The 57671-nt window shown below is 55.7% G+C and carries 31 protein-coding genes (1 of these 31 running past the window's edge); 16 read left to right on the top strand and 15 right to left on the bottom strand.

The features are described from left to right. Positions 1-5162, top strand: the end of a protein-coding gene (locus BUE18_RS20455) for a cadherin domain-containing protein (RefSeq protein WP_073478038.1). Its footprint begins 9208 nt before the window's first position; the window shows 5162 of its 14370 coding nt (coding positions 9209-14370); its start codon lies off the left edge, out of view; it ends in the stop codon at positions 5160-5162. Between the two features lie 108 nt (positions 5163-5270). Here the strand turns inward: BUE18_RS20455 and BUE18_RS20450 are convergent, their stop codons facing one another. The 8 genes from BUE18_RS20450 to BUE18_RS20415 all read right to left on the bottom strand — a co-directional run bounded on the left by BUE18_RS20450 (position 5271) and on the right by BUE18_RS20415 (position 16706). Further along, a complete protein-coding gene (locus BUE18_RS20450; RefSeq protein ID WP_170868421.1) occupies positions 5271-7886 on the bottom strand; it encodes a hybrid sensor histidine kinase/response regulator in 2616 nt (871 codons plus the stop codon). A gap of 109 nt (positions 7887-7995) precedes the next feature. Further along, a complete protein-coding gene (locus BUE18_RS20445) occupies positions 7996-8955 on the bottom strand; it encodes a diguanylate cyclase (RefSeq protein WP_073478036.1) in 960 nt (319 codons plus the stop codon). Beyond that, entirely contained in the window at positions 8948-12352 is a 3405-nt protein-coding gene (locus BUE18_RS20440) for a hybrid sensor histidine kinase/response regulator (protein WP_073478035.1), read from the bottom strand. Before BUE18_RS20440 ends, BUE18_RS20445 begins: the two co-directional genes overlap by 8 nt. A 92-nt stretch (positions 12353-12444) precedes the next feature. Further along, the gene (locus tag BUE18_RS20435) at positions 12445-13245 is read right to left on the bottom strand and encodes a substrate-binding periplasmic protein (RefSeq protein ID WP_073478034.1); all 801 of its coding nucleotides are present in this window, start codon (positions 13243-13245) and stop codon (positions 12445-12447) included. Positions 13246-13653: 408 nt separating this feature from the next. Further along, positions 13654-13848 carry a response regulator gene (locus tag BUE18_RS20430; RefSeq protein WP_073478033.1) on the bottom strand — a complete coding sequence of 65 codons (195 nt, stop codon included), beginning with the start codon at positions 13846-13848 and terminating at the stop codon, positions 13654-13656. Positions 13849-13893: 45 nt separating this feature from the next. Further along, positions 13894-14559, bottom strand: a complete 666-nt coding sequence (locus BUE18_RS20425; protein WP_073478032.1) for a thermonuclease family protein — start codon at positions 14557-14559, stop codon at positions 13894-13896. A gap of 345 nt (positions 14560-14904) precedes the next feature. After that, positions 14905-15531, bottom strand: coding sequence for a peptide chain release factor H (gene prfH / locus BUE18_RS20420; RefSeq protein ID WP_073478031.1), 627 nt, complete (start codon positions 15529-15531; stop codon positions 14905-14907). Between the two features lie 29 nt (positions 15532-15560). Beyond that, complete coding sequence (locus BUE18_RS20415; RefSeq protein WP_073478030.1) at positions 15561-16706, bottom strand: RNA ligase RtcB family protein; 1146 nt, start codon at positions 16704-16706, stop codon at positions 15561-15563. A 296-nt stretch (positions 16707-17002) separates the two neighbouring features. On the opposite strand from BUE18_RS20415, the gene BUE18_RS20410 reads away from it, so the two are divergent. Both BUE18_RS20410 and BUE18_RS20405 read left to right on the top strand, forming a co-directional pair. Further along, positions 17003-17197, top strand: a complete 195-nt coding sequence (locus tag BUE18_RS20410; RefSeq protein ID WP_073478029.1) for a hypothetical protein — start codon at positions 17003-17005, stop codon at positions 17195-17197. A 98-nt stretch (positions 17198-17295) separates the two neighbouring features. Continuing rightward, positions 17296-20619: a carboxyl transferase domain-containing protein gene (locus BUE18_RS20405; protein ID WP_073478028.1), complete on the top strand. Its 3324-nt coding sequence runs from the start codon at positions 17296-17298 to the stop codon at positions 20617-20619. Between the two features lie 10 nt (positions 20620-20629). Here the strand turns inward: BUE18_RS20405 and BUE18_RS20400 are convergent, their stop codons facing one another. Next, entirely contained in the window at positions 20630-20908 is a 279-nt protein-coding gene (locus BUE18_RS20400) for a DUF3786 domain-containing protein (RefSeq protein WP_280173717.1), read from the bottom strand. Between the two features lie 913 nt (positions 20909-21821). After that, positions 21822-23210, bottom strand: a complete 1389-nt coding sequence (locus BUE18_RS20395; protein WP_073478026.1) for a DUF362 domain-containing protein — start codon at positions 23208-23210, stop codon at positions 21822-21824. A gap of 475 nt (positions 23211-23685) precedes the next feature. Between BUE18_RS20395 and BUE18_RS20390 the strand changes: the two genes are divergently transcribed. The 6 genes from BUE18_RS20390 to BUE18_RS20365 all read left to right on the top strand — a co-directional run bounded on the left by BUE18_RS20390 (position 23686) and on the right by BUE18_RS20365 (position 38277). Next, a complete protein-coding gene (locus BUE18_RS20390; RefSeq protein WP_073478025.1) occupies positions 23686-25002 on the top strand; it encodes an aryl-sulfate sulfotransferase in 1317 nt (438 codons plus the stop codon). 307 nt (positions 25003-25309) lie between these two features. After that, positions 25310-26623 (top strand): aryl-sulfate sulfotransferase, encoded by a 1314-nt coding sequence (locus BUE18_RS20385; protein WP_073478024.1) that lies wholly within the window; start codon positions 25310-25312, stop codon positions 26621-26623. A 17-nt stretch (positions 26624-26640) separates the two neighbouring features. Further along, positions 26641-26850 (top strand): hypothetical protein, encoded by a 210-nt coding sequence (locus tag BUE18_RS20380; RefSeq protein WP_073478023.1) that lies wholly within the window; start codon positions 26641-26643, stop codon positions 26848-26850. Continuing rightward, the gene (locus tag BUE18_RS20375) at positions 26847-28277 is read left to right on the top strand and encodes a sulfotransferase (RefSeq protein WP_073478022.1); all 1431 of its coding nucleotides are present in this window, start codon (positions 26847-26849) and stop codon (positions 28275-28277) included. Before BUE18_RS20380 ends, BUE18_RS20375 begins: the two co-directional genes overlap by 4 nt. A gap of 274 nt (positions 28278-28551) precedes the next feature. Further along, a complete protein-coding gene (locus tag BUE18_RS20370) occupies positions 28552-31281 on the top strand; it encodes a hybrid sensor histidine kinase/response regulator (RefSeq protein WP_073478021.1) in 2730 nt (909 codons plus the stop codon). A gap of 267 nt (positions 31282-31548) precedes the next feature. Then, the gene (locus BUE18_RS20365) at positions 31549-38277 is read left to right on the top strand and encodes an Ig-like domain-containing protein (protein ID WP_073478020.1); all 6729 of its coding nucleotides are present in this window, start codon (positions 31549-31551) and stop codon (positions 38275-38277) included. Between the two features lie 102 nt (positions 38278-38379). On the opposite strand, the gene BUE18_RS20360 is transcribed toward BUE18_RS20365, so the two are convergent. Next, entirely contained in the window at positions 38380-39162 is a 783-nt protein-coding gene (locus BUE18_RS20360) for an SDR family NAD(P)-dependent oxidoreductase (RefSeq protein WP_244549356.1), read from the bottom strand. 457 nt (positions 39163-39619) lie between these two features. Here BUE18_RS20360 and BUE18_RS20350 point away from each other — a divergent pair, with 457 nt between their 5' ends. Continuing rightward, positions 39620-41122, top strand: a complete 1503-nt coding sequence (locus BUE18_RS20350) for an ATP-binding cassette domain-containing protein (RefSeq protein WP_073478018.1) — start codon at positions 39620-39622, stop codon at positions 41120-41122. A 441-nt stretch (positions 41123-41563) separates the two neighbouring features. On the opposite strand, the gene BUE18_RS20345 is transcribed toward BUE18_RS20350, so the two are convergent. From BUE18_RS20345 to BUE18_RS20330, 4 genes are all read right to left on the bottom strand, one after another. After that, a complete protein-coding gene (locus BUE18_RS20345; protein ID WP_073478046.1) occupies positions 41564-42622 on the bottom strand; it encodes a prolipoprotein diacylglyceryl transferase family protein in 1059 nt (352 codons plus the stop codon). 39 nt (positions 42623-42661) lie between these two features. Then, complete coding sequence (locus BUE18_RS20340; protein ID WP_073478017.1) at positions 42662-43696, bottom strand: phosphatidylserine decarboxylase; 1035 nt, start codon at positions 43694-43696, stop codon at positions 42662-42664. Beyond that, a complete protein-coding gene (locus BUE18_RS20335; RefSeq protein ID WP_073478016.1) occupies positions 43638-46121 on the bottom strand; it encodes a hypothetical protein in 2484 nt (827 codons plus the stop codon). Before BUE18_RS20335 ends, BUE18_RS20340 begins: the two co-directional genes overlap by 59 nt. A gap of 287 nt (positions 46122-46408) precedes the next feature. Continuing rightward, a complete protein-coding gene (locus BUE18_RS20330) occupies positions 46409-47125 on the bottom strand; it encodes a GAF domain-containing protein (RefSeq protein ID WP_073478045.1) in 717 nt (238 codons plus the stop codon). Positions 47126-47404: 279 nt separating this feature from the next. Between BUE18_RS20330 and BUE18_RS20325 the strand changes: the two genes are divergently transcribed. The 6 genes from BUE18_RS20325 to BUE18_RS20300 form a co-directional block, all read left to right on the top strand. Then, on the top strand, positions 47405-49057 hold the full coding sequence (locus BUE18_RS20325; RefSeq protein WP_073478015.1) for a glutamate synthase-related protein: 1653 nt from the start codon (positions 47405-47407) through the stop codon (positions 49055-49057). A 369-nt stretch (positions 49058-49426) separates the two neighbouring features. Next, positions 49427-51079 (top strand): glutamate synthase-related protein, encoded by a 1653-nt coding sequence (locus BUE18_RS20320; protein WP_073478014.1) that lies wholly within the window; start codon positions 49427-49429, stop codon positions 51077-51079. 317 nt (positions 51080-51396) lie between these two features. Continuing rightward, positions 51397-52533 (top strand): class II glutamine amidotransferase domain-containing protein, encoded by a 1137-nt coding sequence (locus BUE18_RS20315; RefSeq protein ID WP_073478013.1) that lies wholly within the window; start codon positions 51397-51399, stop codon positions 52531-52533. Continuing rightward, positions 52491-54125 carry a glutamate synthase-related protein gene (locus tag BUE18_RS20310; RefSeq protein WP_073478012.1) on the top strand — a complete coding sequence of 545 codons (1635 nt, stop codon included), beginning with the start codon at positions 52491-52493 and terminating at the stop codon, positions 54123-54125. The genes BUE18_RS20315 and BUE18_RS20310 overlap by 43 nt, the downstream gene beginning before the upstream one ends. A 50-nt stretch (positions 54126-54175) precedes the next feature. Next, a complete protein-coding gene (locus tag BUE18_RS20305; RefSeq protein ID WP_073478011.1) occupies positions 54176-56500 on the top strand; it encodes an FAD-dependent oxidoreductase in 2325 nt (774 codons plus the stop codon). A gap of 957 nt (positions 56501-57457) precedes the next feature. Then, positions 57458-57671 (top strand): IS110 family transposase (locus BUE18_RS20300; protein ID WP_139264824.1); only part of this gene is annotated, 214 nt, incomplete at its 3' end.

Genomic DNA, 57671 nt, shown 5'->3' with positions numbered 1-57671 from the left:
CAGTCATCATCAGCGGATTTGATATGCCCATCACGGATATTAGTCCCATGCCAGATAGAAACGGCATGCAAATCACTTGCGCTCCGGGCTTCAACGTTTTAGGAGAGCCCTTAACCCTTGACGACCTGGAAATGCAATTTCCCAAGCCTGAGGATGAAGGCACGATCCTTGGCGAGGACGGTGGTTTAGCCATACCCAAACTTAAATTCAAGGGAGTTGGCGTGGCCGGAATCATCCTCCAAATTGAATATGATCCGCAAGCCTTTTTTAAGTTCGGCGGGGGCGTGGTGCTGCCTTTCTGGACTCCGGCGGCGGGCACTGTCGAAGAGTCCGGGCAGGGCATCTCCGGTTGGGTGGCATTCAGGGACGGCAAATTTGATGGAGTATTCATTAAAGTCATAGGGATGAACATTCCTCTGGGGGATTCCGGCGTGTACATGCAGGACATTGGAATCGGCCTGGAAGGAACGGCCGGAAAATATCAGCCGCCGAATGATGTGCATTGCGAGGAAGTGAGCGAATACCTGGTTTCCGACGGAGAAATCTGTTGGCAAAGATCCCTGGTCTTTGTGGGAGAAATACGATTTACAGGCGGCCCCGCTCAGAAAGTAGGACCGGTTAGCGTCGCCATGCTGGCGGGGTTGGTGGAGTTTACCACGGACATAGGCGGAGCCATCAAACTGGAGGGCACAATCCAGCTTATGGGCATTGCCGACATCGCCGGCGCCAAGGTTCTGATTGTTTTCTCCGGGGCGCAACAGGGTGTGATGTTCAGCGCCTACATGCCCATTTACCAATACTTTACAGGCGCGGGCGGCATATACATCACCTTTGACGGTTGGGTTTCGGGTTACGCCCGGATCTCCTTAAAAATTCCCGACAACATCCCCATTGCCGGAGGTTTTGAATTCGCGGGCGTAGGGTGCAATTTTGACAACGAAGGAATCGGCGGCAACGCCAGCGTCCTTGGAATATTCTCCATCGGATTCCGGGTGGACGCCGAAGGCTTTCACGCCCCGGTCAAGGGCGTCACCGAAACCCTGGAATGGGAAAATCCCTACAACCAGCCCCGGTACTGGACCCAGGAAGACAGAAAGGGCGACTCGGGGGATTATCCCGCACAAGCCAGGTTCCAATTTGGAACCAACCTCATCCAGCTATCCAAGCATTACAGCCTGGATAACGCCGGGGAAGGATTTAGAAAGTCCGATAAAGACTTTACAGGGGACGCGGTGGAGCTTGAACTCCCCGCCGGAGATCCCGTAATAGTCAGGCTGAATTACGAACTGGAGGGCGGCGATCCCCATTTTACGCTGACCTCGCCTTCGGGAACGGTTTTCACCCCCGAAGCCAACCCCTTTGACGTTGATAACCCGGTTGAAGTCATGTACCGGCAAAATGCGGCGGCCATGGAGGCATGCTGCTTCCTGTCCAACCCGGAAGGCGGAACATACACCGCCAGCATCACCTCGCCCGCGAGCCTTGGCCAGTATATCGTGGAAGCGCTAACCATCAACAAGGCGCCTTCCATTGACATCACCGACGCATACAGCGACGGCCAGACCATCTATGTGGAATGGGATCAGATCGACGAAGACGATCCGGTAACCACCACCCTGTATCTGGCCAACGAACGGGACATAAACAAGCACATCGGCTCTCAATACGCCCAGGTTCCGGTGGAAACGGCCGGAGCGCACTCCCTGAACCATACCTACGACCTGATCGAAAACCCGGTGGCCTCCCGTTACTACTGGATCATGGCGAAAATCGATGACGGCAAAAACGCCGCAAGGTTCGCCTACAGCGACGCGCCGATTTACGTCCCGGATCTGGACGCGCCGCCCAGCATTGAAAATATAAGGGTGGAGGTCCGGAACGAATCCACGGCCTTGGTGACCTGGGACCTGTTGGAGGACGACGCCATCATCGGCTACCGGATTGTGTGGACGGACGATCTGGAAGACCCCAATTATAAATACGACCAGACGGAAACGGAACAAAACCTGGACAACTCCCTCATTGGGGCTTCTTTGGTGACGGACCTGACGCCGGGCAAGCGCTATCGTTTTTCCGCGGCCGCCATCAAGGAGATTGAAACCTCCGAAACGACCAGAGCGGGTAAGTACGAAATCGTCAGCGAAGCCGCCCAGATTTTGATGGGCGCCAAGGCGCTTGACGAAGACCTGACTTACGGCATGGAGGATGAAGACACGGAATTCAGGAAGGAAGACCTGGGACAACAGGTTGTTCTCGCTGAGCCCAACTCCGTTGAGGCGGAACAGGCCTTGGGCAGGGCCGAAGGCATCGTACGCATCAAGGAAGGCGGGCGCCTTGGCCTGGATAACGATCAGGTGAAAGCCCTGGCCGAGCACGCGGTGCATCTTGCAGCTAACGCCGAGGTGCAAAGACGCGGCTTCTCCAATAGAAAGACCAAAGAAGAAACCGACGATACGGTCAAAACCCGGGCCGTGGAAAGCCCCTTTGAAAACTCCGTGACCGTTTTAATGATCAACCATGACGCCGTCAACAACGTCCCGGTCATCACCTCCACGCCCAAACGCGACGTGGTGCAGGCCGGTTCAACCTTCACCTATCAGGTGCAGGCCTACGATCCGGACGGAGATGCTTTGAGCTACCTCGTGAGCGACGACGGCGGAGCGGCGGGCATCGAGATATCGGACGCCGGGCTCGTCTCCTGGACTCCCACGGAAGAGCAAACCGGAACCTGGACCGTAACCATCGCAATTCAGGACGACCAACTGGCGGAATCCTCCCAGACTTTCTATATTTATGTGGCGGGCATGCCGCCCGAGGCTTCCGCTTCCATCATTTCCGATCCCCAGGTTTTTGTGAGCGCCGGAGCTTTGTTCTCCTACCAGTTGGTGGTGGAATCGGACAATAAACAGACGGCGCTTGAATTCAGCCTGCTGAAGGCGCCCACTGGCATGACCATCGACGCAAACACCGGGCTCGTCACCTGGCAGACCTCTGCGCCGGGCGACATCGGGACCTACGAAATCAGCGTAATGGCCAAACAGGGAGACCTGGAGGACGTGCAAACCTTCACCCTGCAGGTGCAAAACATTCCTCCGGTCATCACAGGACAGGCCAAGGCCTTGACCACGCCTGAGGAAACCCCGCTGGAAATCACCTTCTCCGATATTCTGGTTCAGGACGACCAGACCTATCCGGACGACTTCCAGATGCAGATCGGCTCGGGGGATAATTACTCCTATGCCGATACAACAATCACCCCGAATACGGACTTTAACGGCGTGTTGTCCGTCCCGGTCCAGGTATACGACGGGCTGGACGAAAGCGGCTGGTTCAACCTGGTGGTGACCGTCACTGCGGTCAACGACATTCCGCTTATCATCGGACAGGAGGATATCTCCATAGCAGCCGGCCAGGCCCGAGAGATTACCCTGAACGATCTGACCGTGGAAGATCCCGACAACGCCTATCCGGCGGACTTCACCCTGCAGGTGCTGCCGGGCGATCATTACACGGTGAACGGAACGGCTGTGACCAAGGACGCGGATTACAGCGGGCCTTTGACCATCGGCGTCAGGGTGAACGACACCCAGGCTGACAGCCCGGTGTATGAGTTGTATGCGCCGGACTCTGAGGATCTGGACGCAGACTATATGAACGACGCCTGGGAAGGCCAGTATGGCTTGGATTCCAGCATTGACGACTCCGCAGGCGACCTGGATTCGGACGGCGTGGACAACCTGACCGAATATAATTGTCAGACCGCCCCCAATGACCCGGCCTCCAGGCCTTACGCTCCCATGGCCTGGGCATACTGCCAGGCAACGGCCGATCCGGGCGCCAAGGTTGTCCTGGACGGCATGGGCTCCTCGGATTTCAACGGCGACGCCCTGACCTGCCAGTGGACCCAGTTGTCGGGCGAAAGCGTGGAAATCAATGACGCCCAGTCTCCCAGGGCGTGGTTCACGGCGCCGCCGCAGGCCGGCGGGGCTCTGGAATTCGCCCTGACGGTTCGGGATTACTGCCAGGAATCCACCCGCACATGCATTGTAAATGTGACCGCCGCGGACGATCCTCCCACGGCAAACGCCGGAGCGGACCAGACGGTTAGCGCGGATGCAACCGTGACTCTGGACGGCTCCGCCTCTGCTGACGCCCGGAAAGCTATCGCCACCTACGAATGGGAACAGGTTGGAGGCCCGGAGGTTGTACTGGCCGGAGAAGACACGGCGACGCCGGCCTTTACCGCGCCCACAGTGCTGGAAGCGGGGGCCGCTCTGGAGTTCCGCCTGACTGTCGCCAACGAACAAGGCTTTAAAGCTCAGGACTTCTGCATCGTAAACGTAACAGGCGCAAACGACCCGCCCACGGCGAACGCTGGAGCCGGCCTGAACGTTGCGGAAGGCGCTAACGTTATCCTGAACGGATCTGCGTCAAGCGATCCGGAAGGCGATGTGCTGTACTTCTGGCGCCAGGTCAGCGGCCCTTCGGTCTGCCTGTCCGATCCCACGGCCCAGACTCCGGCCTTTGTAGCGCCTTCGGTCGCCGCTCCAGGCGGCGCGGTGGAAATGGAGCTTATCGTGATGGATGATCAGGGACTCATGGCTTCCGGAGGCCTGACAATCCAAATTGCGGACAACGGCCTGAAAGGCTTTGATGAAAACGTCACCCCGTTTGAATCCTTTGACGGCGAGGCCCTGGGAATCTGCGCCCTGGAAGGCGGAGTGACTTATCTGGATGCCATCGACCCGGAAACCATAGCCGATGAGACGAACAGGCCGGATCAACTCATGTGCGGCCTCATAGACGTGGAAATGCGCGCTTATCAGGCAGGAGACAGGGTTTCCTTTACGGTGACTCTGCCCGAGCCCGCGTCGGCCGCCTGCAGGTGGTACAAGTACAGTGCGGCGTTGGGCTGGTACGATTTTTCCAGGGACCTGATAAGCGGAGGCGCCGGAGACGGCGCCGAGTTCTCGCACGATAGAACCCAGGTCACCGTTTACATAACGGATAACGGGCCTTATGACGACGATCCCACGCAAGCGCTTGTACGGGACCCGTCAGGAGCGGGATCAAAAATCGCCGCATCCCGGGATAAAGGCAAGGTTGCCGCGGACTTTGGCAAAGAGGACGGCGGCTGCTTCATACAAACCCTCATGCGATAATTGCATAAAAAACGACGCCCCAGGGAGGGAATCAAGTCCTCCTGGGGCGTTTACTTTTCTATTCTTAAACGACGTCTTTTCACCGGCGTTATAAAAACCCGGCGAGATTTATTCCTCAGGCAGGATGCCCGTCAAAGGCCCGTGATCAATGATTTTTCTCACGGTCTTAAGCAAGGTGTTGGCGGAATACGGCTTTTGCAAATACGAAAGTTCTTCCTTAGCGACAAAGTCGGTCTTATCCGTCCCTTCATCATAAGCGCTGCAGACGAGTACGGGCATCTCCGGCTTAATTCTGCGAATCTCTTCAAATGCCTCCTTACCTGTTAGATTGGGCATTGTGATGTCCAGAATCACCAAAGAAAGACGATCATGCTGCAACTTGAAAAGAGTAACGGCTTCCCGGCCGTCCCCGGCTTCCAGCACTGTGTAGCCCGCCTTCTCTAAAATAGCGGAGGCCATTTGTCTGACCATGGCATCGTCTTCGACAATCAGGATGATCTCATCTCCGCCCGCAGCCTTTTCAACAACGCCCTTATTGATGACCCGAACCTCTCTGCCGACTAGAGGCAGGAAGATGGTGAATTCAGACCCTTTTCCCAGCTCACTGGAAACAGAAATCATGCCCCCATGCTGCTGGACAACGCCGTATGCCGTAGCCAAACCGAGGCCGGTCCCCCGCCCCTCTTCCTTGGTTGTAAAAAAGGGTTCGAAAATGCGGTCCAGGACCTCTTCCCCCATGCCCATGCCTGTATCCCTGACTTTCAGGACTGCGTATTTTCCCTGTTTGGCCCAGGAATGCGCGGCGCAAAAAGGAGCGTCCGCTTCCATAATGCTGGTGGATATGGTTAAAACGCCTCCGTCCGGCATGGCGTCCCTGGCGTTGACGCACAGGTTCATCAAAACCTGATCCATCATCCCGGGGTCGGCGTGAATCGTAAGCGAGGAGTTCCACGGCCTCCATTGCACCTGGATATCCGTTCCAATGATCCGGCCCACCATCTTCAACAGATCGTCCACCGCTGTGTTCAGGTCCACGTACTTGAACTGCATGTCCTTTTTGCGGCTGAAAAGCAAAAGCTGTTGAACCAGATTGGCGGCCCTCCGTCCAGCGATCAGGGTTTGCTCCAAAAAGGGACGGCTTCGGTGGTCCTGGGGTAGGTCCATGCCAGCCAATTCCACAAAGCCGTTCATGGCCTGCAGCAGATTATTGAAATCATGGGCCACCCCGCCTGTCAGGCGGCCGAGCGCCTCCATTTTCTGCATCTGACGGTTTTGCTCCCGCAGCGCCATTTCATCCGTGATGTCCCTTTTGGAAGCCACAAAATTAGTGATTTCCCCGTTGTCGTCAACCATGGGGGATATGGTGGCCTTTTCCGTAAAAAGAGAGCCGTCCTTCCTTTTGTTGATAATGTTGCCCTTCCAGGTTTCCCCCACCAGGATAGTCTGCCATAGGTCCTCATAAAAGGCTTGGTCGTGCTTGCCGCTTTTCAATACCCTGGGCGTTTGCCCCAGGGCCTCCGCCCTGGAGTAGCCCGTTATCTTTTCAAAGGCCGGGTTAACGTATTGAATGACTCCTTTGGGATCCGTGATGACAATAATGTCGCTGGACTGCTCCACAGCCGCCGCCAGTTTGCGGGTTTCCATGGCGGCTTGTTTAATCCGCGTAACGTCCTCTATGGCGCCATCTATCCAGGCGGGATTTCCATTTTCATCAAAGGACAATTTGGCATTCACAATGCCGTATACGGGCTTTCCGCCCTGGCGTTTATACTCGGCCTCCATTCGAATGCCTTCCGGCGACTCCAGCAAGGCGTCCAAAATACGCTGCCGCTCCATTTCGCTGGGGTAAATCTCTTTTCCCAGCGACTCCACCCGGCTAAGTATTTGCTCCCTGTTTTCATAGCCCAAAAACCTGGCAAGGGTGTCATTGGCCTCGATCAAGCGGCCGTCAAAGGTGCTTCGGAATATTCCCACGGGCGCGCTGTTGAACACGTTGCGGAATTTTTCTTCGCTAAGGACCAAGGCTTCCTGGGCCTGTTTTTGTTTCGTGACGTTCAGGGCCATGCTTAATCCCTGAAGTTCTCCGTCCACCTCCAATAATACCGTGGAATAAAAAATATGCCCATGGGAGCCGTCCGGCTCATAAATTATGGCAGGTTCGTTATGTACGGCGCCTTCCTTCCGTATTCGATCTAGATATCGCTGCTTTTCCTTTTCGGACCCAACCACCAAATCCATGATGGACATTTTGTGCAGGTCCTTTTTCCTGACGCCTCTTCTTTCCAGGAAGGCTTTGCTGGCGTCCAGGATCGTTCCGTCATCCAGCCTGAAAATGACGATGGCATAAGGGGCGTTTTCAAAAATCAGCCTGAATTTGTGTTCGCTGCGCCGGATGTCTTCCTGGGATTGGACAAGCTGTTCATTTTTCTTTTCAAGCTCTTTGACGGTCTTGTTCACCCTGTTTTGAAGATAAAAATTCCAAAGAAAAACCGCCAGGGTAACGGCAATGACGCCTCCCAGAAAAAAAACGATTAAAAGCCATGGATGGTCCTTGACCGAGCCGGGCGCCTCTTCTGCGGCTATGGCGGGGCTTAATGCGAGCAGATAGAAAAGCACCGTTAACAGGCTGTTTCGAATACTCGTAAAGCCCACGCCCCTGCTTGAAGCGGTGCAAAAAAACGATGCAAACAAGCGCCGTGCATTGCACACATGGGTCGTTTTCATCCATAAGGAGGTTGCTCTTCGCCCTTTTTCGATTGTTAAGTCAGTCGTCTTTTTCATCATTCCGCACAGCAAGGTTTTTTTGGCTTAGAAAATTTGCAATAATAAGGCCTTACCCTTTTTGAATCCACTGCCTGCCTGTGTCTCCACAGCCTTCCGGAAGCTGGCTCCCCCCTCCACAGGCCTTGTTTCTGCCCGAATCCTTGGCCTGATACAAAGCTGCATCCGCCGCGGTTATCAGGTCCAAAGGGTCTGTCTTGACATCCGGTTGCAGGGAGGCCGCGCCCAGGCTGACGCTAACCATATCCGCAACGGTGGAAGCGGCGTGCTCTATATTTAGGGAGGCAACGGCTTCCCGAATGGTTTCCGCCACGTGCATGGCCCCTTCCAGGTCCGTGTCCGGCAGGATTACGCCGAACTCCTCGCCTCCATATCTGGCGACAATGTCCGAAGCCCGCTTCAAAATCCGCTCTATGCTTTTGGCGACGCGGCGCAGGCAGGTGTCGCCCGCCGCATGGCCGTAATAGTCATTGTACTTCTTGAACAAGTCTATATCCAACAGGATTAAGGAGATGCTTGAGCCGCTTCTGTAGGCCCTGCGGATTTCCCGCTCCAGGACGGCGTTAAAGCTGCGCCGATTGGGTATCTCCGTCAATCCGTCTATGGAAGCCAAGCGATCCAGCAAGTCCGACTTGCGTTTTAATTGAATATGAGTCTTGATTCGCGCTTTGACAATAACCGGCCTGAAAGGTTTTGTTATATAATCCACGGCGCCCAGTTCAAAGCCCCTGGCTTCGTCATTCGTGGACCCTAATCCCGTTACAAAAATAATGGGGATGTGCATGGTTTTTTCATCTTCTTTTAGGATCCTGCATATGTCATAGCCGTCCATCTCAGGCATCACAATGTCCAGTAATATCAGGTCTGGAGGATTTTCGCTGCGCGCCGCCTCCAAAGCCTGCTCGCCCGTTTTGGCCGCCATGATCTTGTAGTCGTCCCGCAAGAAATCCTTCAACACCTTGATGTTCTGGCGTTCGTCGTCCACAATAAGGATTCGGGAGAAGTCATCCATTGTCGCCAATCTCCCCGTCAGCCTGGATGCCTGCCAGATCAGCCCGCTTGCCGCTTTTGGTCTTTAGCACGGCGTCCCGCACATCGCCCAGAGTGTCCAGGGCGTCCTTGAAATCGAGATTTGAAGCATGGGCGATTAGCTGCTCCCCCATTTCCTTGAAGGGGCTGCCCATGCAATTAAGCAATGCTCCCGCTTCTTCCGCTTCGTCCTCAACGTCGGGATCCATTTGCTTAGCCAGGTCTTCAATTTTATTTAGGACCGTGATGATTTTTTGGGAGTCGGAAACCGGATCGCAATCCACTTTTTTCAACTCATAAGCAAGTGCAGCGCCGAGCCCTTGCAACTCTCCCATGACATTTTCAAAGGCGTCGGAAAAATGGGCCATGGCCTGATCCAGGCCCTGTCCATCGTCCTCTCTTAATTTCCGCTCCAAACTTTCACTGCTTGCAAACAGGGCTTGTGCGCCTAATCCGCCGGCGATGCTTTTCAGGCCGTGAACTATGTTGGCCGCTTTCATATACTCCTTTGCCGCCGCCGCTTCCAAAACGTAGGAGAGATCCTTGCCGTGGTCCGCTAAAAATTCCCGCAACAACTTGGCGTATAAATTCCCGTTGCCTCGTAACTGCGCCAGCCCAAGGTCCGAATCGATGTGTTTCAACGAGGCGGGCAAGGCAAAAGGCGGCGAAACGCTTTCTTTGGGTCCTGGTTGGGCGGCATGCTTCGCCCTTCCCCCAGGAGGAATCCACTTAACCAAGGTCTGAAACATGCCTTTTTGATCAATGGGTTTGGAGATAAAATCGTCCATGCCGGAGGCCAGGCACTTGTCGCGCTCCGAAGGCATGGCATGGGCGGTCATGGCGATGATAGGAATCAGGCACAGGGGGGCGGGCAGTTTTCGGATTTCCTGGGTGGCGGTATATCCGTCCATTTCAGACATCTGTACATCCATTAAAATGGCGTCAATTTTTTCCTTGGGCTCCAAAGCATGGATAATATCAAAGGCCGCTTTCCCATGCTCCGCCAACGAAACGGAAAAGCCTTCCAACTCCAACAACTCAACGACGATCTGCTGATTGATTTCATTGTCTTCCACCACCAAAATATGAGCGCCTCGAATGCCGTCCAGGCCGTAAATCTTAAGAGCTTCTCTTTCTTGCGTTTCCGGCCCCGGGCTGTGTGCGCCTTGCATGACGGTGAGGATGGAATTGTATAGAACGGAAGGCGTGACCGGCTTGATTAAAAAACCGTCGTTCCCGGCCTGATTGGATTGCTGGATCAACTCCTCATTTCCGTAGGCGGTTACAATCATAACGGCGGGGGTATGGGCGATTTGCGTGCTGGCCTTTATCAGGCGGGCTGCTTCCAGGCCATTCATTCCCGGCATATTCCAATCCATAAGAACAAGATGAAAAGGTTCCATGGCATCCGCCTTTTCCACCTTGGAAACAGCCTCCCCGCCGGCGGCCGCCGTACGAACGGTGCACCCGAAACCTTCCAGGTTTTCCTTCATAACCTCCCTGGCGGCCCGGTTATCGTCCACCACCAGAACGTTAAGAGCAGACAGAAAGGGGATTGGGGCGGTTTTCTTTCTGGTTTGGCTATGCAGGCCAAAGTGCGCCGTAAAGGTAAAGGTGCTGCCTACACCAAATTCGCTGCTAACGGAAATTTCGCCCCCCATCAACTCCACAATATGTTTGCTGATGGTCAAGCCAAGACCAGTGCCTCCATGCTTTCTTGTTATGGATGCGTCCGCCTGGGTAAAGGATTGAAAAAGGTGCGGCGCATGTTGAGCCCTCATGCCGATGCCCGTGTCAATGACGGAAAACCGCAGAGTTGCTCCTTGGGCGCCGGAGGCTTCTTGCTCCCGCCTGACCTTGATGATCACCTGCCCCTGCTCCGTAAACTTGACGGCGTTGTCGGTCAGGTTAATCAACACCTGGCTCAAACGGGTGGGATCGCCTATCAATCCGGCGGGAACGTCCTTCCCAATATCAAATATGACGTCCAATCCCTTTTCATCGGCCTTTACGGAGACCATTTTCGCCAGGTTATTGAGTGCGTCCTCCAGATCAAACTCAATAGCCTCCATGGTCAGCCGCCCCGCCTCAATCTTGCTGAGATCCAGTATATCATTAATGATCCTAAGCAGAGACTGAGCCGAATATTCAATTTTCGTGAGGTAATCCCGTTGCCTTGAGGTGAGGTCGGTGCGCAAAGCCAGGGACGACAAACCGATTATGGCGTTCATGGGCGTTCTGATTTCATGACTCATATTGGCCACGAACAAACTTTTGGTTTCGTTGGCCATGACCGCTGCCTGCTTTTCCCGTTCGGCGATCTCCCGAAATTTACGCTCCGTGGTGTCAACCAAAATGCCTTCATAAGAATTGGAAGAATCTGCTTCGCCCTCCACCCGCAGAACCGTAAACTCTCCCCAAAAAAAAGACCCGTCCCTGCGGACGCCCCGCACTTCCACGCCCACGGCCTCCCCGGCTTCATCCAGTTCGCGGTACAATTGGATGCGCTTTTCTTTTTCCGGGATCAAATGCTGCTTAAGCATGGTTGCACCGTCGGGCAAATCACGGGGGGACTTATATCCCAAGATGCGGGCCAGGGCGGGGTTGGCGCTTTCCAGGCCGCCGTCCTGATCGGTTTTGAACAGCCCCTCCCGGGAGTTCTCAAACATGCTTCTGTATTTGGCTTCCGCCTTTCTAAGGGCGGCGTTGGAATCATTCAGCGTCCTTATCTGGTTCCGGATGGTGGCCCCCATGGTCTTCAAAACATCGACAAAGGGAAGGAACTCCTTATGGGGATTGGTAAGATTAAATTCATAGTCGCCTTGCTCGAATTTCATAGCCAGGTTACTTAAGGAAGCCAGCGGCTTTTTTAAAAACTTTCTGAGCAATATGCTTGTGAGGCTTAAAATGGAGGCTATGGCAATGCACTGTATGACAAATCCCGCAATCACCAACTGGCGCCATTGCTCCCGCATAAACACGTCCGTGAGAGCAAAACTGACGGCGCCGACTTTTTCCCTGTTATAATAAACATCCCGCGTCAGTTCCTCAATGGGCGGGTGCTTCCAAGTCCTGTCGTACTTGAACAACAACTCGCCTGAGGAACTGAAAACCGCTAATTTTACGATCGCCTCGTTTTCCAGGTAGGCATGGGAGGTCAACTCGACGTTTTCCATGTCCAAATTCCAAAGGGGAAATTTGATGGATTCGGAAATGACGGTGAGATATCGAAGGGTCTGGTCTTCCAGATGTCTCTTCCCCTGCAGGACTTCAATCCTGTAAAATATATAAAATCCCAGGCTGCTGAACACGATGAACGCCAGGCTCAACCAAATAATCAGGTTCCGGGATATGGAAGGATTTTTGTTTTTACGGGGCAATTCACATACCTCCGGCGGCGCCGCGGCCATAGTGCGTAAATCTCAATTCCGGCCGCATTGCAGGCGCTCACTCGCTGTATAGAATACAAGGGCTATTTCACATATTTTTGAACGACGTCTTCGAACTCGGCTGTTTGCTGAATTTCATAAATGGCTTTCCATATTTCCTGTGCAAGCTCCGGGCGTCCCCGGACGAATTGATGGGAAAGCATAAGATAATAAGGCTTTTCCCAAACGGGTTTGGATTCCTTAACTATGTCTGCATACTTGGATGCGTTTCGCTTCAAATAGGCGTCGAAAACCGTTTCCAGGCATATAAAGCCTTCCACTCGTCCTAACAGTAATAAATCCGGGGAATTGCGATGAACAGGAAGTTCTTTGACATCCAAGCCCATTTTGCGGATGTCGCTCACTATCGCCCAGCCGGAAGGAACGGCAATCAAGCCGCTGGCATCATGAATCTCTTTGCCGTCCCAATAAATCGGCGATCCCTTCATCTTATACAAGTAGTAGGCGTTCTTACGGGACCTGCGGGACACATCCACCGCCTCGCCTCTCATGGGATACACCCCGATTTTCCTGCGCTCCGGTTTGTAACTGGCGGGAAAAATCCCGTCCACTTGATTGGATTCCAACTGTTCCAGGCACTGCTTCCAGGGCATGCGTTTCAGTTGGAGCTCAAAGTTCAGTTTTTTCGCGGTCATTTGATACAGTTCGATTTCAATGCCCGGATTTTTTTCCTGAAAGCTGCTCCCCTCCCCAACAATATAGTCTCCGCCCGGCGTATTGTCCGTAACCCATGTAAGAACCAAAGGCCCGGCCCAGGCGGTGGAAAAGGCCCATAGAACGGCCAGCCACGTCAATAGGTTGACAAAAACAGTCCTGATTTTCATGACAGCCGCCTCTCAAATATTTTGCATTTAATTTAATTACAATTAGTTACACAGAATGCAGCTTTCCATCATTTTTCGTCGCCCCTGCATTCTTTCACAGAGTTTTGATGCAGAACCCATGCCAAAACCAGGGCGTCAAAATCGCCAAGCATCAGGCTTTCCAAGGCGGCGTCATTTTATGGAACAAAGGGGTTGAGTCGATTTTTTCAAAAAGGTGCTTTAGGGGGATGGGAACATTTAAGGCGAGCGCTCAGCGGCCAAGCGGCGGCCGGTTAACCATCCGGGGTCTCCCGCACCTTTTCGGCCGGCCCGCCGACGCTGAACGGCTTGGGAAGATAAAAACGCCTTCGTCCAGTATGCCGTGATGGACGATTAGGTCGCCAATGCAGCCGGAAATGCTCAAGACTTTTACCTTGGGGGGATTGCATCGATTCCGCCAAAAAGCTCCTTGCCGTTCATTTTCGGCATAATCACGTCCGTAAAAAGCAGGTCGATGGGCGTTCTATCCTCTTCAAGAATTTCCAAAGCATGGCTGCCGCTTTCGGCGGAAATAGTTGTATAGCCCAAGCGTCTGTTGAAATCCCATGCAGTAACGTGATTCATGGAAGCTCATTGTTCAAGGAAGCAGCATGCGCGCCCTGCACCTCCTTAGGGATTGCAAAGCCCGCAGGGGCGGTATCCGGCCTGAATAGCCGCGTTCCGGTTTGGAAAGGATATCGTGCAATTCCTGCAATCATGGTATTTGCATCCCGGAGCGTGGAACACGCCGGACTTCACGTTGCCCGAATAGGTCCCGGCTGGCGCCGTTTTGGAGGCGACCAGTTTTTTGCCGCCGCGGCGGTAGTCCCAGGGCGCCATGGGCTGGGGATCGGCCCACAATCCCATGCGCCCGGCCTTGGCCGAAGCCTGAAAGCTCCGCCAATCCGGGCAGAAATCCTGCTTGCAATATTGGTTGTACACCCAGGCGAAGCCCGCCTTGACGATTTCCTCGTTCAGGCATTGGCCGTCAAGCGTGTAGACCATGCCTACGATCCGGCCGTATCGATCCGTATCCAGGGGCTCCACCCGAACGATTTTTCCCGCGACCAGGGATTGAGTGAACTCCCTGGCCTTCGCTCCGAAAGCCTGCTTTTTTTCCGGGGCGTCCACCCCGTAAATCCTGATCTTGACCATTCTCCCGTGGTCGAGAACCTTGATGGTGTCTCCGTCCGAGACGCCCACCACCTTTCCCTCAAATCCCCACGCAACGCTGGCTGACAAACAAAAAACAACCCACGCCCAAACCAGTACAGCCGAACATCTTTTTTGGAACATCTAATGCAACTCCCGCAGAGAAAGAACAATCAGCGACTTCATTCAACATGAATGGGAACTGAAATCAGAAAATACCCGATCTAATGAGGTTGCAGGCAGGAGCAACAACTTGACGCTGCAGGAAAGGGCTTGCCTGGAGGCTTGCGATACATCCCGGGTTGATCAAGAAAACTTTTTCAACTGCTTTTTCCGCTCATCAAAATCGTGCGTTTCAAACAAGGTGCGGTAATGCTTATATCAGGATTCGGGCGTTTTGTTCAAAACCTTTTCCAAAGGATTGTCAGCCGGTGTTGGAGGTTTGCCCTTCCCCCGAAATGGAGGAAGGACAAAGTCAGGAGATGGGAGTTATTTCCGCTCCCGAAACTTCTTGCCTTCAAAGGTGCGGACCGGATTGCCCCGCTCCAATTGGTTATGGTTAGTCCATCTGGCGGTTTCATCCTGCTTTTCCGCCTGGGTTTGCTGTTCGGACAAACGCTGCTCCAGCATTTTTTCCGCTTCCCTGCGGTTTCTTGCCTGGCTGCGGCGATTGCCCGCCATGGCGGAAATCCCCGTGGGCTCATGAACCATGCGCACGGCGCTGGAAGTCTTGTTCACGTGCTGGCCGCCAGGGCCTTTGGCGCGCATGACGTCCACCCGCACGTCCTCCATGCTGATATCACGGCCGGGCGGAGCATCGCCGGCGGTCACCCCCACGTACCAGTTTTTCCGCTTATGCTGGGGCCTGTAAGGGCTTTGCCCGATCCACAGGACGGTTCCCTCCCAGGATTTTAAAAAATCCCGAGCCTTTTCCTTATCCAGAATCAGCAGGCAGGAACGGATATCGCCGAGGTTGTCGCCGGGGATGCTTTCCCGAATTTCCACGGGGATCCTGCGTTCCCCCGCCTCCTTGACCAGCCGGTCCCTGACCCTTGCCGCAGCCCACTGGCATTCCGCCGGGCCGCGGCCGGATGTAATGGTTAGGTATTTCTTCAAAAAATAATCTTCCTTAAAAAGCCCGGGGCTTAGCGCCCCTGCCTGTTTTTGGTTCTCGTCTTGTAGGTTATGAGGGGCCGCAGCCGGGCGACCGGCCTGGCCATGTCGTGCTTTTCAAGCTCCTGCATCACTTTTTCGATGTCCTTGTACGCCTGAGGCGCCTCATCCCACAGCAGGGCGGAGTCATGGCAAATCACCCGGCCTCCCAGTTTGGTGTGGGTCATGTCGCTTTTCCCGTATTTGGAGGACAGCCGGGCCTTGCAATGGCCCCGGGGCCATTTGCGGCCCGCCCCATGAGGCAGGGAAAACGCGTTTTCCCTTTGATCCCCCAAGGGCTCGACCAAATAGCTGAAAGCGTCCCGCGATCCCGGAATGACAAAAGGCCCTTGTGTTGCATCAGCCGCGCCTTTCCGGTGCAGGAAAAACTCCTTACTACTCAGGTCAACCTTTTCCACCGAGTTGTGGCAAACGTCCGCAACAAGGCTTTCCTTGGCGCTCAGGCAGGATAAAAAACGCCGCGCAACCAAAGCCCGGTTGGCCCTGCCCCAGTCCAGCGCCCTGGCGTGCTTCTCCATAAACTCCCTGGCTTGCCCGGAGTCTCCCGGAAGGCCTTGGGCGCCGCCTTCGTTGGCGTATTCCCAGAACAAGGCGCTGCCCAAGCCCCGCGATCCCGTGTGGACCAGCAAAACCACGTCCCGCTTTTTCAAGCCCAGGTCCTTCACCCTGTCCGCGTCAAAAACCTGGTCGATCTGCTGCAACTCGGCGAAATGATTGCCGCCGCCGATGGTTCCCAAGCCGGGATCAGGCTCCGAGGCTTCCACGCCGAATTCGGCCAGCCACTCCACCGTATCTCCATCCCAGGGATCGTCCAGGCCGTTCAGTTTTTTACTCCAGCGGTCCAGGTTGATCTTGCCGGGCTTGAGGCTGGTTCTCCACAGGCCCACGCCGCAGCCGGCGTCCGTGCCCGGAATATGCGGATATACCATGTTTTCCATGAGATAAGCCGCGCCCACAGGCAAACCCATGCCGGGATGGATGTCAGCCAACCCGGCGGCGTGGACCACGCCCGGCAGACCGGCGCCGGACATAAGCTGAGCCAGGGCCTCGCCTTCCACCTGCTCCTTGCTGCTGACGCATAAAACCACCCTGGGCGATGCTTCGTTCAATATAATCATGCAGTATTCCTGTATATGTTGTTTTAGAATTCCGCAGGTGATCCATTCCGGGGGGACACGATACTTATCTCATTAATTTAAATGACTTATTACTCGTCTAAACCGAGATATGGTCATGTCCCCCGAAATTCCGCCAGTGGCGTCAAAGCCCCATGGCTTTGATCTGTTCGGAATCAGTTCTTCGCTCCCATGCTTTGCGTGGGAATGCATTCAGAACTATCTATTATACATGAAATTTTTGTAAAGGCCGGGCCGGCCGCATCCAAAAAACTTATGCGGCTGGACGGAGGCCTGCCATGGTCTTGGTAGAATTGTGTGCAATCATGGTCGCCTCCTTTGGTGAAGAAAAAGTTAAAGGTAAGCCTGAGACAATTCCAGGCAAGGAAGGCTCTCATAAACCGCACGGAATTCCCTGTCAAGCTGAAATTTGCAGGCCGTTGATCTGCTCCTGGGCCAAGAAAAAGGTTTTCTCCGGTCGTGTAAACCTGTAGAATACGGATCGCATCATGCCTGAAAGTCCTTCGAAAGACATCAATAAAACCATAAAACCGAAATGGAACTCCCTGTCAGGAAAGGACGCGAAATTCAGATGCCTTTAAAAATTCTTGCGGCGAACAGAGGCGAAATCGCCGTTCGCATTTTTCGCGCAGCAGGCGCATTGAAGATTCCAACGGTTGCGGTTTACTCCCAGGACGACGGCGCCTCCCTGCATATCCGCATGGCGGACGAGGCCATTGCATTAAACGGCAGAGGAGCGGCCGCCTATCTGAATAGGGACGCCATATTGAAAGCCGCCCAACAAACGGGGTGTGCGGCCATTCATCCGGGCTATGGGTTTTTAAGCGAAAACGCCGGCTTCGCCGCAAAATGCGCGGAAGCGGGCCTTGTGTTTGTCGGATCTTCCCCGGAAAACCTGCGCTTGTTTGGAGACAAAACCCAGGCCCGGCTTTTGGCCAAGGAATGCGGCGTTCCCCTGCTGCCCGGAACCATGGGCGCCACCTCCCTGGAAGAGGTCCGGTCCTTCATGAACGGCTTGGGAGAAGACGGGGCGGTGATGATCAAAGCGGTTTCCGGCGGAGGCGGACGGGGCATGCGTCCGGTTTACGATCCCGCCGGGTTGGAAGAGGCGTACTGGGTTTGCCGGTCCGAAGCCCAGGCGGCATTCGGAGCGGGCGATCTTTACGTGGAGCGTTTGATCCCCCGGGCCCGGCATATTGAAATCCAGGTCATGGGCGACGGGACCGGCGCGGTGACCCATTTATGGGAGCGGGAATGCAGCCTGCAACGGCGCAACCAGAAAGTGGTGGAATTCGCCCCCAGCCCGGCGTTGACCGAGGAGTTGCGAAGCCTGCTGCTGAAAGCGGCTCTGAAAATGGCGGAAACGGTCAGGTTGAAAAGCCTGGCCACCTTTGAGTTTTTGGTGGACGCGGACGCAGCGGCGCCGGAGAATGCCTTTTTCTTCATGGAAGTGAATCCCCGCTTGCAAGTGGAGCACACGGTTACGGAAGAAGTCACGGGTGTGGATCTGGTTCAGGCTCAAATCCAAATTGCGGCCGGTCAAAGCCTTGCGGACCTGGGTCTGGAGCAAAACGACGTTCCCAAGCCTTTGGGATACGCCTTGCAATGCCGGATCAATGCGGAAACCATTTTGGAAAACGGCGAGGTGCGGCCTTCCGGCGGACGCCTGGAGCATTTCAATCCCCCCACCGGCCCGGGCGTGCGGGTGGATGCCGCGGGTTATCCGGGGTATGAAATCAATCCCAATTTCGACTCTTTGCTGGCCAAGCTGACAGTCCACTCCCGGTCGCGAAATTTTGCCGACGCAATGGCCAAGGCGTATCGGGCCTTGTGCGAGTTCCATATTGACGGCGTCGCCTCCAACGTTCCCCTGCTGCAAAATCTGCTGATCCATCCTGACATGACGAGCAATCAAATCAGCACCCGGTTTATCGAGGATAATCTAAAAACCCTGACAGGTGCTGAAAACGCCGGGCACCCGCAGTTGTATTTTGAGGCGCCAAAGGAACACTCCTTCATGCCCGGCAGCGTGGTTCGCTTTAAGGAGGTTCAGGGGCCGGAAAACACGGAGCCTGTGGAAGCGCCCATGCAGGGGACGGTGGTGCAGTTTGAAGCCGCGGAAGGAGACATGGTCTGCGAGGGTCAGGCCGTAGCCATTTTGGAAGCCATGAAAATGCAGCATCTGATCAAGGCGCCGGTGAGCGGCCTTGTGCGCTGGATTTGTTCGGAGCCGGGCGAAACCCTGGCTGAATGCCAGCCGTTGATGTTTCTGGAGCCCATGGACGTGGACGCCGCAGGCCTGGAAAGCGAAGAGGACGCGGACCTGGACGCCGTGCGTCCGGATCTGGCCGAGGTTCTGGAGCGCCACAAGGCCCTCATGGACGAAGCCCGGCCCCAGGCGGTGGAGCGCCGACGGAAAACCGGACAGCGGACCGCCCGGGAAAACATCGATCATCTGACCGACCCGGGCAGCTTCATTGAATACGGCGCCTTGGCTCTGGCGGCCCAGCGCACGCGATTCACGCCGGATCAACTCATGGAACGCACCCCGGCCGACGGCATGATTACAGGCATTGGCGATATCAACGGCGATTTGTTCGGCCCGGATCAGGCCCGGTGCGCGGTGTTGGCCTACGACTTTACGGTTCTGGCCGGAACCCAGGGGCTTTTCAACCATAAAAAGACGGACCGCATGTTGAGCCTGGCCAGGGACTGGAAGCTGCCTCTGGTGCTATTCGCCGAAGGCGGCGGAGGACGGCCCGGCGACGTGGACGCCATGACCCTGACCGTAGCCGGTTTGGACCTGCACACCTTTACGGAGTTCGCCGGGCTGAGCGGCCTGGCGCCGGTGGTGGGCGTGGTTTCGGGCCGCTGCTTTGCGGGCAACGCGGCTCTTTTGGGCTGCTGCGACGTGATCATCGCCACGAAATACTCCAACATCGGCATGGGCGGCCCTGCCATGATCGAAGGCGGCGGCCTGGGCGTTTGCCATCCCGATGAAATCGGCCCCATCGAAATCCAATCCCCCAACGGAGTGGTGGACATCGTGGCGGAGGACGAATTTCACGCCGTGGAGGCGGCCAAGCAATATCTATCGTACTTCCAGGGCGCGGTGGAGGCGTGGGATTGCGCGGATCAGAGGCTTTTACGCAAATGCATCCCGGAAAACCGGCTTCGATCCTACGACATCCGCAAGGTGGTCCATACCCTGGCCGATGAAGGGTCGGTGCTGGAATTAAGGCCGGATTTCGGCGTGGGAATCCTCACCGCTCTGGTGCGCATCGAAGGCCAGCCCTTCGGCCTGACCGCAAACAATTCCATGCACCTGGGCGGCGCCATTGACGCGGACGCCGCCGACAAGGCCGCCAGATTCATGCAACTGTGCGACGCCTTTGACATTCCCATGATCGCCTTATCCGACACCCCCGGATTTATGGTGGGGCCGGAGGCGGAAAAAACCGCCCAGGTGCGCCACTTCTGCCGGATGTTCAACACGGGCGCCAGCGTGACCATCCCCATATTCTCGGTGGTGCTGCGCAAAGGCTACGGCCTGGGCGCCATGGCCATGGTGGGCGGGGGATATCACAGCCCGGTGTTTAACATAGCCTGGCCTACGGGCGAGTTCGGCGGCATGGGCCTGGAGGGCGCCGTGCGCCTGGGATTCAAAAAGGAACTGGACGCCGTAGACGATCCCAAGAAAAAGCAAGCCCTGTTCGAAACCATGGTCGCCGCCGCCTACGAGCACGGTAAGGCCACCAACATGGCTTCGTTCTTGGAAATCGACGGGGTGATCGATCCGGCGGAAACCAGGGCCTGGATCATGCGGGGCTTCAAATCCATGCCCAAGCCGGAAAAACGCCAGGGCAAAAAGCGGCCCAACATCGACGTCTGGTAGCGAACCATTGCTAACGGTTGACCAGATCTCGGATGAAAATGGTAGCCAGAACGGCCAGGGATTCAAAGTCTATGAGCTTTGTTGCGTTGGCGTCAAACAGGACGATGGCCCGGGCGGGAAACTCCTCGTCCCGGTCGTAAAACACGATTTGCACCAGTATGTGGGGAAGCGTTTCAAAAACCAGGCTGAGGCCGCCCATGCCAGCCTCCCCTTCCCTGCGGCCGCCCAGAAATTTTGCAGCGGCCATCAGTTCATCCGTTTTTCCGGTGAATCGCCGTGCAATGGGCAGTTCCAGGGACTTTAAGGGACGGCGACTTTAAGGGAGGTGTTTAAGAAATCAAGAAACTCTGTAGAATATTGATTTTATAAGATATTTGAGGCTTTTGGACTGGTTGGCAAGCCACCCGAAAGGGGCCTGAAACATATAATTCCGGTTTTCGCCCGCACGCAGGGAAGCGGTTTTTTCCGATTTCTGTACTGGGCAAGGTCTTTGACATTCGAATAAAAATACGGGGACAAATGCGGATGGAGAGGGCGCCGTCAGGGAGGACGGCGCCCTCTCCAACCGATAATGATTACCCCGTTGCCCGTCATCCTTAAGGGCGATCACAAGGATCACCCCTACGCGGGCGCAGCAAGCGGCGTCCAATACAGGCAGGAAAAAGGGCAGGCCAAAGGCGGGATTCCGGCCGATTAAGTCCGTCATCCTCGCGAACGCGGGGACCCAGAGTCATTGTCTTTTGTTCTTTGGATGCCCGCGGCAGCGTAGTGTGCTGCCGGGGTCCGTAAGGACTCTTTTTCATAAGGCAGGGGCCTGTTGTAAACCAAGGCAAAGGAATCAACCCTACCCGAACAAAGAATGCTTCGCACACTGGCAGGATACTGCTTCGCGCCTGTATTTGTTGGGTTTCGCAAGCTCCACCCAACCTACGAAATTAGCGTCGCCCGAGGAACGTCGGCGCTCGGAAGACCTCTTAATGGGGCGCACTGCCTTATCGGTTTTTGACGGGCATTTCTTTCCAGGCCTGGTAGGATCTTGTTCAGAGGGTGGGCTCGCCATCCGGGGGACCTGCCGCAGCCCTTGCCGTCAGCCAAAACGCTCCCGTCTTCCGCGTCTCCCAAGATTTAAAGGTTTTTGCGGAGCTTTTTACAAAAAGCGACCCGCCGGAGGCATTTTTTTTTGGTCGCATGCGCTCCGGTCCTTAAACCCTCCGCTCCAGATGTTTGGTCATAAAGTGGCTTATGTCCTGAAAGTACCTTCCGTTAATGAGCTTCATGAACGAGGCGGCGGCCATGCCCCCCACAATGGGCAGCATGGTGGACAAATTGGTTGTGACGCTCGGCATGCCCAGTTTATGGGCCATACCCAGGTTCAGGTCGCTGGCCGTGGTGAAGCATTTGTCGAAATGCTTTATCTTGCGGGCGTTGACGACGCTCGCTTTGGCGCAGGACCCGATCAGAAAGACGTCCGCGCCTTTGGCGTCGATGGTTTCGTCGATCCGGCCCACCACCATGACCACGGGGTTGGCCTTGGCGAAAGCCTCGGCGCCCGCGAATTTTTCCATGGAGCCCAAAAACATCTTCACGCCCATAACGCAGCCCGTCTGGCATTTTTTGGGCGGCTGATGGCGGTAGGGGCCGAAATAGAAGCGTAGGGGCGACTTCAGCCGGTCCAGCTCCTTGTTCACGTCCTGCCAACGGTGAAATTCATCGTCATAGGGATGAATCCGCTCTGCGTGCTTGTCCAGAGCCTCGATTGTGGTTATATCCCCCACAAGGTCCACGTCCCCGATGGCGCCGGGCGTGTAGCCCCTTTCGATGGCCAGCTTGAGGTAAGGCACGTTTTCCGGGCCGCAGCCCAGCAGGCGGGAGCCGATGAGGTCCACGGCCAGGGGGTTGTCGCCCATGAGGATGAGGCCCAGCTTTCTTGGGGAGGGAAAGGCCTCGTTGCCCACGCCCACGTCAATGGCGTCCATGGCGATGAAGTCCGGGTAGCCGGGGGTGAGCAAATCCACAATCTTTTCGTTCAACAAAAAATCGTGGCGGATGGCCCGTTCGTCGTCCGAGCAAATTCCGATGTTCAGTTTGACGGCGCCGGTCATGTTGCTGACGCAATGGCCTTTGAGCTTGGGCAGATAAACCTTGGAGTCCGCCCTGGCCATTTTTCGGGAAATGCGCAGGTTGTCGTGCACGTTTCCGCCCACAAACACGGAGTCCCGCAACACTTCGTCCATGCAGAAGATTCCCACGGGCGTGGGCGCATGGGACCGCACGTTTTTCACTTCCTCATAATATCCCGCATGCTTGTAATTCAGCCGGGTGGGCATGCCCACGGCGCAGTTTTCCCCCATGTCCACCCGGTCAACTTTCGGGGCGGCGGCCAGGGTGGAAAGGCAGGCCCCCACAAAGGGCGGCGCCGTAAATGCATTGCCTCCAAAAATCTCGGAACGAAACGCGAACACCACATTGGGTTTGACGAAAACCTTGCCGCTGGGCCTGTACTGAAGCATCTCCATGCCCTGCTTGAGTATCGCGCCGATAGCTTCACGGTCGTATTCCTCGCAGCGCCTGACAATAACGGTATTGCTCATGCAAAGGGCCTCCTGAAAATTATGCCAAGCCATTAGGGGCGCAGCCAGACTCCCGGAGCGGCGCGGCGATAGGCGAATTGTAAACATTTGGACGAGTTTCTGAAGATAAGGAAAAACGGTGCGGCCCCTCCCTCCGTGTCAACGAGGCCTGTTTTCCATAGGCGCAGAATACCTTTCATGGAGGCCGGATGCAAGCGGCAAAATGGGCAATTATTGTGTATTTCAGAGAACCTGTTGTTTTTCAAAAGGAATATTTTGATCGGCCGGTGTAAATTTGCAATTTTGGCAAGGGTGTGTTAATTGGAGCCCTGAATAGACCCTTGCCGCCATTAGCCTGAAAAAGCAAGAAGGCCGCCAAGCCTCATGTTTTCGGGCCTCATATATTGCCGTTTATCTTGCGTTTTGCCGCTCAGTTATCTTTGGCCTTTAAAACAATGCAGAGGGATCGTACATTGTTTGGATTGAAAGCTGGTATATGAAATTTAAAATCGCCCTGTTTTATTTGATTGCCGTCCTCTTTTTTTCCTGGGGCTTTTTAGTTGCCCGGTATCAGTTTTTCCCTTGGAATTTAATAGGTAAGAAGATTATAAAAATAGAAAAATTCATTGAAAGCGACCCTTTCGACGACACGCCCATGACGGAAAGAATCATTGCGGAGTTTGTGGAGCGAACCTCCCAGTTCGAAGCGGAGTTCTGCGCCGATTTTCCTGAGGGGGCTGCTCTGAGCCCCGATTTTTTCGATCCCGGCCAAACAGGCCTCCCCTTATTTTCCACAAAAAAGACGGAAGGCTATTATCTGATTTATGGGGTTTTCGACCCTGCTGAAGGCAAGCTCGGCCCATACGCAATTCTTATTGACGTTAACGGCAATGTGAAACGCTCTTTAAGCGTTCCTTTCCTGGACGACAGCAAAGGGGTCAGAAGGCTGCTGATTACCAAAAACGGGAACCTGCTCACAAACTGTTCGGAAGCTCTTAGGTGCTACTCCTGGCAAGGCGATTTAAAATGGGAGCTCCCCATAAGTAATTTTCATCATGAAATGGAGGAGTATGACGGCAAAATTTATCTCTGGAGAGGGGATGCCGTGGTCTCCGTGGACCTGGAGGATCAATCAATAGCCACCCTCCTTACCATGGGCGAGTTGGTTGTGAGCAATCCGGACGTGGCGTCGTTGCGAATCCCGCTGAACGAAAAGTTCCAGTACATGGAAAAACATAAAAAAACCATTGCCTTTGACGGAAAGGACCCGGATCTGGCCAAGAAAAAGGTCGCTTTTCGCTATGAAGACCCATACCACCAAAATCACGCCGCCGTTAACGGGGACGTCTGTCCTCTCTTTCCAAAGGATGCTCTGCTGATTAGCATGCGGCATATCGACACGGTTTTTGTGGTGGACCAGAACACGGCGAAAGTCTTGTGGGAGGCGCATTTTGATCGTCAGCATAGCCCCCGTTGGGAGGCTGATGGGATTACCGTCTATAATAATCGCCCCCATTTTCAATACTCCACCATCGAGTATTTAAGTTTTGACAAGAAGCAAAGGAAAATTTTGGTGGACGGCAAGGATTACGCCTTCGACCGCTACGCCACGGGAAATCACGCGATTCTTGATGACGGGTCGATCCTTTTTGTAGCCAACGAACCGGAATTCTACCACCTGAGCAAGGAAGGAGAGGTCATTTCCCGGTTCGTCAACCGGCATAACTCGAAATTGCTGCATGTGGCCAATGTTTTTTATATTGACGAAGCGACTTACCAACGCTTGGAATCCGGGGGGCCCCTGGTGGAATAATCCCCCTGCCGGCCTGGATACACAGCGGGTTGGCATGGCAAGCGTCTTGGGGGGAAGACGGCCTTTGGAAAGTGCGCGCAAGGCCGGTTCACAAGCCCGAAAAACCCGGCCGGGCGTTTGCTTTTTCAGGCGCCCTGTGGTAACCCGTTCAGTGTTCGAATCGCTCCTAAACAGGCATCCCCGCGCCTTCCGGGGCCCAAACAGGCGGCAAAGGCAATTGGTTTGAACATAAAGGCCCGGACCGGCGGCATTATACCCTCAATGATGTGAAAGGACCTATCCGCTGTTTTCAGATGGTTTTCCAAGCATGAAATCAAAAATCGCATTGTGGTATTTAATCGTCGTCTTTCTGTTTTCCTGGGGCTTCCTGTCCGCCAGATACCACATTTTTCCCTGGAGCCTGATAGACGGCTTCCTTATTACGGTGGAGAACTTCGTCAAAGGCGACCCCTTTGACGACACGCCGCTGGCGCGCAGGGTTGTGGCTGAATTCAAGGAAGACACCGCCCAGTTCGAGGCGGACAACCACCCGGGCTTTGCAAACGGAAAGCCCTTGTCCCCGGATTTCTTCGATCCGGAGCAAAAAGGATTGCCGCTTTTTTTTACCGAAAAAACAAGCGGATACTATATGGTGTACGGGATTTTTAAAGCAGCCTCGAACGGCCTGGCGCCTTACGCCATTCTTATTGACCACAAGGGCGATGTGGTCCGGTCCTGGCATTTGCCCTTTTTAGGCCAGAGCAAGGAGTCCAGGCGCATATTCATATCCCGGGAAGGAGACCTGATCACCAATAACTCGGACGCGCTTCGATGCTATTCATGGTGCGGGGATCTTAAATGGGAGATTCCGCCCAGCGGTTTTCACCATGAGATGGACGAATGGGGAGACAAGCTCTATCTTTGGAGATGGGACACCGTGGTGTCTGTGGATAAGAAGGATCAATCCGTGACCACGATCCTCAGGATGATCGATCTGGTCATGAACAATCCTGACGTGGTGGAACTCCGTATGCCCCTTACGGACGAATTCCGGTATTTTGAGGAAGCCCGGGAGACGTCGGCCGTTGACGACAAAGACCCGAATCTCGCCCAAAAGACGGGATATTTCCGGGGGAGAGACCCGTACCATCCCAACACGGTTTCCGTTAACAAAGGGGTGTGCCCGCTGTTTCCTCCGGACGCCCTGTTGCTGAGCTTCAGGCATATTGATACGGTCATGGTCGTGGATCCCAAAACAGCCAGGGTTTTGTGGATCGACCATTTCAATCGCCAGCATTATCCCCTCTGGAGGCCGGACGGCATAACCGTTTACAATAACCGGACCAACTTCCGGCACAGCACCATCGAATATGTCAATTTCGACAAGGAACGCACCATCCTGGCGGATGGAAAAGACTTCCGCTGGCACAGAACCTGGACCGGCAATTACAGCTTTCTGGATGACGGATCCTTGCTGTTTTTGGCCAACCACTCGGAGTTCTATCACCTGGACGAAAGCGGAGGTGTTTTGTCGCGGTTTGTGAATCGTTTCAACGCCCTTGATTTAACCATAGTAAACGCCTATTTTGTGGATGAAGAGAGTTACAAGCGCTTTGAATCCGCATGCACCAAAAGCCGGTAATAAGGCAAGGAGCTATTATGAGGAAACTTCCACTCTTTTTTTTGGTTTTGTTCTTTCTGCTGGCGTCGACCAATGCCTACGCCTACGTAGGGCCGGGCCTGGGGTTGGGCGCCATTGGCACCATTTTGGGCGTATTAGCCTCTATTTTGCTGGCTTTGTTTGCTGTGCTTTGGTATCCCATCAAAAGACTGGTTAGAAAAATCAAAAGGAAAAAGGAAGAACAGTGATTCCCTACCTCGCCGTAAGCCTGTGTATTGCAATTTGCATAGAAATCGCCCTGATTGTGCACATAGAAAAAACGGCGGGGCGAGTGCAGGAATGCATGACGGTTTCGTTGGGGACCGTAAACCGAAAAGGGGTTTCGGACCATTGGAAGGAAAAACTCCTGCTTTATTATGCCGGCAGAATGTTCGCCGCCTCCCTCAAGCTGGGAGGATTGATTTTTCTGATCTTCACCCCCGCTCTTTTATTGTACTATCTGGGCGGCCGCCTTGATCCGGCGATCCCTCCCTTTTTCATCAGCCCCAAGGGCCTGATATTCTCCACGGTTCTTTCCGTCGCATATCTGCCTATACGCCTTGCATTCAGATCCTCAGGCAAGGAAAATCAGGACTATTCCGCCTCGTCCAGGCTGCTGCATCACCTTGCTTTGGGGCCCCGGATCATACGCGAAGCTTCGTTCGACGTGGAGCAGGCCTCCGTAAAATGCAAGCCGGACGATCAGAGGGGGCACGTATTCGTCTCGGGCCTGGCCAGGGCCGGCACCACCCTGCTCATGCGGCTTTTGTACGAAAGCGGGGATTTTTGCTCCCTCACCTATCGGGACATGCCCTTTGTTCTGGCGCCTAACTTGTGGAAGAAGCTGAGCGCCGGCTCCAGAAAAGACATGGAAAAAAAGGAGCGCGCCCACAAAGACGGCGTTCTGGTGGATTTTGACAGCCCGGAAGCCCTGGAGGAAGTCTTTTGGAAAACCTTTTGCGCTGAAAAATACCTCCATTCCGACCACCTTTCCCCCATGCAGGCGGATAAGGAAACCGTGGAAAAATTCCGGGCTTACATCGCCTCCATTCTTTGCGCCCATGAAAACGCCGAAGGCAGGTACCTATCCAAAAATAATAATAATATCCTGCGGCTGGACGCCGTTCGGGAGTCCTTTCCCAACGCGGTCATCCTCATTCCATTTCGCCATCCTTTAACGCACGCAGCCTCTTTGATGAACCAGCATCGCCTGTTCCTCAAAAGCCAGAAGCAGGACGCTTTCGCCCTGAAGTACATGATCTGGCTGGCCCACCATGAGTTCGGCGGCGGTCATCGCCCGTTCCGGTTTTCTGAAGAGGCGCAAGCCAAAGGCGCCCCCCTTGCCCTGGACTATTGGCTGCGGTTGTGGATAGACGCCTATGGGTTTCTTTATCCTAAAAGCAACGATGTGAATGCGCGCCTGGTCTGCTACGAAGACCTGTGTAAAAACCCCGCGACCGCCTTGGAAAATTTGGGAAAAATGGCGAAAATTACGCAGCCCATGGGGAGGCAGAACCCCATCCGCAGCGGAGTCCGGAAGGTTCTCGACCCATACGACCCGGTCCTGCTGGCCAACGCGGAATCCCTCTATCTGCAACTGCGTGAAAAGGGAAGCTGGTTGACGCAAGCGCTTTAGGCGAATTCAAAACGCTTATGCTTTTGGGAAAAACGGCTTTACTTCCCTATACGCATTCCAAAGGCTTCCAATTTTGATGCAGCAAATACGTATCACGGCCCCTGAAATCACAACAAATTTCTTTGACCCCCAGTTTTGAATCCGCTATTATTGAATATTTGGGTCCATTTTCGAAAAAAGGGAGATGTCTTTTTGCGGAAAGACGACCCTGCTTCCTCTTTCCCATTATAGACTGCGCCGAAGTGCGGCGTTTTGACAGGAGTCTGCAAACAGCATGTCCCGCAAACCCACATATGAAGAGTTGGAGGCCCGCATCAGGGAATTGGAGCGGGCCTTTGCAGATTCCCGCAGGGAAAACGAGGAAAAATACCGCCTGATTTTTCAAAACGCGCCCCTGGGCTTTCTGCATTTTAACCAGGAAGGCGTCATCACTGCCTGTAACGACATGTTCGTTCAAATCATCGGCTCCAGTAAAAAGGCTTTAATCGGCCTTAATATGCTGCACTTGCGGGACGAAAAATTCGTCCACGCCGTCAGAGAGGCGTTAAACAACCGGCAAGGGTATTATAAAGGGGATTACCGGTCCGTGACCGCCGAAAAAGTGACTCCCATCCGGGTTCACTTTTCGCCCTATCGATTCCGGGATAATGATGTGTGCGGCGGCGTGGGAATTGTGGAGGATATTACCGAAAGAAAAAAGGCCGAACAAATCCTCTTGGAAAGCGAGGAGAGGTATCGGCTTCTCGTGGAGGATTCCAACGACATCGTCTGGACCTTTGACATTGCAGATATGGTTTTCACCTATTGCTCCAGATCCGTGACGCGAATCCTGGGCTACAATCAGGAGGAAGCCATGGGAAGCAAATTAGACCTCCTTTTCGCGCCTGAAGAACGGGAAGAAGTCCTCTCGGTTTTCAGAAAACTGATCCGGGATGAAAACAGCCCGGACAGGGTAATGCTGGAAGCTCCCCATCGCAGCAGGAACGGTCAAGCCATATGGATGGAAATCAACGCGGTCATGCGGCGGAATGAAAACGGAGAGCCCGTCTCGTTTTCCGGCGTAAGCCGGGATATTACGGCGCGCAAGAATGCGGAGGCCGCCCTGCAGGAGAGCGAGGAAAAATACAGGAGCCTGTTTGAAAACGCTCCTGCGGGCATTTTCCGCACGGATTCCAAGGGAGGGGTGGCATTGTGCAATACCGCCATGGCCCGCATCCTGGGATTTGACGCCGTGGAAGGCGCTTTGGCCTATTACTCCAACCTGGGCGAACAGCTTTATGCAGATCCCGAGAGGCGCCGGGAATTTATCCGACTGCTGCAGAAAAACGGCTCTGTAAAGAATTTTGAGTACGAAGCCAAGCTGCCCGGCGGCGAAAAAAAATGGCTGAATATGGACGCCCGGATTACGGCTTCCCGCAAGGGCGGCGCCTTCCTTATTGAAGGCTTTGCAACGGACATCACCGAACGCAAGCAGGCTGAACAGGCCCTGCAAAAAAGCGAAGCCCGGTTCAGGGAGCTTTCGGAAATGCTGCCGGAAACCGTTTTTGAAACCAACGGGGAAATCAGGCTGACCTTTGTCAACCGTCAAGCCTACAAAATGTTCGGCTACACCGAGGAGGATTTCAAAAACGGATTGAACGGCCTGGATATGATCAGCCCGGAAGACAGGCCCAAAGCCGTGGAAAACATCCTGGCCAAATTCGCTGGAAAAAGCGTAGGCGTCAACGAGTATACGGCCATACGCAAAGACGGCTCCACCTTTCCCGTTCTATTCCATACCAGCCCCATTTTCGCCAACGATCAGCCCGCCGGCCTTCGGGGCGTCATCGTGGATATGACCGAAAGAAGGCGGATTGAAAGGCAGCTTCAAAAGACGCAGAAAATAGAATCCATTGGAACTCTGGCCGGCGGCATAGCCCACGATTTCAACAATCTTCTGTTTCCCATTCTAGGCATGTCTGAACTTTTATTGGAGGACTTGCCCAAAGACGGTTCGGAATGGCAATGCGTGCGCGAAATCTTTAAGGCCTCGAAACGGGGCAGCGAACTGGTCAAACAAATCCTGGCTTTCAGCAGAAAGGCGGAGCCCAAAAAACAGCCTTCGCTGCTGCAACAGGTTTTGAAGGAAGCCGTGAATCTTAGCCGGTCAACTATTCCCGCCGATATTGAAATCACAAGCGATATATTGCCCGACTGCGGCGTGGTTATGGCCGATCCCACCCAGATGCATCAGGTGGTCATGAACCTCATTACAAACGCGTACCATGCAGTGCAGGACCAGGGCGGCTCCATTTTTGTCAGCCTCAGGGAATGCCGATTGGAAAAAGAGGATCTTACCGATCATAACCTGCCCCCCGGCCGCTTTGCCTTAATAAGCATTGCAGATAACGGCGTCGGCGTGGATCCGGCTATAATGGATAGAATATTTGAGCCCTATTTCACCACAAAAGGAACCGGAAAAGGCACCGGCCTGGGGCTCGCCGTGGTTCATGGCATTATTAAGGACCACCGGGGAGAGATAAAAATCAAAAGCAAACCCGGCAAAGGGACCGTGGTCGATATTTTTCTTCCTTTAATGAAAAAGTCGGAGGAACAGGCCCTGGCTGCTCCCGGCGAGCGCATACCTTCCGGCAACGAGAGGATTATGCTGGTCGATGACGAAGAGCCTGTGGTCAACACCGTGGGAAAAATGTTGAATCGCCTGGGCTATGAAGTATGCTGCTTTACGAACAGCCTGGATGCTTTGGACCATTTTCGCCATAATTCCTCGGAAATCGATCTGGTCATGACGGACATGACCATGCCGCATATGACCGGAGACTTGCTTATAAAGGAGATTTCGGCCATACGCCCTGACATACCTGCGGTCATCTGCACGGGCTTCAACGAGAAAATCGACGAAAAAGTGGCAAAAGCCATTGGAATTGAAGGATATCTGCTAAAGCCGGTTTTACGAAAGGACTTGGCGGAGATGCTCCGCAGCATTTTGGATCAGGAAAAATAATCAAGCCGGAACGTAAAATTTTTTCATTGAAAATGTTTATTCAAGAGCTGAAAAATTCATATTTTTTTCAATAATCCACGGCCTTCTTTCCGTAATCTGAGTCCATAGAATCACTATTTTTTCCTCCCGAAGTTTCGTCCGCTGACATATCAAACCAAAACCTGGTAGAGTTGTATTTGTTGGCATTCTGATGTACACATTCCTCTCGCACCCTCTACTATGCTTTCGACATTTTCCTACAATTTTTTGTTTTAAGGCGACTGAACCATGCGGATCCGTTTGTTTCTGGCTGTGGCGGCGATTGTCTCGTCATTTCTCTTGGTTTCCCCTCAAAATTCCCTGGCAGATGCCGCTTCAGCGCGCACCCAAATCAATGCGGTTTGCACGGAGATAGACGCCCGCGCCGAAGAAATCAAAAGCCTTACCCATGCTAAAAATCTGGAGCAGGCCTTTGACAAACTCGAAGAGTTGAATGATTACATCGAGAATAATCTCCAAACGGCCTTTTACGATAAAGTGCAGGAGGTGCGGCGGGAAGACCCTTCTTACACGCCTCCTCAAATAAACATTGATTTAGGCGTCCAGTTCACCTCGGAGTATTGGGACGACTTGATCCAAACGGCCGCGGACTCCCTCCAAAACGCCGAGGACGGCCTCAAGGGAATCCCCGCCATGCGTACATTGGACTTTCAGGATAAATCCTTTGCGGTTTTAAAAGGCGTAAAAAACACCTTTCAAAACGTGGGTTCGGTAATCAAAGACGCGATGTCTGTGGATGCGCCGGGACTTATCAAGGACGCCTGGGAAGGCATGAACCAGTTCATTGAGGATTACACGGCGGTGGAAAACGCCAATCTGCAATCCTTGAACACGGATTTGTTCAAATCCGAGGTGGAACTGCTCATTAAAAAGGCGAAAAAAAACCTCGCATTGATGAAAGACGCCAAAAGCAGATTCATCGTATTCAGATCCGAGATAGAACAATTCAACCTTCACCTGAAAAATATCGCCCACTACTCCCACAGGGCGGCCTCCGACCCGATCTGGCCCCTGGATTTCAGCAACACCGATTACATTTTCGACGCGGCGCCTTATCAAAATGCGCTGGACGCCCTTTCCGCCGATTTCGCCGCCGAGGAATTTTGCTGGAGCGAGTTCAACAAAATCTACAACGGAATCATGGCCGAGGCTTTGGCGGAAAAAAATCAGGTGGTGAACAACATCAACGATTCCGGCGAGCCCCAGGAAAACAAGAACGTTTATCTTAACGACGTCTCCGCCAACTGGACCTGGCTGTCCAATTACGCCCAGACCATGCTGGACGGCTACAATGCGGCCAGGGCGCAGGCGGTCGCCGACCACGACGCCCTGCAGGCCGTGTTGGACGGTCTGGAAGCGCAGATCAACGCCTCGGCCGAGTCCTATTGGGACAAATCCGGATTCCCCAGCGAGGACCTGGATGTGTTTGACGAGCAGGCCCTGGGGATCGTGCAGACCAATCTGCCCGGTTTTTCCGGCCCAAGCCCCTATTATCTGACCAGGGAATACGACCCGGCCTTTCCGCTTTCCGAATCCGTTTATTCCTATGAAATGCCGTCTCAAACGCCGGACATCAACGACTATACGTTCAGAACCTATCCGGAAAGCCTGGAAAAGCTGGCCAAGGCGTACCAGGTTATGGCCGAGGCGGGCCTGGAAACCAATTCCGAACGCATTTATTCCGGCTCCGGCAGCCCCGTAGCCCATTTCGCCCTGAGCCCCCTGACCCAGGACCTGATGGACATGGTCTGGGACAACGTGGAAGCCCTGGAAACCCAGGCGGCCAACTACGCAGCCTTCATGGAAGGCAAGCACGGCCTGTTGACCGATATCGAGGATAAAAAGACGGCCTGGGACGCAGCCGTGCAAGCCCTGGCCGATCATGCCGACGCCAACTGGATGCACCTCTGCACCTCGGGCGATGACGAATGGGGCGGCGCCCAGCAAACATGGGATGCAACCCATTTCGACGTGTACATGGCGGACCTGGATTACGACTTCGGCGCAACCATGGCCCAACGGGCCGTCGAGTCGGCCGACGACTACCTCCAGGGCCAGAGCGATTTCAATCAGGACCTGGCTGCGGCTGACGAACTTTTGAACCGCATGAAAAACGACGCAACCCTGCGGACTATGGTTCAATTTATAGTCAGCGATTACACCTCTTTGCCGGCGTTCCCTTCGGAGCAGGGATACCTGGATTTCCTCAAGGAGCTGGAATACGTCGCCGCTTTTTACAACCTGAGCGACATGGAGCGGGTCATGGATATTCGCTCGGACGCCAAGGCATTGTTCCAGCAAATATTCGCCAATCCCTCCTCGCTGAACGGCTGGATGCAGCAACGAAACCCCTATTGCGTCATGCCCGAAAACGAGGAAACGCTTCAGGACCTGATAGACCAGGCGGGCCTTTATAATGACCTGTACATGGCCAATGTCCGGGAAGGCTTTGCAGGCTGGGCCGCCTGGGCCAGGCAACAGCTTCAGTTGTACTGGCCCGAAACCTCGGGCGACGACATCCGCCCCAGCCTGGTGCATCACACGCCGGGCCTGAACAGCGAAGGCGTGTCCGTCTACCAGACCATTCGCGCCGTGTTCAACGAAGCCATGGACGCATCCACCCTGGTTTCCCCCAATGCGATCATCCAGGCCAACGGCGTTTCCAAGCCATTTACGGGCCGGTATGACGAGGCGACGAAAACCTTTTACATGTACCCCGGCTCTCTGCTGCCGGGAACAGTCTACACCGTAACCTTCGGCGAAGGCTGCACAGACCAGGCCGGCAATCCCCTGGTGGAAAAATCCTGGTCTTTCACCACCGAGTCATTTGCAGCCGGAACCTTGCCTCCAACCATTGAAATCACAGGCGTGGAGGACGGCGCAGCATACACCGATCCCGTGACCATCGGCATTCAAGTCTCTGCAGGCCCATATCAGGCGGCTTTATGGCGCAACGGAGAAGCGCCCCAGTCGATCATTGACGGCGCCCAGGTTTCGGCCCGCGGCCGCTACGACCTGCTGGTGAAGGCGGATCAAGGCGGATCGCGCAGCCTTTCGTTTACCATAGGCGCTCCGGTGGAGGACGCGGCCATGGATATCGCCCAGGAATACGCCGCCCCCGCCCTGCCCCGCACCATCAGCAGCAGCGAGTATGTTGCCGTTGGCATGCGGTATAAGGTCATGGGCATGCACTATTATTACATCTCCGGAGGCAAGATTTATCTTTTCAACCTGCTTACGGGCGAAGATTCTCTGCTTTTCGACGCCGGCTATTACTACATCACGGAAGGCGGCGTGAACGCCGACCCCACCACCTATTGCTCCTTCCTCGATATCTCCGAGCCGTGGGTGCTTTATCCCGAAAACACGGGCGGCGAAGCCCCCGGCATGGACCCGGCGGACAAAACCTTCTCCCTGTTCCTGTACAATACGGAGGACGGAACCACAACGCCCGTCCCCACCGGCTCGGCCAGCGTGACCAGCGGATTTATCCACGGCAATACGGTCGTTTGGATTGATTTTTCCGGCGCCGACCCGGTCATTCGCCTTTGGGAAGCCGGATCCCCCCAGCCCGTGGACCTGCACACCCTAACCGGCCTGGAAGACTGGCAGGATCCCGTCCTCAGCGGATTTGACGGAAATCACGCGGTTTTTGAAATCAGCGATGGCGGCGACTATGTAACCACGGATACGGATGGGGAAGACGGCCCGGATTACAGGGTTCCCAAAGGCGAAAGCCTCCATTCCCTGGATGTGCGCACCCTTGCCCTGACGGATCTGGTATCCAGGGATCCGGACAACCCGGTGCGCGTCGACAAGGCGGCCGTGGTTTACGGAAGGGCCGTTGCCCTGGTGTACACCATGCATGGAACCATTAACGGCATGTTTTGGGAAAATACCTGCGACTCCAGCAAACTGCTGGTGTATCATCTGGACGCCGGCGCGACCTTCACGGTCAGCATGCAGCCCCAGGTCTGGCCTTTCCAGATTTCGGAAAGCCTGGTCTACTTCCAGGAAAGAATTAATGCGCCGCCCTACAACATGTCTGCGGCGCAACAATCGGCGGACATGATTCCCACGGCCTACGATCTGCTGACCCATAGGACCTATCCCGTGGATCTTGGTTCGACGTCGGGCCATTTTCAACTTTTCGGCGATTATCTGGTGAGCTATGACGATACGCCCCGGATCGTTGCATTGGGCGCGGGAACCAGCGCCGTGACCGTCACGGACAAAACTCCCGCCGAGGGCGCCGTCGACGTCTCTACCACTGCGGACATCACGGTCAGCTTTTCCGGTCCCATGGACCCGGCCGCCCTGACCAACGAGTGGATCGCCCTGACTCGCGTGGATGCTGACGGCAATTTCATGGCCCGCGATCCCGTGACCATATCCTACGATTCCGACGCGGACGTCCTGACCCTGAACCCGGGCCAGCTTGTCTCAGCGGCCAATTACCGGGTTCACATTGCCGGCCAGGTTTTGGACGCGACCGGCGCGGCCTTGGGCGTTCCCGTATACTGGGGATTCTCCACGGAAGACGTGGACGGCCCGATTTTTACGGGCTCCATCCCGGAGTCGGGCTCCAAGGCGCTTCCTCCGGGAGGCGCCGTCAAACTCCTGTTTAACGAGGCTGTGGATGATGATACGGCCCAGGCTGGCGTGACCCTGCTGCAAGGGGCCGCTTCCGTTCCCTTTTCCGCCTATGCCGATAATGCGGGCGTGCTCACAATCACCCCCAGCAGCGCCCTCACCGCCTCCACCACTTACACCGTGGAGATGGACGGCGATCTGACCGATACGGCGGGAAACGGCCTTTCCGCAAACAGCGTCATCACCTTCACCACCATGGCCGTGACGCCTTTGAACGTGAGCGGAACCCTGGATTACGCCGACGCCATGATGGGGGGAATATATGAAATAACGATGCCCGATGGAAACAGCGTGCAGTTGAGTTCCTCCGCCCAGGACGTGGTGAGCAGCCCGGACGGCTCCTGCTTGTATTTCATGTCCGGCAACCTGCAGGTTTGGAACCGCCAGACCCAGGCATTGACCACAGTGGATAACTCTTTTCCTTCCCGCTTTACCCCGGACTTCACCTCTAACGGCGCCCGGATTATCTACGCCCGGAATCGCGACGGCCTCGTGGGCCAGGAAATCATCAGCAACTCCCTGGCGGGCGACGATCCCCAGGTATTGGTTACCGTGCTTGACGGCGACGTGACCTCCCTGGAGCTTTCGCCGGACGGCGCCAAAATCGCCTACGCGCTTAACATCAGCTTTTCCGATCCCACACAAGTGCGGGTGTTCACTTTTGCAACCCAGGAGGAAGAAGTCTATGTAGGCGGAGACGCCCCCTGCTGGTCGCCGGACGGTAGCGTGATTTACGCCTTCGCCAAATCCTCGGATACGAATAATCAGAAAGCTATTGTCAGCCTGACGCCAAACATGGCCTTTGTGGAAAAAATCTGCGGCGTGGACTCCCATGCGTCTCCGGCCCTGTCTCCGTCCGGGAACTTTTTGGCCTTTTTTACGGACAACGGCCTATCCCTGGCCAGCCTGACCACCGGAAACCAGGAGCTTGTCATGGCCTGCTCCCAGCCTAACATGGGAACCATACGCCTGTTCTGGACCGCGGACGAGTCGGGCATTGTCACGCCCGCCTGGGGTGTGGAAAGTTCAAACCATGTGGGCGCTTATGCCGTGAATCTGGGCGCCCGGTCCGTTTCGGTCATCACCTCGGTTAACGGCGGCATGCCGGCCATGCCCATGGATTTTCGGGAGACCGGAGGCCAAAGCGCTCCCGCTCCCGTGGTAATCCAGGTTTCCAATACATCCACGGGCGGAGTTCCCTCAGCGGCTCTGGATTGGTCGTCGTACTCTGACGGACTTGCCGCCAGTTTCAAGGTCTATTCCGCGCCTCAGCCCTTTTTCACCGTGGACGGCATGACGCCCCTGGCCATCCAGCAGGCAACAACCTTTGTGGACTCTCAGGCCCAATTCGGCGAGCCCGTTTATTACGCGGTCACCCCGGTTACGGGCGCCGGCGCGGAACGCAAGCTGGTGGAGCCTTTCGGCCCCGTCATTCTGGACGATCAGGACGGTTTGAACGACGCCTGGGAACGCTTGTATTTCAACTCCCTGGCCCAGGCCGGAACCGACGACCCGGATAACGACGGCCTTTCCAACGCCGAGGAAGCCGTGCTGGGGACCAACCCCACGCTGAAAGATACGGACGGCGACCTGGCCCCGGACGGTGAGGAAATCGCCAGAGGCATGAATCCCCTGGTCAAGGACGTGGCGCCCATCGTCCTCACCGCCCCGTCCGCGGACTTGGCGGTGGAGCAGTCCATGGATCTGACGGTCTCGGGCGGGTCCGGCGCTTATACCTTCTCTTCGGATGACGGCGCCGTAGCCGCGGTAAACGCCCAGGGAAGGGTCTCCGGCCTGACCGCCGGGACGGCGAATCTCAAGGCCGAGGATGCGGTGTTTACGGGCCTGGAATCCAATTCCGTGGGCCTCAACGTGGTTTCCAACCTCTTCGGCATTTATCCGCCAGGGCCGTATGTAATGCAGAAAAACGGATATCTGGACCTGAAAGCGGAAGGCGGCAGCGGATTCTATTCCTGGTCCCTTTCCGACGAAACCCTGGCCAGCCTGTCCGAGTTGGGAAGCCAGTGCCGGGCGACTTCCCTGGGAGAGCTGGGAACGTTCACGATAACGGTCTCGGATGATCTGGAGACGGAAAGAGACCCGGATACCGCCGAGGTAACCGTGGAGGAAATCCCCGGAGATCTGAACGGAGACTCCCTGGTGACCTTGGAAGACGCCATCCTGGCCGTGCAGGTTGTCTCCGGCTATGACCCGGCCTCGGGCGTCAACCTGTCCGGCGACGCCAACAACGACGGCGCCGCCGATATGCGCGACGCCCTGTTCGTCCTGCAGCACGTTCAATAATTACGGCGGGCCGTCCCAGGCCTTGCCGCGCATCAAATACGAGAGCCATATCGCACAAGCGATACGGCTCTCTGTGTTTTTATGGGAATTGATAATGAATGCTTAGATGGCGGTCCACCCGCCGTCCACCACAATGGTCTGGCCAGTGATGAAGCTGCCCGCCTCGGAGGCCAGCAGCAGCAAGGCGCCGATCAATTCCTCGGTGCGGCCTCCCCGCCTGAGCAGGGAGCGTTTTTCCATGAAGGCCTCGGACCTTTCATCGCCGAACATGTCGGTGGTCATCTCGCTGGGGAACCAGCCCGGCGCGATGGCGTTCACGCGCACGCCCCGTTTGGACCATTGAGCGGCCAGCTCCCGGGTCATGTTGATCATGGCGGCCTTGGAGGCGTTGTAGGACGCCTGGGGGATGGACCCAAGGCCCACCAGCCCCAGCATGGAAGCTATATTGATAATGCTTCCGCTGCGGGCTTCCAGCATGATTCTGCCGCACCTCTGGGAGCAAAGAAACTGGGCGTTCACGTTGATGTCCATGACCATCTTAAAGCTCTCGTAAGGCTCGGTTTCCGCGGCGTGGGGGATGGCCACGCCCGCGTTGTTCACCAAAATGTCCAGACGGCCGAAGCGGTCCAGGGCCGCCTTTACCAGATTGTCAACGTCTTTTTCCACGGTGACGTCGCAGGTGACGGGTTCGGCGCCCACGCCGGTTTTTTCCAATTCCGCGGCCAGATCCTTTAAACGGCCGGTTCTGCGAGCCGCCAAAACCACGTTGGCGCCGGCGGCGGCCAGGCCCTGGGCGAAAGCCACGCCAAGCCCGGAGGAGGCTCCGGTGATTACAGCGGTTTTTCCGGACAGATCGAATAATTCAGCAGGGGATTTCATGCTCATTTTCTTCTCCAAGGATTTGTAAAAGGTACAAAAGGGTGCACGTTAAAAGGGGATAATGGACATTATTATCACCCGTTCCTCGAAAATGTCCAGCCCATTTATAACAGTGTGTCAGCGCGCCGAAGCATGCCGCATAAGGGGTTGACACGGCGCGCCTAATAGTATTACCAAGGGTTCGCCTAAGAACGAATCATCAAACCAATCAGGAGTCGCGGGTTGAAAAACGCATAAACCGGAATTGAGCATGACAAGGCCCTAAGGCCTTTTCAACATCCTCACGCCTGACCGCCAGGCAGGCGTGCGGATTCGTCCGTGCGGCATCATGCTGCGGGAGACGCGCTTGTTCCGGTTTACGCAAGGTCCCGTGGCTTTTTTTTGTTTGACTGCAAAGCCATGGGGTTTTCGCCCCGTGGCTTTTTTTATTGGAAAAACGCCGCCAAAGGCGGCCGGAGGATATATGGCGCTGGATTTCATACAATTTCAAAATGTTTCGTATCATTACCCCTCTTCCCCCGAGGTGTTGTTTCAGGGGCTTAACTTCCAATTGGGCAAAGGCTGGTTCGGCGTAGCGGGCAGCAACGGCGCGGGTAAAAGCACCCTGCTCAAGCTGGCCGTGGGCCTTTTGGCTGCCGTCCAGGGAGGCATTATCAGGCCGGATCGCTGCGTGTATTGCCCCCAAAGGACGGACCACATGCCGGAAGGGTTTTCGGATTTCTGCGAATCGTATTCCAGGGAAGCCAGCATCTTAAAAGGAAAGCTGGGCGTTGAAGACGACTGGATTTACCGCTGGAGCACGCTGTCCCACGGAGAACGCAAACGGGCGCAAATCGGCCTGGCTTTATGGCGAGAGCCGGACTTACTGGCCATTGACGAGCCCACCAACCATTTGGACGCCCGGGCCAAAGCCATGGTTTGCGAAGCCTTGGAGGGGTTTGACGGAATCGGCATTCTGGTCAGCCACGACAGGGACTTGCTGGATTCCCTGTGCCAATCCTGTTTGTTTGTGGACCCGCCCCACGCGACTCTCCGCAAAGGCGGTTACAGCAAAGGCAGGCGGACGGCGGAAGAGGAAAGCAAATCCTTGGAAAAGCAAAGGCGCATAAAGAAGCAGGCGCTGAAAAAGCTGAAGCGGGAGGCGGGAAAACGCAAAGACAAGGCCAAACAGGCGGACGGGAAAAAATCCAAAAGCGGAATTTCCAGCAAGGATCACGACGCCAAGTCAAAAATCGACGCCGCCAGGCTGACAGGCAGGGACGGCGCGGCGGGAAAGCGGTTCAGTCAATTGGAAGGCCGCGTGGACCGGGCTGCGGAAGACCTGGACAAAACCCGCACGGCCAAGGAATATTCCCTGGGAATCTGGCTGCCCGGCGCCAAATCCTTAAAGGACCGGGTCCTGGACCTTCCTGAAGGGGTTTTGGATCTGGGAGGCGGCAAGATGCTCAGGCATCCGGCCTTGAGCATTTCGCCTAATGACAGGATCGGCCTGACAGGCCCCAATGGCGTGGGAAAAAGCACCTTGATTCGCAAAATGGCGGAAAACTTCACCGTCTCGCCGGATCATTTGACCTATGTGCCCCAGGAGCTTTCCGAAGCCCGATCCCGCGAAATCCTGGCGAAGGTGCAAAGCCTGCCCAACGAGGAAAAAGGCCGCCTCATGACCATTGTCAGTTGCCTGGGATCCCGGCCTCACAGGCTGTTGGAAAGCGCAACCCCCAGCCCGGGGGAAATCCGCAAGCTGTGCCTGGCCCTGGGCATGGCCAGGGAGCCCCACGTGATTGTCATGGACGAACCCACCAATCACATGGACCTGCCTTCCATCGAGTGCCTGGAGCAGGCCCTGGCCGGCTGCCCCTGCGCCCTGGTTCTGGTCAGCCACGACAAGCGCTTTTTGGACGCCCTGACGGCGCGCCGATGGAGCATTCAAAAAGCCGGGAAAGACGGCTTTATCCTGGAGGAGTAATACCAAGTTGCGGTCATTCGAGTAATCTGCTCATTCACTTTCATGACTTTTTATCCATACCCAGCCTCCTTTCCACAAGGACACTGGGTCCCCGTTTCCGGGAGTGCGTCCGGATGATTGAAAAAAGCAATCATCCCGCCGCCTCCCTCCACGGGGATGACGGAGAGCGGGAGCTATAAAAAGCAAAAGGTTTTGGATGCCGCCCTGCCCCTGGCGGCAGAGCGGCAAGCGCCCTCGGGACTTTCGACAGGCGCAAGAGGCCGTCATCCCGGCAAGGGCGATCCGCTTTTCAGGATCGTCCGCAAGCCGGGACCCAGCGTCATTTTTGGCTTGCCCTGGAATATGATTATTTGTTTAAAGGCGCCTCGGAATAAAACGCAAAAAGGCGTCCCGGCAATATTCCAGGACGCCCCAATTCATTCATCGGACTATCAATCTTCGCTATATATGATCCTTCATCACATGAAAGGAAATGGCGCCGCCGGTCACCGTGCTTTTACCGTAATAGACGAATAAAGCCGCCCACAAGGCCTGGACGGCTAATATCACAATGGGAGACCAGACAGCCTTCCAGCCCAGGGCCAGGGCGGGCTTCAGGGCCTCGCCCATGGGAAAGACCAAGGGCAGCAAGGCCGTATACAATATGGCGATAATCATCATGATCTGATAGGCGGATATTTTCCCCTCTCCCCGGTAGTCGTCCCGGAGCATTTCGGAAAAAAACCGCCACACCTGGGTGACCATCAACACCTGCAGCAAGGCCAGCCCAAAATGCCCCCGCAGGAAAAGCAGGGTGCTCAGCAGGGCGCTGGCGCAGTATATGGCGGCTGTCAGGGCTTGAATCGGGAAGACCTTCCGCCCTTCCAGGCCCGAGGCGTAGGAAATTTTCTTGGTTTCGCCCGAGAACACAAAGCCCTTTCCGTTCAGGAGCTTTTGCAGCACGGGATGCACCTGGGAAAACGGCTTGCCGTAGCAGCAGCCGAAGCTGATGCAGGCCAGCCTGCCCAGGCCCTCGCCGAATCCGTAGGCGACGGCCATGGCCGCGCATACGGGCAGGACCTGAATGCCGGCGCCCTCTCCCGCTGCCGCCTTCAATCCCCAGACGATCCAGGGCATGGTCAGCACGCCGATAAACAACGCCCCGCCCACGGTGAAGGTATGCTTTTTCTTTTCCACAATCCGGGCCAGAATTTTGGACGAGGGAATGCAAATCATCATCAAAGCCAGGGTGACGGCCAACGAGGACCAGACCGGCACGGAAGCCGCCCCAAGCAGGAATACGGCCAGGGTCACGCTGAAAGCGCTTGAGCAGGCGATGATCAAGCCGTAATAAGTAAAGTTCACGGCCTCCCAGCTTTTGCCGTCGGCGCTGCGCTTTTTGGGCGCCGAGGCCACGAACTGCCAGGAAGCGTCAGGCAGGGTTTTGAATCCCCAGGCCAGGACCGCGCCCAGCACGGCCGCCAGGCAGGCCACGAAAATGTAATCGGCGTATTGCGCCATGATATACATCCTTTCCAATTCAATGTAATATTTTTTCTATCAGGAGAGTGCGCAGCCAATCTGCTCGCGAACCAAAACCTCGGTCTCCACCATGGCTCTTCCAAAGCCCTGGGAAAACCGGCTTTGCACGTCCGTCCTCAAAGTGTTTTGCAGCAAGTCCCCGCTGAACTGCATGCGGCCCTTTTGAAACAAAACAACGTCCGTGGAGCTTCCCGGCCGGTACAGGCTTTTGGGTTGTCCTTTTTCCAAAAATAATCCCTGTTCGACCTCCTGGGGGGAGTCATACTCCCTGCCGCTGTAGCACTGAACAATGTCGCCGATCATCATGGCCGCCACCTCGATCATGGCGGCCAGGCCGATCTGGGTTCCGCCGGGAACGTCCGTGTCGATGATCGTCACCGCCCGCTTGTTCTTGGAATACGGCGTGGCCTCCATAATCACCGCGCCGGGGTTGCAGGAATGATAGGCGCCGTGAATTTCGTAGATATCCACAACCTGGCCGGCCACGGGGGAATGGTTGTAATGGTATTTGTCCGGGGTCAGGCGAAACACCGCGTAATCCCCGCCCTTAAAGGCCCTGAGCCACCCCGGCTTGTCCAATCCCAGCAAGTCCTCAAACCCGAACAGGGATTCCTTGAGATACAGGCTGGAGTGCTCCTCCAGGGAGCCCACAATCACCCGGGCGTCCGCGGGAGAGACGACGGCCCGGGGATCTTCCGGCATGGGCCGGGTCTGCCAGTATTTGATTTTGCGCTCGAAAAACCGGCGGGCGCTGGTGAAGTACTCGGGAGGATCCACGCACTCGTCCAGGTCGGCGCCCATTTTTTCGGCCAGAACGCGCACGTTGCGGCCCGGATTTAAAATGGGCAGGTCGTAATTGCAAAATCCCAAAACCCGAGACGCCCGGGCGCTGGTGAGTGCGTTGAAAAGCCAGCCCGCCTTTTCCCGGGCCGTGCTGTAAAGCCCAAGCACCGCCAGGTCGCCCACCAGGGCTTCGTCCACGATTCCACCGGTTCTACGCTGAATGTATTGGTGCGGGAAAGACCCGCTCCAGGCTTTTTTCATCAGGTTCATCTAATATTCTCTCGTATTCGGGCAGTTGCGCGCCCACCGCTATAATGCATAAAGCCAAAAAGCGCTCCAAAACGCTGGCAGGCGCATCGCCCCGCAGGATGTCCAGCTTCACCCGGGACAAAAACTGCAAGGCCCCTTCCCCTTCCAGGACGGCGTTCAGCATCTCCCGGTAGCGGCCCCGCCCCAACAGGGCCTTGCCGTCCAGGCGCTCCAATTCTTCGGAAAGAAAGTCGCAGGCCTCGCACATATGCTTCATGCGCAAATCGTTCCGGTAATAATACTCCGCGGCCTGGGCGAACTCCCGGCCGGAAAGCTCCATGGGCTTTTTGGCGTTTGCCTTTTCCAGGATGGACTCGGTCAGCTTGCCCGCAGCGGAAAACTTTTCAGGAAAACGCACCCGCTCCTCCAGGTCCTGGACGGTTTCCTCCATGCCCATGAGTTCGATCAGGTCCTGGGCCTCCGCCCGGATCATGTTGATCAGGGCAATCCTGTACTCCAGGTTGTAAACCCGCAAGTATCCGGGATAGCGGCGGCTGAAGCGCATTTTTTTGGCGTCCCGCAGCACCCGGAGCATAAAGCGGTTCTTGGTTTTTTTGTTCACAAAAAAGGTGGGAATCCCAATGGCCGCCCCGAAAAACACCTGCCTGCGTTCGCTTTCGGTAAAGGGGTCGCTGGGCAGGTCTTCGTGGGAAATCTTGCCGTTCAATATGCACTTGAAGGCGTAGGCCGTAATCAGGGTTTGCAGATTGGCCGCGTGCACCATGTCCGTTGACAGGCTTTCGAACAAACTGTAATGACGGCCTTCAAACCCGGAAAAACCCATGAACGCAAACTGCCTTTGCTTGTATAAAAGGTAAAGGCTCATGCTTTCGTCGAAGACCCCCAGGGCGTCCAAATCCCGCTTCAAACGCAAATCATTGCCCAGGGTTCCGTCCAGGGCGTGGCTTTCCTCCGTGCTTTTCAGAGTGACCAGATAGTCGATCAACCGGAAGTCCGGGACAAAATCCCCGCACAGGCCGAACACCTTTCTCAAAGGCCGATCCAGCCACAAGGGGCCGAAAGGGGTGCAGGGCTGGCCCAGGATTTTCAGCTTGGCCTTTTTCTTCCACCGCCGCCAGATCATGCGCAAATGGGTGAAGTCCAACTCGTGGGGGAGGTATCCCAAAGCCTTTTCCGGATGAAAATCCGTAAAGTCCAGGCGATAGGGCGCGGCGCTGTAGGTCCCCACAAACAAGGGGAGAAAGTGCTCGCAGAATTTTATGACCAGATCGCCCAGGTATTTTTCGTCATGGGCGCCGAAGCCCGAATTCGGGTCCGTCAACAGCCTGCCCAGCTTGAGGCTGCCCAGGCTCAGGTGCGTTCCGTTATTGGCCAGGCTCACATTGGAGGTGTTGGGCAGCACCACCAGGTTGTTGTTGATGATGTGGGCCTCCCGGAGCTTGGCCACGGCGTTCAACTGGCTGCGGGATAGCACCTGATGGCACAAGGCCATGTACTTGTGCTTGTCCTCGCCCCGATCCCAGCCCGAAAGGCACGGACTCATGAAAAGATCCCGGTAAAACGCGTCGGAGATGAGGTCGTTCAAGGCCTTTTGCCGCGTGGGCGGGTTGGGCGCCATGTACAACACGGCTTCCTGGCCCTGGGAAAGCAGCCCAAAAGACCGGTTGGCGTATTGGATCAAAGCCTGGCAGACCAGAAAACGCAGCGCGGTCTCGCCTGCGATTCCCCGGCCCATGCGATTCTTCCTGCGCAGCTTGACCGTGTAAAACGAAAAGGTTTCGGGCGAGGTGTTGTCGTTGGAAAAATGCGACATCATCCGATGCCCCAATTCCCGCACCAGATTCAGGCTGGGCGGCATCTCCCCCAAAGCCTGGGCCAGGGAAATCTTCAATATATAACTGATGGGCAGGCGAAAGAACTCCCGGCCCTCCCGCTTGAACGAAAACTTGCGGGCGTCTCCGCGCATAGGCCCCTGGGGCGCACGTTTGTCCTCCAGCAGGTCATGATTGAGAACCCGCATGGCTGTCTCGTTCAACGCGCCTTTGGGAAAACGCACCCAGCTGTTCTCCCAGATCTTGCCGGGATTGTCGGCCAGGAACTGCTCCAAATCCGTCACGAGCTGGGCCGGCGCCTCTCCCGAAAGGCTCCGCTTGCGGATGTTCTTCAAATAATTGGAAGCCGCAATAATGGAAGGCAGGTCCACGTCCTCCGGCGCCCCTTTGACGGCGGACTGCAGTTCGTTTTCCGTGCCGGCGGTGGCGTCGCCCGGGGCGAAAGGCAGATTTTGGATGAAGGACTCGGGATGCCGGGGATCGGCGCCCAACAGCTTGCAGTACGCCCCCCTGTCTTTGGCGATGAATGAATTGGAATGATCAAAGGCGGGCGAAATCGCTTCGGCAGGCAGAGCAGGCATGGAACGGCTCATATTCCACTCCGGTTAAGGTTCATAGTCGCGCCCATGACAGGCGAGCGCAATATAGAGTGGATTTGTTACAAATTCAGCATGAAAGGATTAATTTTAGGTTAAGTTCGTGAGGGGTTTTTGTTTAGGCTTTAAAATGCCGTTCTTTCACCAAGAGGATGGGACTATTACGACGGTATCCCGCTTTGCTAAAAAGAAAGAGGAACTGGCCTGACTCGGCTTCCCGCCTGAGCCGGCGCCTTTTCACTGATGCTGGCCAAAATAGGCGCCTCCCGCCTCAACAATTCTATTTACATATCTTCCGAAAGAATGATGGCTTCGGCGATTTCCTTCATGGTCTTGCGGTTGTCCATGGATTTTTTTTGAATCCACCGAAAAGCCTTGTCCCCGGTTAGCCCTTTGCGGGCCATGACGATTTCCTTGGCTCTTTCAATGACTTTGCGGGTGGCGAGCTCCTGCTCGATGACCTTGGTGCGGACCATGAGCCTTGCGTTGTGGATGGCCAGGGAGGCCTGGTTGGCCACCGTGCGGATGAGGTTGATTTCGGTCTCGGGAAAATCGTGGGTGTTGCAGGTGAAGCAGTTCAGAACGCCGATGACCTCTTCCCCGCCGATGGTCATGGGCACGCTGGCCATGGAGACCAGTTCCAGCTTTCTGGCCATGTCCTTTTCCTTGAAGCGGGGATCCTCCAGGACGTTTTTCACAATCAGGGCGGTGTTGGACTGGGCCACGTGCCCCACCACGCCCTCGCCCATGCACAAGGTCCGGTCGATGACGTAATCCGGGTCCATGGCCTGGGTGGCGGCCAGCCGGATGACCTTTTTATTAGGATTCTTGCCTTCCTCCACCAGCCACAGGGAGCAGATGTCAACGCCCGTGACCTTGGCGGTCACCAGGACAATGAGTTTAAGGATGTCTTCCAAAAACAACTCCGAGGTGATGGCTCGGCTGATATCCATGAGACCTTTTATATAGGCGTCGTATTCTTTGGGGGCTGCTTTTTCCATGGTTTGGAGAATATCCTTAAAAAGGGAAAAAGTCAATCTTGGGGCTTTGGGCCGAAAAAAGTTATTGACAAAAACCAAACAAATAATTAAGTATAGCTAAATTCCGGGCGGGCGGCACAACGGGGTGCACGCCAAACCCGTGATTACAAGGGACAAAGACGTCCGCCTGTAATAGGTGAGACGTCTTTTTTTTGGCATTTTGAAGGTGCTCGTCCAAGGGAGGGCGGCCAAAAAAGCCGAGTTATTGATGAGGTCTTCATAGAAGAGGGAGAGAAGAACATGCGTTTTTCAAAAAGCAACGACGCCATCGGCACCACCAACCGCGGCAATCCCACGGAATCCAGCTTGTGCACCCTGTGCCGGGCCGACTGCCAGGGCAAGTGCGAAACCTGGATGTCCGGCCTGGTTGGCCGTAAACTGTTGTATCCCCGGGATTTTGGACTGGTCACCGCCGGCGCCAACAACACCACCCATGTAGGGGTTTCGTACAACTCCCTGCGCATTCAGGGCTATGCTTACGGCGCTCACGGCTTAAGCCAGGGGCTTTCCAACGACCCTGACGACTGCATCTTCCCCAACGTCAGCCTGGAAACGGAATTCGGACAGGAAATCAAGACCAAAGCCCGCATCCCCATGATGACCGGCGCATTGGGCTCCACGTTCATCGCCGCAAAATACTGGGATTCCTTTTCCATCGGCGGCGCCCTGTGCGGCATCCCTGTGGTAATCGGCGAAAACGTGGTGGGCGTGGACAGGCAGTCCCAGATTCAGCCCGGCGGGGAAAAGAAAGGCAAAATCAAAAGCGCGCCCGAACTGGAAAGGCGCATTAACGGATATTTGCGCTACTATGATGGATACGGCGCAATTATAGTTCAGCTTAACGTGGAAGACACCCGCAACGGCGTGGCCGAATTCGTGGTTGATAAGTACGGCGATAAATGCATCATCGAACTTAAGTGGGGCCAAGGCGCCAAAGACATCGGCGGAGAAATTCAGGTGACCAGCCTGGACTACGCCCTGTTCCTGAAAGAACGCGGATACGTTGTGGACCCCGACCCCACCAGGCCCGAAGTCCAGACCGCTTTCAAGGAAGGCGCCATCAAATCCTTCGCCCGCCACAGCCGTTTGGGCGGAACCAACCTGAGCTCCGTGGACAAGGTGCAGGAAGACTTCATGGCCAGCGTGGATTATCTGCGCAGCATCGGCTTCAAACGCATCACCCTGAAGACCGGCTCCTACGGCATGGAAGAACTGGCCATGGCCATCAAGTTCGCCACGGTCGCCAAACTGGACCTCTTGACCATCGACGGCTCCGGCGGCGGCACCGGCATGAGCCCCTGGAACATGATGCAGTCCTGGGGCGTGCCCTCCATCAACCTCCACTCCAAAGCCTATGAATACGCCTCCATATTGGCGGCCAAGGGCGAAAGGGTTGTGGACATGTCCTTTGCCGGCGGCTTCGCCCTGGAAGACCATATCTTCAAGGCCATCGCCCTGGGCGCCCCCTACACCAAACTGGTGTGCATGGGCCGGGCCATCATGATCCCGGGATTTTTGGGCTCCAACATCGAAGGCGCCCTCCATCCGGAACGCCGGGAAGCGGTTTGCGGCAACTGGGACTCCCTGCCCAAGACCGTCTCCTCCATCGGAAACTGCCCCGAGGAACTCTTCGCTTCGTACTTTGACGTGGAAAAGAAAGTCGGCAAGGACGAAATGAAGCACATTCCTTACGGCGCCATTGCCTTCTACACCATGGCCGACAAGCTCTCCTGCGGACTGCAGCAGCTTATGGCCGGCGCCAGGAAATTCCAGATCAACCAGATCACCCGAAGCGACATTTTCGCCGGCAACCGGGAAACCGCTGCAGAGACGGGCATCACGCACATCACGGACGCCAACGACGAAAGCGCCAGAAAAATCCTCAACTCCTAAAGTTAATTGAGTTTGTGTCATGGAGCCTTGCGCTCCGTTCCTTCAAAGCCCCGGCCGGATCATGTTCCCCGGCCGGGGCTGTTTTTTTTAGCTATTCTTAACTCCTGTCACTCATACTAATAAATTCTACTCCCATTCTTGCAATTCCCCTGGAAATTCAGGCCTATCCGCCAAAAATGTTGACACCGGCTGGACCGGTCTTTACCTTTTTACATGAAGTAAACGGCGTAAGGGACGCGCCTGGCGCCAGGGTCTGCACCAGCCGCCAAACCATTGAGACCATTGTTCCGCAAACGCGCCGGCGTTTTCAATTACAGGACTTTTTCCATGCCCTTTCAATCACTCCAGTCATATGAGGGAGAATTATTTATGCGATTCGCCAAGAACAACGACGCAATCGGAACCACCAATCGGGGCAACCCCACGGAATCCAGCCTGTGCTCCCTGTGCAGGGCCGACTGCATGGGAAAATGCGAAACCTGGTCGTCCAGCCTCATCGGGCGCAAGCTCTTATATCCCCGCGATTTCGGAACGGTGACGGCCGGCGCAAACAACACCACCCATGTGGGCGTTTCGTACAATTCCTTGCGCGTGCAGGGCCGGGCTTACGGCGCCCACGGTTTGAAAGAAGGCCTGAGCAACTCGCCTGACGACTGCATTTTTCCCAACGCCTGCCTGGAATCGGAATTCGGCAAGGAAATCAAAACAAAAACCCGCCTCCCCCTGCAAACCGGCGCCTTGGGCTCCACCTTCATCGCCGCCAAGTATTGGGACTCCTTTTCCATCGGCGGCGCCTTGTGCGGCATGCCCGTGGTCATCGGCGAAAACGTGGTGGGCGTGGACCGGAAGTCTGACATCGGCCCGGGATCGGAACGCAAAGGAAAGATAAAAAGCGCCCCGGAACTGGAGCGGCGCATTGACGGATACATGCGGTATTTTGACGGCTACGGCGGAATTCTGGTGCAGTTGAACGTGGAGGACGCGCGCAACGGCGTGGCTGAGTTTGTGGCGGATAAATACGGCGACAAATGCATCATGGAGCTCAAATGGGGCCAGGGCGCCAAGGACATTGGAGGAGAAATCCAGGTGAAAAGCCTGGACTACGCCCTGTTCCTGAAAAACCGCGGATACGTAGTGGACCCTGACCCCACGGTTCCGGAAGTCCAAAGAGGCTTTAAGGAAGGCGCCGTAAACGCCTTCGCCCGCCACAGCCGCCTGGGAAACACCGACCTGGACGACGCGGCCCAGGTGCAGGAAGCCTTTATGGCCACCGTGGACTATCTGCGCAGCATCGGCTTCAAACGCATATCCCTCAAAACCGGGGCCTACGGCATGGAAGAGCTGGCCATGGCCGTCAAGTTCGCCACCGACGCCAAGCTGGATCTCCTCACTATTGACGGCTCCGGCGGCGGCACTGGCATGAGCCCCTGGAACATGATGCAGGCCTGGGGAGTCCCGTCCATCCACCTCCATTCAAAAGCCCACGAATACGCCTCCATTTTGGCGGCCAGAGGCCTGGATGTGGTGGACATGTCCTTCGCCGGCGGCTTCGCCCTGGAAGACCATGTTTTCAAGGCCCTCGCCCTGGGCGCCCCCTATACCAAAATGGTGTGCATGGGCCGGGCCATCATGATTCCGGGCTTTTTGGGCTCCAATATCGAAGGCGCCCTCCATCCGGACCGCAGGGAGGCCGTCTCCGGCAACTGGGATTCCCTGCCCAAAACCGTTTCCAACATTGGCGCCGCCCCCGAGGAAATCTTCGCTTCCTATTTTGACGTGGAAAAAAAGGTCGGGAAGGACGAAATGAAAAACATCCCGTACGGCGCCATCGCCTTCTGCACCCTCATGGACAAACTCTCCTGCGGACTGCAGCAATTCATGGCCGGCGCCCGGAAATTCAGCCTCAAGGCCATTTCCCGGGACGACATTTTCGCCGCCAACCGGGAGACGGCCAGGGAAACGGGCATCGCCTTTATCACCGAAGCCAACGACGAGCGCGCCAAGAAAATTCTCAACTCCTGAGGCCCGGTTTTAAAACCCTAAAAAGACGCTATTTTCCATCACGGCCCCCTTCGGTTTTTCAACATCCCGAAAGGGGCCGTTTTTTACATTTTTATGCAAGGGGATCGAATTAAAGGCCATGGATTTTTAACGGGGAATTCGCCGGTTTTTTCCGGCGGAATCAATGAATTCAAGGCCCGGAAAAAGCGTTGATAAAAACGATTCCTAAAAAGTCTTGCCATTTATGCGGGAATGAGATAAAAAGGCTGTTTACGAGAAAGCAATTTATTCTCTAAAAAACAACAAGATTGTAGTTTTATAAAGGAGTTAATTCAAAAATGTGCCGTTTATTTGCCATGACTAGCGACGAGCCTTTCTCCCCGTTGGTGGCGGCCAAGGCTTTGGACGTGATGCGGGAAGGTCATGACGGCTCGGGCGTGGGGCTCTTCCTCTCCGACCTGAGCGGTCCTTTTGAAGACCTTAAAGATGCTCCGGTGCTCTCCGGGATTTTTACATCCAAAGGTTTGAAAAAGCTGGATGTCCATATGATGGAGTTGGGCTTCACCACCAAATACAAGGTGACCATCAAGGCGCCCAAGCCCTCTCCTCCGGGCGTTCCCCAGCGGGATGTATACCTCATCAGAGCCTATGAGTACCCCGATGAATGGCATGCATACAGCGCGGAAAGACGGGCCTTTGAATTGATGAAAGTGCGCCTGGACCTCCGCAGGATGGGCGAGGCCGACGGAGACATGATCGTCTTCAGCTTCTGGCCGGACGCCATCATGATTAAAGAGATCGGCGACCCCCTGACCGTTGTCCAGCATCTCGGCCTGGACCGGAAGGAGCTCATGGCAAGGGTCATCATGGCCCAGGGCCGGCAGAACACCAATTACGCCATCAACCTGTACGCCTGCCACCCCTTTTTCATCCAGGGAATCTGCACCATGACCAACGGGGAAAACACGGCCTTCGTGCCCATCAAGGAATACCTCTCTTCCAGAGGATTCCCCGGATACATGGGCTACAACTCCGACTCCGAGGTGTTCGCGCACATTCTCCATTATTCCACATATCAATTGGGGCTTCCCCTGGAAGCGTACAAACATGTCATCACCCCCTTGTCCGACGACGAAATGGGCGACCACCCCAACAAGGCCTTCCTGAAACAGCTCAGGCAGACCTGCCGGAGGCTGATCATCGACGGCCCCAACTGCGTCATCGGCTGCCTGCCCAACAAGTCCCTGTTCATGGTCCAGGACCGGAAGAAGCTCCGTCCCGGCATCGTGGGCGGCAGGCCCGGGTGCTACGCGTTCTCTTCCGAGGAATGCGGGCTGGACGCGGTGATTCCCGATCGCGACAAGAGTTTGGATTTTCAACCAATGCATTTGGATACGGCAATAGTTTCATCGGATCGTCAGGAGGTTCACATATGCAGGCAGACACAATCATTACCCCAAGCACTCTGTGCGTAAAAGACTTACCATGGCAGATTGCATGGGATAAGGATAAGTGCACCCTCTGCGGCCGGTGCGCCGCCGCCTGTCCCATGCTGGCCCTGGAACTGGCCGTGTACCGGAAGCGGGTCATCCAGCCCCCCATGGGTCTGGAAAAAGCTCCGGAAAACAATTTTGAATCCTTTTACGGCGTGCGCCAAAAGACCAATCCCGACAACGCATGCGTGGGATGCGGCATGTGCAACCTGGTTTGCCCCAACGACGCCATCATACCCATGCATTCGGACGAAGCGGACAAGCTGCGCTTCCACAACAATAAAGGCGGAATTCCCCGCCGCAGGGGCGGCCGCAGGAACGATCCGGAAGGCGTTCTGGACAGAATCAAGTTCACCAGAATCTCCATGCTCACGGACCCGGCCCTGGACGCCGGCCGCCACGACTTCCAGTTGAGCACCCTTTTGGGCAGGGTTCTGCCCCCCGAGGAGAACCTCAAGCTCCAAAGGGAGCAGGGCTGGATTCCTCCGGTCCGGGAGATCTACCCCCTGATCATCGGCGGCATGAGCTTCGGCGCCCTCTCCCCCACCATGTGGGAAGGGCTCCAGATGGGCGTCACCTACTTGAACGAAGAAGTGGGCATGCCCGTGGTCATCAGCACCGGCGAAGGCGGATGCCCCCCCCGGCTGCTCAGGTCCCGCTTTCTCAAATACGTGATTCTGCAGATCGCCTCCGGGTATTTCGGATGGGACGAAATCATTCACGCCCTGCCCGAGATGAAGGTGGATCCCTGCGCCGTGGAAATCAAGTACGGCCAGGGCGCCAAGCCCGGCGACGGCGGCCTGTTGATGTGGCACAAGGTCAACAAGCTCATTGCGGCTATCCGCGGCGTGCCCCAGGGCGTCAGCCTTCCCAGCCCGCCCACGCACCAGACCAAGTACTCCATTGAAGAGGCGGTGGCCAAGATGATCCAGTCCATGTCCATGGCCTGGGGATTCCGCGTGCCCGTCTATCCCAAGATTTCGGCCACCTCCACCTCCGGCGCCGTGTTGAACAACCTGGCCCGCAACTCCATTGCCGCGGGCCTGGCCATCGACGGCGAGGACGGCGGAACCGGCGCAGCCTACAACGTGTCCATGGACCACATGGGCCACCCCATCGCCAGCAACATCAGGGACTGCTACCTGAATCTGGTCAAGATCGGCAAGCAGAACGAACTGCCCCTGTTCGCGGGCGGCGGCGTAGGCAAGCGCGGCAACCTGGCCGCCAATGCCGCGGCCCTCATCATGCTGGGCGCCAGCGGCGTGCAGACCGGCAAGTACGTCATGCAGGCGGCCGCCGGCTGCCTGGGCAGCGAAACCGACCGTTGCAACATCTGCAATATCGGCCGTTGCCCCAAGGGCATCACCTCTCAGGATCCCAGGCTTTACAGAAGACTGGATCCCGAACAGGTCGCCCAGCGCTTGGTGGACATGTACCTGGCCTTTGATACGGAGTTGAAAAAGATCGTGGCGCCCTTGGGAAGATCCACCTCCCTGCCCATCGGCATGTCCGACGCTTTGGGAATCAACGACTACAACATCGCGCAGAGGCTGAGCATCGACTACGTGGTTTAAGAACCGACAAAGAACCTGAAGCCGGCTCTTTGCCGGATGGAGTTGGATAAATGAAAAACGTATACAAACTTTCGGGAATCGACAAGGGGCATCGCATCGAGTCCCGAGTCCTGGAAGAGCAGATACAACACGCCGTGGCTTCCGGTGAAAGAAACCTGGAAATCGACGCCGCAGGCCAGCACGGCCTGGGCGGCAGACTGTGGAGCGCCGGCGATGAACCCGTTAACATCACCATAACCGGGTCCCCGGGGCAACGCCTGGGCTCCATGGGCTTCCCCAACACCCGCATCACCGTCAAAGGCCCCGCCTCCGACGATACGGGCTGGCTGAACGCCGGCGCCGAAATCGCCGTTCTCGGACACGCCACCAACGGAACCGCCAACGCCATGGCCCAGGGCAAGGTGTTTATCGGCGGCAACATCGGCTCCCGCGGCATGACCATGACCAAGGCCAATCCCCGCTTTGCACCGCCCGAGCTGTGGGTCTTGGGATCCGTGGGCGACTATTTTGCGGAGTTCATGGCCGGCGGCGTAGCCGTGGTTTGCGGATACGACCCCCAAAATCCCGATAACGTGCTGGGTTACCGCCCCTGCGTGGGCATGGTGCGCGGCCAGGTTTTCGTGCGCGGGCCTTTCAAGGGATTCTCCCAGGCAGACGCCAGCCTCGTCCCTATTGACGAGGAAACCCAGGAATGGTTGTTCACCAACCTGAAAAACTTCCTGGAAAAAATCGAAAAGCCCGAGCTTTACGACGAACTGGCCAGGATCGAAGACTGGCAGCTTATCCTAGCCAAAACGCCCATGCAAAAATCCGCGACGCCCCGCATGTCCATGCAGGATTTCGCGAAAAACGTGTGGGAAAGCGAACTGGGCGCGGGCGGTCTGGTAGGCGATCTGGTCAAGGTGGAGCGGGAAACCATTCCCGTGGTCGCAACCGGCGAGTTCCGCCGCTTCGTCCCGGTGTGGGAAGATCAGGTGTACGCCTCCCCCTGCCAGTCCTCCTGTCCTTCAGGAATCCCTGTTCAACAGCGCTGGGCCATGATCCGTGAAGGAAGAGTGGACGAAGCCGTGGATATGGCGCTCAACTTCACGCCCTTCCCGGCAACCGTTTGCGGCTATTTGTGCCCCAACCTGTGCATGCAGGCTTGCACGCGCAACCTGTCCGGCATGGCGCCCATTGACGTCAAGGTCCTGGGCAAGGCCAGCATCAACGCCGGCCTGCCCGAGCTTCCGCCCCTTTCCGGCAAAAAAGTGGCCGTTATCGGCGGCGGCGTGGCCGGCATCTCCGTGGCCTGGCAGCTTCGCATGGCCGGACACGAAGCCGTCATCTACGACATGGAAAAGAAACTGGGCGGCAAAATGTCCTCGGTCATTCCCAATACCAGAATTCCCAAGGAAGTGATCGACAAGGAACTGGAGCGCATGGCCGAAGCCCTGCCCCACGTCCAGCTTGAAAAGAAACTGGATCAGGCCGGCGTGGCCAAACTCCAGGAAGAGCACGAGTTTGTGGTCGTAGCCGCAGGCGCAGGCAAGCCCAAAATGCCGCCCCTGCCCGGCATCGAAAACGCCGCAACCGCTCTGGACTTCCTGGGCAAAGCCAAGGCCGGCGACGTCAAACCCGGCAAGAGCGTGGTTATCATCGGCGCCGGCAACGTGGGCTGCGACGTGGCTACCGAAGCCCATCGCCTGGGCGCAACGGAAATCACGCTCATCGACGTGCAAAAGCCCGCCTCCTTCGGCGAGGAAAGAAAAGCCGCCGAAGAAGCAGGCGCAACCTTCCTGTGGCCGGTTTTCACCAAGGAAATCACCGATAAGGGCGTGGCCCTGACCAACGGCGACTTCCTGGACGCCGACACCGTGGTGGTCGCCATCGGCGACGCCCCGGACACGGCCTTTCTGCCCGAAACCGTCAAGACCGTGCGCGGCTTCGTGGAAGTGGACGAAAACTTCCAGACCACGGATTCCAAATTCTTCGCCATCGGCGATATTGTCATGCCCGGACTCCTCACCGACGCCATCGGCGCCGGACGCAGGGCCGCCATGGCCATCACCGCCATCATGGAAGGCAAAAGGCCCGAGGCCCTGGAAAAGCCCCAGATCGACAAAACCCGCGTGAGCATGGCCTACTTCAATCCCCGCGTCAGGGAGTTCGAAAAAGTTGATGCGTGCGCCATGGACTGCTCTTCCTGCGGAACCTGCCGCGACTGCGGCATCTGCGAGGCCATCTGCCCCCAGGCCGCCATCTCCCGTGTGGAAGAGCCAGGCAAGCGCTTTGAAATGGTCGTGGATCCGGAAAAATGCATCGGCTGCGGATTCTGCGCCGGCGCCTGCCCCTGCGGCATCTGGACCCTGGTGGAAAACGATCCCATGGGCTAAATCGTGGTATACCCTGAACGGTCGATCCCAACCGTTTGTCCGAATATAAAAACCCCCGGCGGAAATTCCTCCCGCCGGGGGTTTTTTATTGAATATGAACTGTTCGAAAAATCTTTACAATTTCACAAGCGCCAAACGTAGACCTGTCCCCATTCTTTCACAAAAACTGTCGGGTCGCTGCGCCCTGACCTCCTATTTTACTAATTCAAATGCAGCAAAAAAGCATTATTTGAGTTCAAGGGCATTTCCAGTGCTCCCCATGACCCGGCCTACATAACATCCTGAAATATTGTTAATTTGTAGGTCGGGTCATGCGGAGCTATCTTGTACAATCATAATTCCGGAGGCGTCAGTCAGAAACGATATGGCCTTCTGAGACCTATTGTGTAGCGACCCGACAAAAAAAAAAGGGGAAATCGTTTCTTCACACTTGAAATCGCGTTTAAAACGGGAGGTATAGTTAATCGTCCTCATTCAAGGACCCCATGAGATCGTCAACGGAGTCAACCTTCCTCAGATCGCCGCGGCGGCGGCCTCCTTCATATCCTTGTCCACTCTTGCCTGAACCAGGGCGTCCTCGGTCTGTTTTCCAGGGGCTTGCATTGTTTTTTCCATGAAAGCCTCCTTTTCTGTATGACAATGCAATATAAAGTTATACACAAATCAAGGCTTTGCCAGCAAACACAGACCGCCTTCCTCCCTCGTGGATTGCTCCATTGCATAGTCCGCTCCAAAACGCAGGGCAAGCCCTGAAGCTACGCTTCGTTGAGAATGGCTATGATCACGAATGGCGCCTCGCCCTTTAGCGGCCGCCCTGGCTGGCTTCCAGGCTCTCAAACGTCAAACGTAGATTTGATAATCATAAGAGGCGCCTACCCTTTTTGTTTATTGCGGGTAAGCCGCAATGGTAGGATGGAGTTGCACAAAACCATTCACCCCAAAAAGAGGAGACGCCCAATGAAATTGTACACGGGAATTGATCTGCATTCAAACAATAATTACATGGGGATTATGGATCACCGCGGCAAAAAGGTTTTCTCCAGGAAAAACACCAATGACAGCGAAGCTGTCCTGGAAGCCCTGGCCCCTTACCAGGACGCCATGGAGGGCGTCGTGGTGGAGTCCACATTCAACTGGTATTGGCTCGTGGATTTGCTCATGGAACACGGCT

Origin of the sequence: Desulfatibacillum alkenivorans DSM 16219 (assembly GCF_900142135.1) — a bacterium.
Lineage (GTDB): Bacteria > Desulfobacterota > Desulfobacteria > Desulfobacterales > Desulfatibacillaceae > Desulfatibacillum > Desulfatibacillum alkenivorans.
This window is presented reverse-complemented; position numbering and strand designations above follow the sequence as displayed.

Bases quoted from the DNA above. Each gene is read 5' to 3' on its own strand.
- BUE18_RS20305 (WP_073478011.1), top strand. From the start codon at position 54,176: ATGAAAAACGTATACAAACTTTCGGGAATCGACAAGGGGCATCGCATC.
- BUE18_RS20445 (WP_073478036.1), bottom strand. From the start codon at position 8,955: ATGGATGACTTCTCCCGAATCCTTATTGTGGACGACGAACGCCAGAAC.
- BUE18_RS20450 (WP_170868421.1), bottom strand. From the start codon at position 7,886: ATGAAAACGACCCATGTGTGCAATGCACGGCGCTTGTTTGCATCGTTT.
- BUE18_RS20330 (WP_073478045.1), bottom strand. From the start codon at position 47,125: ATGGAAAAAGCAGCCCCCAAAGAATACGACGCCTATATAAAAGGTCTC.
- BUE18_RS20430 (WP_073478033.1), bottom strand. From the start codon at position 13,848: ATGAATCACGTTACTGCATGGGATTTCAACAGACGCTTGGGCTATACA.
- BUE18_RS20390 (WP_073478025.1), top strand. From the start codon at position 23,686: ATGAAATTTAAAATCGCCCTGTTTTATTTGATTGCCGTCCTCTTTTTT.
- BUE18_RS20320 (WP_073478014.1), top strand. From the start codon at position 49,427: ATGCGATTCGCCAAGAACAACGACGCAATCGGAACCACCAATCGGGGC.
- BUE18_RS20405 (WP_073478028.1), top strand. From the start codon at position 17,296: ATGCCTTTAAAAATTCTTGCGGCGAACAGAGGCGAAATCGCCGTTCGC.
- BUE18_RS20385 (WP_073478024.1), top strand. From the start codon at position 25,310: ATGAAATCAAAAATCGCATTGTGGTATTTAATCGTCGTCTTTCTGTTT.
- BUE18_RS20365 (WP_073478020.1), top strand. From the start codon at position 31,549: ATGCGGATCCGTTTGTTTCTGGCTGTGGCGGCGATTGTCTCGTCATTT.
- BUE18_RS20425 (WP_073478032.1), bottom strand. From the start codon at position 14,559: ATGTTCCAAAAAAGATGTTCGGCTGTACTGGTTTGGGCGTGGGTTGTT.
- BUE18_RS20410 (WP_073478029.1), top strand. From the start codon at position 17,003: ATGGTCTTGGTAGAATTGTGTGCAATCATGGTCGCCTCCTTTGGTGAA.
- BUE18_RS20395 (WP_073478026.1), bottom strand. From the start codon at position 23,210: ATGAGCAATACCGTTATTGTCAGGCGCTGCGAGGAATACGACCGTGAA.
- BUE18_RS20380 (WP_073478023.1), top strand. From the start codon at position 26,641: ATGAGGAAACTTCCACTCTTTTTTTTGGTTTTGTTCTTTCTGCTGGCG.
- BUE18_RS20325 (WP_073478015.1), top strand. From the start codon at position 47,405: ATGCGTTTTTCAAAAAGCAACGACGCCATCGGCACCACCAACCGCGGC.
- BUE18_RS20350 (WP_073478018.1), top strand. From the start codon at position 39,620: ATGGCGCTGGATTTCATACAATTTCAAAATGTTTCGTATCATTACCCC.
- BUE18_RS20435 (WP_073478034.1), bottom strand. From the start codon at position 13,245: ATGAAAATCAGGACTGTTTTTGTCAACCTATTGACGTGGCTGGCCGTT.
- BUE18_RS20340 (WP_073478017.1), bottom strand. From the start codon at position 43,696: ATGAACCTGATGAAAAAAGCCTGGAGCGGGTCTTTCCCGCACCAATAC.
- BUE18_RS20370 (WP_073478021.1), top strand. From the start codon at position 28,552: ATGTCCCGCAAACCCACATATGAAGAGTTGGAGGCCCGCATCAGGGAA.
- BUE18_RS20335 (WP_073478016.1), bottom strand. From the start codon at position 46,121: ATGAGCCGTTCCATGCCTGCTCTGCCTGCCGAAGCGATTTCGCCCGCC.
- BUE18_RS20360 (WP_244549356.1), bottom strand. From the start codon at position 39,162: ATGAGCATGAAATCCCCTGCTGAATTATTCGATCTGTCCGGAAAAACC.
- BUE18_RS20315 (WP_073478013.1), top strand. From the start codon at position 51,397: ATGTGCCGTTTATTTGCCATGACTAGCGACGAGCCTTTCTCCCCGTTG.
- BUE18_RS20345 (WP_073478046.1), bottom strand. From the start codon at position 42,622: ATGGCGCAATACGCCGATTACATTTTCGTGGCCTGCCTGGCGGCCGTG.
- BUE18_RS20310 (WP_073478012.1), top strand. From the start codon at position 52,491: ATGCAGGCAGACACAATCATTACCCCAAGCACTCTGTGCGTAAAAGAC.
- BUE18_RS20415 (WP_073478030.1), bottom strand. From the start codon at position 16,706: ATGATTATATTGAACGAAGCATCGCCCAGGGTGGTTTTATGCGTCAGC.